Below are 56373 nucleotides of genomic sequence, written 5' to 3' on the forward strand. Positions count from 1 at the left end.
CCCCCACCCCCTCACGACTTCCCTTCACCCAGAGGAGAACCCATCACCATGGCAGGCTTCGACGTCAACGCGGCCCGCGCCCAGCGCCAGGAGGCCCTCGGCCGTACCTGGTCCTTCCAGCTGGACGAGGAGACGTACACCCTTCCCACCGAGCTCAGCCGGGCCGCGGCCAAGGGGCTGCGCAAGCTCGACGACAACGACGTGGACGGTCTGCTCCGGCTCCTCCTGGGCGACCAGCAGTTCACCCGCTTCGAGCAGCACGACATCACCATGCAGGACATCGCCGCGATCCTCGAGGCCTACGGCAAGGAGACGGGGCTCGGCCTGGGGGAAGGCTGAGCCTCGTCGAGTTCGTCGACGAACACGCCGAGGCCCTCGAAGCGGACCTGCTCCGCTACTACGGCAAGGACCTCCTGGACTGGCACCGGGGAGAACTCTCCTCCCGCCGGCTCCAGGTCCTGCTCAAGCACCTGCCGCGGGACAGCTCCGTCAACCGGGAGCTGTTCGGCGAGGCCGCCGACTGGTCGGTGACCGACCACCTGCTGGCGGCCACCGTGGACCATCTGGCGGCCGCCAACTGGATGTTCGCCTGCGTCAACGCGGCGGAGGACGGGGACGCCCCCGATGCTCCGGAGCCGGTGCCGCGGCCGGACGGCAAGCCGAACCCCGGCCCGGACGAGCAGCCGGATCCGGCGGACGGCCCCGGCGGACCGGGGGAACCCGGGCCGCCCGGGCCGCCCGGTCAGACCGGGGCCACCGCGCCGGGAAGCATCGGGCTCAGCCCGGAGCGGCTCGCCGGCTTCTTCGGCTGACCGGCGCCCCACGGCCGGTACGCCGCGCTCTACTCCGGGTGCTCCGGGGACGGTCCGCCCGCGCGGCGGCCGTCCCCGGCCGGCTCGGGACGACCTACGCCGCCCCGCGTCTCCAGCTCCTGCGCCAGGGCCCGCGCCTTCTGCGCGAGGCTCCGCCGCCCGTCGGCCTCCGCCCGCTCCGGCCCCTCCGGCGGGGAATCGGCGGACGGCGCCTGCGCGCGGGGCTGTACGGGAACCGCCCTCAGCGGCGGCACGATGGGCCGGCCCCGGCGGCGTACGACCTTCCGGCCGGCCGGGACCGCGCGCTTCTCCCGCACCTCCTGTGCGGAGGGCAGGGTGCCGGTCCCCGGCTGCTCGTGCGCGCGGGGTTCCTCGGCGACGGGTTCCTCGGCGGCGGCCTGCGCGTGGTCCGCGTCGGGCTGCCGGTCCCCGGACCGCCCGACGCCGGGCTGCCGGTCCCCGGGATCCTGACCGCCGGGATCCTGGTTGCCGGGCTGCCCGCCCACGGGCGGCCGCGCCCTGCGGATGCGTTCCTCGGCCTCGGTGACCAGCGCGGGCGGGTCGAGGAGGAGGGCGAAGGGCAGCCGGATCACCTCGGCCCCCTCGCCCCGGCGCCCGGCCTCGCCCGTACCAACACCCGGACCGGTACCCGCGTTCGCACCCCGCCGGGCGGTCGGGCCCCCGCGTCCCGCGTCTCCGCCGGCGGCGTAGGCATCGACGACGCGCTTCTCGTACTCGCGCCGGATGCGGGGCAGGTCCTCCGCCATCGCCTCGGCCCAGCCGGCCGTGAACGCGGCCGTCTCGCGACGGTCGAGCTCGGACCGGGGTATCACCACGAGGTCTTCCGGCGCGTGGCCCTCCGCGTGAACGAGTTCGGAGAGCCGGGCGAACAGATGGGGCAGGTCATGAGCCACTTCGAGCCAGTCGATGCCCTGCTCCCGCCCTCGACCGCTTGCGTCCCTATGCATCTGTAAGCAACTGCCTTCCCGCCCCCGGGGTCCCCCTATGCCCCCGCCCGCACCACTTCTGGAGGCCCGGGGAACCAGTCTTCAAGCGTACCGGGTGTCCAAAACGGTCACGATCAGATGCGAATCAGCCCTGGGCGGACAGGCGCGATCCGGCCTACGGCCTTACCAGCTCGACAAATGTCGAACGAATGTTCCAAACTCTTGTTCGTACACTCGTTCGAGAACCGTTTCATCTCGTGATGCCCCTGCCCTGACTCGCGGCGCCATCACACGCAAGGGCCAGCAACCGGAAGGCAGGCGTCCATGACCCAGCAGGCCGAGGGATCACGACCGCAGATCACGCTCCACGACCGCCTCTGCCAGCTCCTGGACGGCCCCGCCCCCTTCGACAAGAAGGCCCTGCTCGCCACGCTGCACGCCGAGATCACCCGCCGCGAGACGCGCGCGTACACGGCGGGCTGGAGCGACGCCCTGTCGGAGCTGCGCCGCGCCTAGCCCTCCGTGCGACAGGCCCCCGCCGATGTTCGACCGGCGGGGGCCTTCCGGTGCTCGGCCCCGACCGGCCGAAAGCAGAGGAAGACCCATGGCAGAACCCAGTTCCCCCCTCACGACCCCGACCAAGGACGAGGTCCCCGCGCTCCTCGCGGAGCTGAAGCGGTACGTGATGAGCGGGGCCCCCGCAAACCTCGTCGAGAAGAACCCCGGTGTGTCCAAACTCGTCACCGAGAACTTCTTGGCCACCAGCATCAAGGAGATCAAGGAGATCCACGGCGAGGTCGTGAACCCCCTCGCCGTCGAGCTGCTGCAGCAGGCCCGTCTGGACACCCTGGCCGCCGCGGTCAAGAAGGCCATCGAGGGAAACCCCCTGACCTGGGCGTACTTCGCCGCGGCTGCGGGCGGAATCCTCCTCACCATCGTCGCCGGCGGCATGCTGCTGCGCTTCGGTGCCTGGTTGACCAGCAAGCTCCCGGTCTTCCTCACCGGCGGCCCGCCCGGCCCCACCGCAGGGTTGACCTCCGCCGAGCTCGCGACGCTCCGCGGGGCGATCGCCCTGACGACCCCGGTCGTCAGGGAGTTCAACCGGGAGGCGCACAAGCTCCCCCGTTCCAGGGAGATGGTGGCCATGGGCAAGGCCCTGGACAAGCTCCGCCTCGCTCTGGGACGGCTGGACAACGCCGTGGTCGAAGCGGCCGCCTCTGCCATCAAGAGCCTCAAGACCGCCCTGCGGAACTTCGACTCCTCGAAGATCCCGAAGGATCACGCGGCGATGAGGAAGACCGCCGACGCCATCGACAAGCTCGTCCTGGCCATCGGCCGGGTGAACACCCAGACGGTGAAGGACGCCGCCGCGGCCATCCGGAACCTCAAGGGTGCGCTGAAGAACTTCTCGGCGACCGACATCCCCAAGTCGGGCCCGATGAACTCCACCGCCCGGGCCGCCAAGAACCTCAGCGGCGCCGTCCGGGCCCTGGCCCCCGAGCTGCGGGCCCTCGGCACGGCGGCCACCGCCGCGTCCGGCGCCATCGGCGGCTCCACCGGCGGCCGCTGACCCCCAGCCCCACCCGTACGAAGGAGGTGTAACCACCCATGAGTCTCGTCAGTTCCACGAAGAGCGCCGCTGATGCCCTGCGCAACCTCAAGACGCAGGCGTCCGGCGCAGCCGCCCCCGTCAAGCGCGTCGGTGACGCCGGAAACAAGGCGTCCGGGCAGCTCAAGACGCTCCGGACGTCCGCCCAGGGCTCCACCGGCCAGCTCAAGAACCTCAAGACCGCCGCCGACCAGGCCGAGCGCTCCCTGTCCAAGGCCGGCCAGACCGGCCAGCGCAGCGGGACGCAGCTCGGGAAGTTCAAGACCGGCGCCGACCGCGCCGCCTCGGGCCAGGACAAGCTCAACAAGTCCATGAAGGGCAACTTCCTCGCCCGTCTGCTCGATCTGTTCATGCCGCTCATCGAGAAGATCGTCGAGATGGCGATGCGCTCGAAGACCATGCAGACGGTCCTGCGCACGGCGTTCACCGCCATCCGCACCGTGATCTCCGCGGTGATGAAGGCCATCGGCCCGATCATCAAGAGCGCCGGCACCCTGATCAAATCGGTGTGGAACAGCGTCAAGAACGCCGTCATGCCGATCCTGAAGGCCATCGGCAGCGCCGTGAAGTCCGCCTTCAACGGCATCAAGACGGCGATCAGCACCGTGATGAGCGCGGTCCGCTCGGTCATCAGCAGCGTGTGGAACGGCATCAAGGCCGTCATCATGCCGGTGATCAACTGGATCAAGTCGGCCGTCCCGAACGCCTTCAACGCCGTCAAGGACCGGATGTCCAGCGCGTGGAACGGCCTCAAGGGCATCGCGTCCGGCGCCTTCGGCGCCATCGTCGGTGCGGTCAAGTCCCCGATCAACTCCGTCATCGGCCTGATCAACTCGATGATCGGCCGGATCAACCGGATCCGGGTCAGCGTCCCCGGCTGGGTCCCCTTCGTCGGCGGCAAGAGCTTCGGCGTCAGCCTGCCCACGATCCCGATGCTCGCCGCCGGCGGTGTCGTCATGCCGCGCAGCGGCGGTGTCCCGGCGATCATCGCCGAGGCCGGTGAGGCCGAAGCCGTCCTGCCGCTGTCCAAGCTCGACCGCCTGCTGGCCCGTACGGCCGCCCGCGCCCGGATGACGGCCACCGGCGCCGGCAACGGCTCCGCGCTCCACATCGAGAACTACTACGCCCACCAGTCGAGCGACCCGCAGCGCACCGCCGACGCGCTGATGTACCTGGCCAAGGCGCGCGGATGAGCGGGGCCGCCGCCCTGAACCCCCTCGGCGGCCTCACCAAGTCGCTCGGCGGCCTCGGCGGCCACGCGCGGCGCGCCGGGCAGACGGCGCGCCAGGTCACCTCCTCCCTCAAACAGGTCACCTCCGCCGCCCGCAAGGCCGCGACGGACACGGCCCGGCTCGGGCCGGCGGCCGACCAGGCGGCCAAGGTGCTGTCCGGGCTCAAGACCCAGGCGGGCACGGCGGCCCGGTCCGCGACCAACATCAGCCGGTCCGCCACCAGGGCGTCCACCGGCGTCAAGCGCACCGGAAGCGCGGCCTCCGGGCCCCGCTCCGCTCTGCTCAAGGTCGGCAAGGGCTCCGGCCCCGTCACTGCGCTGCTCGGCCGCCTGCTCGACCTGAGCGGGATCGTCGGCACGCTGATGAGCACCTTCGGCATCGCCATGACCGTCGGCTCCGTCGTCATGACCGCGGTCAACGTGGCCATGCGCGCCAACCCGATCGGCTTCCTCATCGGGATCCTGGTCCCGGTGGCGGCCTGGCTGATCGAGCTCGCGCTGAACTCCGAGACCGGACAGCGGATCACGGAGCAGCTCTTCACGTACGTGGGGAAGGTGTTCGAGGAGCAGCTGAAGTTCCTCCTCCCGGTGCTGAAGATCATCGGAGAGGTGGTCGCGACCTACTTCGCGGGGTACTTCGCGGTCGTCTCCGGCGTCCTCGGCCTGCTGCGCGGGGACGCGAGCGGCCTCTCCCGCGTCGGCAGCTCGGTCGGCTCGGCCACCCGCGCCCTGCGCTCCATCGCCTCCGGCGCCTTCAACGCGATCATGGCCCCGATCCGGCCCGTGATCACCTTCCTGACCAGCAGCCTCCCCAGCGCCTTCGGCCGCGTGAGCGGCTCGCTGTCGGGCTCGCTCGGCGGCATCGGCCGCATGGTGACCACCGGGCTCCAGGCCGTACTGGCCGCGGTCACGGGCCCCTTCAACGGCATGATCGCCTTCGCCAACTGGATCATCGACGGCCTGGAGGACCTCAGCTTCTCGATCCTCGGCAAGAAGTTCGGGGTCGATCTCGACAAGATCCCGATGCTCGCGGAGGGCGGGGTCGTCTGGCCGACGTCCATGGGCCGGCCCCCGCTCATCAACCCCGTGTCGGACCTCGACCACCGCCGTGTCCCTCCCGTCGACCCGCGCGCCCCGGGCCGGGCGCCGTACCGCGTCGAGGAGTTCCGGGAGGAGGCGGGCGCCGGCGCCCGGGCCGTCGCCGAGGACCTGCTGTTCCTCGCCGGCGCCCACGCGTGACCGGTACGGAGCCCGCCCCCGCGCACGCCCCGTAGGGAGTCCCCTCCCGCGCACGCCCCGTACGGAGCCTCCGCACGCCCCGTACGGAGCCTCCGCACGCCCCCGTACGGCCCCTCCGCCCCCACCCGAGATGAGGTGACGGCCCCTCATGGCCGAGACCACGCACCCGTACACCGCCGACCTCGCACCCGGCTCGCTCATCACCCAGGACGGGCAGATGCAGTGGGCCGGGATGCTTTTCGGCCCCGGCACCCCCTACACCATCGAGAAGTCGGGGCTCAGCGGCTGGGAGGACCTGCCCGAGTTCGACAGTTCCGACGCCGAACGCCCCACCGGCCACGGCTCCTGGCCCGGCGCCCGCTACACCAAGTCCCGCAAGGTCGGCGGCACCCTGTGGATGGTCCCTGAGCAGGGCGCCTCCCTGGCCACCGTCCGGGCCCTGCGCCAGGCGCTGACCCTCGGCGACCAGGAGCGCTGGCTCGCGGTCCGGCTGCACGGCGAGGTCCTGGCCGTACGCGCCCGCGTCGCCCAGCGGATCGTCCCGGCCGACCGGACGTACGCCACCCAGGGCGCGGCCAAGGCCTCCGTCCAGTGGCTGGCCACCGACCCGCGCCGGTACCTCGTCGACGAGCAGTCGGCGCTCGTGTTCGCACCGGAACCGGAGAGCGGCCTGACCTGGCCGCTGGTCTGGCCCCTGAAGTGGGGCACCGCCTCCAGGACGGGCGACGCCAGCGCCGACAACGACGGCTCCGCGCCCTCCCACCCGGTCATCACCTTCCGCGGCCCCTGCGGCACCCCCTCCGTCACGGAGCGGATCAGCCGCCGCCGGCTCCGGTACGCGATCGACCTGGCCGCCGGCGACGAGCTGGTCGTGGACACCGGCGCCGGCACGGTCACGCTCAACGGCAACGCCTCGCGGCGCCACACGGCCACCGCGGACAGCAGCCCGGAGGAGCTCTTCACCTTCGAACCGGGCCGCGCCGAGCTGTCCTTCCGCCCGGACACCGCCGCCCCCGGCGCCCTGATGTCCGTGCGCTGGCGCAGCGCGGAGTGGTAGCGGGAGCCCCCGGCCGCCCGGACCGCACCCCCTTCTCCCGCCTCCTCTTCCTCCTGAACGGAGTTCCCCATGCCGCTCATCACCAGCTGGCTCTCCCCGACCGGCCAGACCCGCGAGAACACCCGGGTCAGCCAGATCGGCGCCACCACCCCGATCAACCCGCAGCAGGCCCGTTCGGGGATCCTGCCGGGCTCGTACGGCGGCGAGCACCGGGCCGCCGGGTTCTGGACGGACGGCACGTCCGCGATGACCGTCAACGTCAGCAACGGCCGGGCCGTCATCCAGGGCCTGCACTCCCAGGGCTACTACCAGGTGACCCTCGACGGCGGCGTCGCACTCACCGTCGCCGACGGCGACGCCCAGTTCGCTCGCGTCGACCTGATCGTCCTGCGCGTCTACGACGCCTCGTACGACACCTCCGGCAAGTCCGAGGCCGCCGTCGAGATCATCCGCGGCACCCCCTCGGCCACCCCGGTCGCCCCGGCCGCCCCGGTCCTCTCCCTGCCCCTGTACGAGATCGCCGTCCCGGCCGGCGCCAGCGCGGGCAAGGGCGGCATCGTCTGGAACGGGGCCCTGAAGGACCTGCGCACCACGGTCGTGGCGATCGGCGGCATCGTGCCCGTCTACGGCGAGACCGGCTCCGGCGCCTACCCGGGCCAGTACCAGGACGGATACACCGCCCTGCAGCGCTGGGACGGCAGCGCCTGGGTCCCGTACCCGGCGGCGATCGGCGGCATCGCCCCCAGGGGCGTCCTGTCCACGGCGAGCTACGTCGGCCAGTTCCGCGACACCCCGCAGCGGGTGCTCCAGCGATGGAGCGGCAGTGCCTGGCTGCCGGCCGTCCCCCAGCCGAGCTTCGTACAGAGCTGGGACGCCGGCACCACCACCTCCCTCACGTACACCGCCGCCCTGGCGGGCACGAGCGTCACCGCGCTGAGCACCACCTTCAACGCATCGCCCTCGGGCCAGGTCGCGCTGACCTTCGGCGCCCGGACCACGAACGTCGGCAACAACAACGCCTACGGGTTCACCAGTGTGCGCGTGACCCAGGGCGCCACCGTCATCTGGGAACCGGACGACGAGCGCTCCGCCGTGCACCACGGCGACCGCGCCTCCTCGGTGTCGACCATGATCCGGCTCCCCTCCCTCACCCTCGACGCCCCGTACACGGTGACCGTGATGCACCGCACGAGCATGGCGGGCGTGACGACCTACTTCGACAGCATCTTCCTCCGCGTCGACCACCTCGCCTGATCCCAGCAAGCAGCGACCAGCAACCGAAGCACCGCTCCGAAGGAGAAGTCCGTGAACGTGCGATCCGCCTGGCTTCCGGTCACCGGCCAGACCCGCTCCGACACCCGCGTCACCGCGCTCGGCGCCCTCACCCCCACCTCCCCGGTCGCCAGCCGGTCCGGCATCCTGCCGGGATCGAGCGACGGCAAGACCCGGCTCTCCGGCTTCACCGTCGCCGGTACGACCGCCATGGGCGCGACCGTCTACCCGGGCCGCGGCATCATCCAGGGCACCGACAGCCAGGGCGCCTACCCCGTCGCCCTCACCCAGCCCGTGAACCTGACCTTCGTCGACGGCCACGCGCAGTACGGCCGGATCGACCTCGTCGTCGTACGCGTCCGGGACGACGAGTACGACGCCTCCGGCCTCACCGAGGCCGCCGTCGAGATCGTCCGCGGCGTACCGGCGGCCAGCCCGGCCGCCCCGGCGACCCCGCCGCTCTCCCTCCCCCTCTACACGGTCGCCGTTCCCGCCGGAACCAGCGCCGGCACCGGCGGCATCGCCTGGGCCACCGCCCTGGTGGGCCTGCGCACGGCCACCGTCGCCGTCGGCGGCATCCTCCCGGTCACCACCGACACCTCCCTCGGCTCCTACCCGGGCCAGTACCGCGACCTCGGAGGCGGCCTCCAGCGCTGGGACGGCACCGCCTGGCTGCCGTACCCGCCCCAGCCCGCCTGGCAGGACTGGACCCCGGTGTGGACCACCGCCACCGGCGCCGCGCCGCCCGCCTTCGGAGACGCCCAGGTCACCGGCCGGTGGATCCAGCAGGGCCCCACCGTCCACCTCAACTTCAGCATCGCCTTCGGCGCCGGGACCAACTTCGGCACCGCGGCCAACAGCGCCGACAACTGGCGCTTCACCCTGCCGGTGAAATCCGCCTCCCTGTCGCGCTGCATCGGCTTCGCCGAGCTGCAGTCCACCACCCGGGAGCGGGCCGTCGCCCGGATGCGGCTGACCTCCACCTCCTTCTTCGAGCTGGAGCTGTCCAGCGGCATGCCCAGCGGGGACCCCGTCCTCGTCTCCGGCATCGCCGATTCCGTCACCCCGTGGACCTGGGCCGCCGGGCACACCATCGCGGGCGCCGCCACCTACGAGGCCAAATGACCACCGACACCCCGTACCGCGCGATCTTCTGCGACGTACGGACCGACAGCACCATCGACATCCTCCCGCTGCGCGACGTCTCCATCGACGACTTCATCGGCAAGCCGGGCGCCCTCTCGGGCACCATCCCGGTCCCCGACTCCGCCCTCGCCGCCCGGGTCAGCCGCATCGAGGAGGGCCGTACGGCCGTCTACCTGGAGCGCGGCGGCGACCTGTGGTGGGGCGGGATCGTCTGGACGAGCACCCTGCAGAGCAGCGGGCGGGGCGTGATCAGCCTCAGCATCCAGGCGGCCACCTTCGACTCCTACGCGGGCCGCCGCCGCATCCGCCAGACCTTCGCCGCCGCCACCCCCACCGACCAGCTCGAACTGGCCCGGGAGCTGTGGCGCCGGATGCAATCCGGCGTGGGCGGCAACATCGGCGTCTCCTTCGGGACGGAAACCTCCGGCGTCCTGCGCACGGGGAGCTGGCGCGACGGGGACGAGACCCTGTACTCCGAGGCGCTCGAAGCCCTGGCCTCCTCGGAGAACGGGTTCGAGCAGCAGATCTCCGTCTTCCGCGACCCGGTCTCCGGAGCCCGCACCCGGCTGCTGCGCCTGGGCAGCCCGCGCATCCACACCGGCTCCACCGACCTGGTGCTGGACCGGCCCGGCGCGATCCTCTCGTACACCTTCCCGCGCGACGCGACCCGCGGCGGCACCACCGCCCGGGCCCGCGGGGCCTCGGCCAACAGCAACCAGACCGAGGAATCGCGGCCGGTGTACTCGGACGAGCTGGTCGCCGACGACCTGATCGCCGGCGGCTGGCCCCGCATCGACCTGTCCTCCGACCACAACACCGTCAGCGACAAGGCCGTCCTCACGGGGCTGGCGGCCGTCGAACTCGCCGGGGCCCGCGGGGCGGTCGTCATCCCGGAGATCACGGTCCGCCTCGGCAGCGAGATACCGCCGTCCCTGCTGGGGCGCAGCGTCCGCATCCGGATCACCGACGAATGGCATCCGCAGGGCCTGGACGCCCGCTTCCGCATCATCGGCGTCAAGGTCAGCCCGCCGGAGCGGGGCCGCCCGGACACCGCCGAGCTCTACCTGGAAGAGGCCTGATGCCGCAACTGCCCGAGGACATCATCGACCGACTGACCGCCATGGAACGCCGGATCCAGCAGCTGTCCACCGCCGTCAACACCCGCCCCGCGCTCGACACCGTCACCGGCGGCGCGCTGACGATCAAGGACGGCGGCTCGCTGTCCGTGGAGGAGCCCAACGGCACCCGGATCCTGGGCGTCGGCTTCTGGTCCGCCACCGAGTACGGCCTGGAGATCAAGCGGCAGAGCGGCAAGACCGCCCTGAGCATCCGCAACGCCGTCACCGGCACCTACGACCAGGCCGTCCGCGTGTTCGACGCGTACGGCCACGAGATCCTCTCGGACGACGTGGTCACCGGCGGCCTGGCCCGTCCCTGGCTCGCCATGCTGCCCCCGCAGGACCTCGCGACCGCCCGCTGGCCGCAGACCAACGCCACCGCCTGGACCACCGTCGCCCGCTCCTTCAACCCGCTGTGGCAGCCCCGCCTGCGGGTGTACTGCACCACCGCCGCGGCGGCGGGGGTCACCGGGCAGGTACGGATCCTCGTGGACGGCGCCCCGTGGGGCGACCCGGTCACCACCGGCACGGTCCTCGACCGCACCGCCGCCGTCACCGACGACTTCAACGCCCGCTTCGGCAGCCTGGTCAAGGTGGAGATCCAGGCGATGGTCACCAGCGGCACCGGGCTCGTCTACGCCCAGCCGCTCATGATGTACGGCACCCAGAGCTGAGGAGACCCTCCCCGTGAACATCGACCCGACCCAGCCCTGGGGCATCGCCCTCGACTACGCGGGCCGCGCCACCGTCACCGAGGCCGGCCACACCCTCCAGATCCGCGTCCACGACGCCGGCCTGGGCGACACCCTGGAACCGGACCCGGTCAGCGGCTACCCGGCGGTGTACGTCACCGCCCAGTTCACGGAGACGGGCGATTCCGGCGCCCAGCTCCGCGGCACCGGCCAGACCGTCCTGAACCCCCCGCCGGACGGCCCGGTCCTCCCGGACCCGTCGGCGATCCCCGCCGCGGTGGCGGCGGCCCTGACGGACTTCGCATCCCGCGTCACGGCCTACACGGCCCTGTGCACCGCCTGGCTCCCCCAGCCGACGCCGTAACCCCCTCGCCCTCGCCCGCCCCCGCCCCCGCCCCCGCCCCCGCCCCGACACCTCACCCACCCGATCCGCCCGCGCCCCGAGCCACCCCCGGCCCGGGGCTTTCGCATGTCCGAAGGAGCCCGACATGGCCGCCCCCCTCACCGCCGACACCCTCCTCGCGGCCCTCCGTGCCGAAGGGGTGAACGTCCTGGAGCACCCCGGCTGGCGCACGCACAACCGCAACCACAAGGGCGCCTGGGGCCCGGTCAACGGCATCGTGATCCACCACACCGTCAGCGCCGGCAGCGCCTCCAGCGTCGCCCTCTGCCGCGACGGCTACGCCGAACTCCCCGGCCCCCTCTGCCACGGGGTGATCGACAAGGACGGCGGCGTCCACCTGATCGGCCACGGCCGCACCAACCACGCGGGCCTCGGCGACGGCGCCGTCCTGGACGCCGTCGCCGCCGAGACCGCCCTCCCCGCCCCCCGCCGCAACGACACCGACGGCAACGCCCACTTCTACGGCTTCGAGTGCGTCAACCTCGGCGACGGTCGCGACCCGTGGCCCGCCGCCCAGCTCGATGCCATCGAGCGCGCCTCGACCGCCCTGTGCCGGGCCCACGGCTGGAGCGCCGAGTCGGTCATCGGCCACAAGGAGTGGACGAACACCAAGGTCGACCCGCGCGGGTTCACCATGCAGGACCTGCGCGCCCGCATCGCCGCCCGCCTCGCCGCCGCCCCGGGCGGCCAGGGCGGCCGCCCGACCCCGCCGGCCGGCGGCAACGGCGGCTACCAGCCCTTCCCCGGCTCCGCGTTCTTCACCGCCGCTCCCCGCTCCCCGATCGTCACCGCCATGGGGAAGCGCCTGGTCGCCGAGGGCTGCTCCGCGTACGCGCAGGGCCCGGGCCCCCAGTGGACGCAGGCCGACCGCCTCTCGTACGCCAAGTGGCAGCGCAAGCTCGGCTTCACCGGCGCCGACGCCGACGGATGGCCGGGCCGCACCTCCTGGAACGCCCTCAAGGTTCCGCACTCCGGCTGACGACCGGTCCCCCCACCCCCGCCCCACCGAAAGAAGGCACCACCCATGTCCGAAGCCGGCAAGCGCACCCTGCGCACCCTCGTCCAGACCGCCCTGGCGATAGCCGTCCTGCTGCCCGCCCTGGTGGACGCGTCCGGCGTCCCCGCCGCACTGCCCTGGGTGGCCGCCGCCCTCACCGCCGCCGGCGCGCTGACCCGGGTGATGGCGCTGCCCGGCGTCCAGGCCGTACTGCCCGGCTGGCTCCGTACCGAGTGGCCGTACGACGCCGACCGCACCCTGCTCGCCCTCATCGCGCGCGACGCGCGCGACACCGCCGGCGACACCGCCTCCGACGCCGACGCCGACGCCCGGACCCCGCACCCGGAGGACGAGCGCGCATGACGGAACCCCACATGCCGGACCCGCTCTCCGTAGCCGTCGAGCTGGAACGCCTGCGCGGCACCATGGAGGCCGGGTTCGCCCGGGTCGACGGATCGCTGGCCCTCCTGGTCCAGCGCAGCGACCAGACCGACCGCCAGCTCGCCGATCACGAATCCCGCCTGGACGCCCTGGAGCGGGCACGCTGGCCGCTCGCCAGCGTCACCGCCATGGCGGCGGTCTCGGCGATCGCCATGACCGCCTGGCAGATCACCGCCCGCTGACCGCTGACCGCTGACCGTTGACCGCGGGCGGCCCCCGGTGCCCGGTGTCCGGAATCCCCCGATTCCCCGGAGCGCCGGCGGGCCCCCGCGGTCGACCTAGACTGGCACCCGACCAGCAAGGGGAGCAGAACATTGGGGACCGTGGCCGTGGAGCCCACCGAGCACAGCAGTCCACCGCCCGGACCGGACCGGCCGGCTTCACGCCGCGCCACCCGGTTCTACGGCCCCCTCCTCGCCTTCCTCATCGCCTCGGGCGCCTTCTGCGCGTCCTGGGCGGCCCGGGGCACCTTCCCCTTCGGGAACACCGGCCGGGCCCTCAACGACCAGGCCAACCAGTACGTCCCCTTCCACCGCGCCCTGTGGGACCTGGTCCACGGCCAGGCCGCCGGCGACCTCCTCTTCACCTGGCGCGGCGGCTTCGGCCAGCAGTTCCTGTCCGACTACTACACCTACCTCGGCAACCCCTTCTCCTGGCTGGCCGTCCTGGTCCCCCGCGCCCACGTGGACCTCGCCGTCTTCCTGATCACCCCGCTCACGATGGGCACCGCCGCCGCCCTGATGGCCGTCTACCTGGGCAAGCTGCAACCCGGCCCCTGGTGGCAGCGGGGCGTCCTCGGAGCCGTCTACGGCCTGTGCGGCTGGGCGCTCAGCGACGCCTCGTACATCCCCATGTGGATGTGGGGCCTGGTCGCGCTCCCGCTCCTGGGCATCGCCGTCGAATGGTGCCTGGAGGAACGCCGCTGGCCGGGCGTGGCCCTCCTGGTCGCGCTCGCCTGGTTCGGGAACTTCTACACCGCGATGATGGCGACGATGGCCGCCTGCGTGCTGCTCGCCGTCCGCCTGATCGTCCTCGACCTGACCCGGGCCCAGCGCCTGCGCGCCGTATGGCGGGCCGGTACGGCCGCCGCGACGGGCATCCTGCTCACGCTCCCCCTCCTGCTGCCCTCGTTCCTCTCCAGCGGAGCCGCCCAGCCGACGAAGGCGGCCTCCTTCGATCCCGTACGGATCGAGGTCTTCCTGACCGGCATGCTCCCCGGCACCTACCTGTGGGGCGGCCGGCCGCGGCTGTACGTGGCCTCGCTCGGCCTGATCCTGGCGGGGGCCTTCCTCCTCAACACGGGCATCGCCCGCAGGACCCGCCTGGTGTGGGCGGCGGCGACCCTGCTCGTCGTCGTCTCCTTCCAGTTCCCGCCCACCCAGTTCGTGTGGCACGGGCTGGCGGTGCCGAACGGCAACCCCTACCGCGAGGCCTTCGTCTTCAGCGGCATGGTGGTGATCGTCGCCTGGCTCTCGCTGGCCAACCGGCCGCGCCCGCTGCACCTGGCGCTGAGCGCCGCCCTGCTGGTCACCGCCACCTTCGTGCTGCGTCACACCAACGACTTCGGCGGCGCCACCTGGCCGGCCGTCCTGGCCGGCGGCGCGGTATCGCTCCTGGCCCTGATCCTGCTGATGCAGGGCGACAAGCGCCGCTTCCTCATCCCCGTGGCCGCGGTCCTCATGGTCGGCGTCGTCTTCGCCGAATCCACCGCCGCCGCGGTCAACGCGGACGAGCGCCGCGGACGCGAACGCTGGGCGAAGCCGATCGCCACGTCCAGCCGGTCGATCACGAACCACTTCGACGCCGTCCGCTCGGTCGACGGCTGGCCCGCGTACCGGACCGACTCGGGAGCCCCGCAGACCTCGTACAACGACGCGCTCTCGCTCCGCGCCGAGGGCCCGCAGTACTACAGCAGCTACCTCCCCGAGCGCACGTACCAGGCCCTGGAACCCCTCGGCTACGGCTACAAGAACGACGGCCGCACCATCTTCGGCGCCAACAACCCGGTCCTGGACGCGATCTTCTCGATCGGCGCCCGCGCCGAACCGGGCCCCGAGAAGGACAGCTGGACGGCCCACACCTTCCCCGCCCCGCCCCTGGTCACCGTCCGCAGCGCCCCGTACACCTCCCCCAACCCTCCGGCGAGCGTCTACGCCCACCAGGAGCAGGTGCTCGGCTCCACCGTGTACGCGGTCCCGCCCGTCACCCGGGGCGGCACCGCCACGCGGCAGACCTACGCCGCCCGCTGCGAGCCCGGCTCCGAAGCCTTCTGGTACTCCCCCCAGCTCTACGGCACCCTCACCTCCGGCGGCGCCTCGCGGCCCCTGGAGGACCGGATGACCGGGGTCGTCGGCCTCGGCGAGGTCCCCGCGTCCGGCGCGGTCGACGTCACCGTGGACACCCGTACCCAGGGCGCCACCGCCGGCGAGCACCCCATCGGCTGCCTGGACCGGGCCGAGCTCGCCAAGGCCGTCGGCCGCCTCACCGTCACCGGGGCCACCCAGGTCAGCACCGGCGGCCACACCATCGAGGCCACCCTCCCGAAGGGATCCTCCGGCACCGCCGTCATCGCCATGACCGACGTCCCCGGCTGGCAGTGCTCGGCCCCGGTCAAGAGCTTCCACGGCCTGGTCTCCCTGGACATCCCCCCGGGCACGAACACCCTCTCCTGCACCTTCACCCCCAAGGGCCTCACCCCCGGCCTGGCCGCCGCCACCCTGGCCCTCCTGGCCCTCACCTCGGTCACCGTCACAGGCCTCCGCCGCCGACGACGGTCCTGACCCGCGGCCACGGCCCCGGGCCACGGGCCACGACACGAAGAAGCCCCCCGCCTCTCCTCTCGGAGCGGCGGGGGGCTTCTTCGTACTACCTAACGAGCTCAGCCGTTGTACGGGCCGTAGTCGTAGTCCTCCAGCGGGACAGCCTGGCCGGAGCCGGTGCCGAAGGGCGAGTAGTCGATGTCGTCGTAGCCGACGGCCGAGTACATCGCGGCCTTGGCTTCCTCGGTCGGCTCGACCCGGATGTTGCGGTAGCGGGCGAGGCCCGTACCGGCCGGGATGAGCTTACCGATGATGACGTTCTCCTTGAGGCCGATCAGGGAGTCGGACTTGGCGTTGATCGCCGCGTCCGTCAGAACCCTGGTCGTCTCCTGGAAGGACGCCGCCGACAGCCAGGACTCGGTCGCGAGCGAGGCCTTGGTGATACCCATCAGCTGCGGACGGCCGGAGGCGGGGTGACCGCCCTCGGTGACCACACGACGGTTCTCGGTCTCGAACTTCGACCGCTCGACCAGCTCGCCCGGCAGGAGCTCCGCGTCGCCGGACTCGATGATCGTCACGCGGCGCAGCATCTGCCGGATGATGATCTCGATGTGCTTGTCGTGGATCGACACGCCCTGCGAGTTGTAGACCTTCTGGACTTCGCCGACCAGGTGGACCTGGACCGCACGCTGGCCGAGGATGCGCAGCACGTCGTGCGGGTTGGTGGCACCCATGGTCAGCTTCTGGCCGACCTCGACGTGGTCGCCCTCGCCGACGATGACCTTGGCGCGCTTGGAGATCGGGAAGGCCGTCTCCTCGCTGCCGTCGTCGGGCGTGATGACGATCTTCTTCGTCTTCTCGGTCTCCTCGATCCGCACGCGGCCGGCGGCCTCGGAGATCGGGGCGACACCCTTCGGGGTACGGGCCTCGAAGAGCTCGACGACACGCGGCAGACCCTGCGTGATGTCGTCACCGGCCACACCACCGGTGTGGAAGGTACGCATCGTCAGCTGGGTACCGGGCTCACCGATGGACTGGGCGGCGATGATGCCGACCGCCTCACCGATGTCGACCAGCTTGCCGGTGGCGAGCGAGCGTCCGTAGCAGAAGGCACAGGTGCCGACCGCGGACTCACAGGTCAGGACCGAGCGGGTCTTGACCTCCTCGACGCCGTTGGCGACCAGGGCGTCGATGAGCACGTCACCGAGGTCGACGTTGGCCGGCGCGATGACCTTGCCGTCGATGACGACGTCCTCGGCCAGCATGCGGGCGTAGATCGAGGTCTCGACGTCGTCGGCCTTGCGCAGCGCGCCGTCCTCGCCGCGAACGGCGATCTTCAGCTTCAGGCCGCGCTCGGTGCCGCAGTCCTCCTCGCGGATGATGACGTCCTGCGAGACGTCCACCAGACGACGGGTGAGGTAACCCGAGTCGGCGGTACGCAGGGCGGTGTCCGCCAGACCCTTACGGGCACCGTGCGTGGAGATGAAGTACTCCAGAACGGTGAGGCCCTCACGGAAGGACGCCTTGATCGGACGCGGGATGGTCTCGTTCTTCGCGTTCGACACCAGACCACGCATACCGGCGATCTGTCGCATCTGCATCATGTTTCCTCGGGCACCCGAGTCAACCATCATGAAGATGGGGTTCGTCTTGGGGAAGTTCGCGTTCATCGCCTCGGCAACCTCATTGGTCGCCTTGGTCCAGATCGCGATGAGCTCCTGCGTGCGCTCGTCCTTGGTGATCAGACCGCGCTCGTACTGCTTCTGGACCTTCTCGTCCAGCTCCTCGTAGCCCTTGACGATGGCCTTCTTGGCCTCGGGCACGACGACGTCGGAGATGGCCACGGTGACGCCCGAACGGGTCGCCCAGTGGAAGCCGGCCGCCTTCAGGTTGTCGAGCGTCGCCGCCACGATCACCTTGGGGTAGCGCTCCGCCAGGTCGTTGACGATCTCGGAGAGCTGCTTCTTGCCCACCGAGTAGTCGACGAACGGGTAGTCCTCGGGCAGCAGCTCGTTGAAGAGCGCGCGGCCCAGGGTGGTGCGCAGACGGAAGCTGTCACCCGGCTGGAACTCCTGCTCGCCCTCTTCGGCGATCGGCGCGACCCAGCCGCGCGGCGGGATGGTGCCCACCGGGAAGCGGATGTCGACGGCCGACTGGAGAGCCAGCTCACCGTTGTCGAACGCCATGGTCGCCTCGGCGGTCGAGCCGAACGCACGGCCCTCGCCCTTGACGTCACGGAGCTCGCCGTCGGTGGTGAGGAAGAACAGACCCAGCACCATGTCCTGGGTCGGCATGGTGACGGGACGACCGTCTGCCGGCTTCAGGATGTTGTTCGAGGACAGCATCAGGATGCGGGCCTCGGCCTGCGCCTCTGCCGAAAGCGGCAGGTGCACGGCCATCTGGTCACCGTCGAAGTCCGCGTTGAACGCGGTGCAGACGAGCGGGTGGATCTGGATGGCCTTGCCTTCGACCAGCTGGGGCTCGAAGGCCTGGATGCCGAGGCGGTGCAGCGTGGGCGCACGGTTCAGCAGAACCGGGTGCTCGGCGATGACCTCTTCGAGCACGTCGTAGACGACCGTGCGGCCGCGCTCGACCATGCGCTTCGCCGACTTGATGTTCTGCGCGTGGTTCAGGTCGACCAGGCGCTTCATCACGAACGGCTTGAAGAGCTCCAGCGCCATGGCCTTCGGCAGACCGCACTGGTGCAGCTTCAGCTGGGGACCGACGACGATCACGGAACGCGCGGAGTAGTCCACGCGCTTGCCGAGGAGGTTCTGACGGAATCGACCCTGCTTGCCCTTGAGCATGTCGCTCAGGGACTTCAGCGGACGGTTACCGGGACCGGTCACCGGACGACCACGACGACCGTTGTCGAAGAGGGCGTCGACGGCCTCCTGGAGCATGCGCTTCTCGTTGTTCACGATGATCTCGGGGGCACCGAGGTCGAGAAGGCGCTTCAGGCGGTTGTTGCGGTTGATCACACGGCGGTACAGGTCGTTCAGGTCGGAGGTCGCGAAGCGGCCACCGTCCAGCTGCACCATCGGACGCAGGTCCGGCGGGATCACCGGCACGCAGTCCAGAACCATGCCCTTGGGCTTGTTGCTGGTCTGCAGGAACGCGGAGACGACCTTGAGGCGCTTGAGCGCACGGGTCTTCTTCTGGCCCTTGCCGGTACGGATGATCTCGCGGAGGCGCTCGGCCTCTTCGTCGAGGTCGAAGGACTCCAGACGCTTCTGGAGCGCCGCGGCGCCCATGCAGCCGTCGAAGTACGTACCGAAGCGGTCACGCAGCTCGCGGTAGAGCAGCTCGTCGCCCTCGAGGTCCTGGACCTTGAGGTTCTTGAAGCGGGCCCACACCTCGTCGAGGCGGTCGATCTCGCGCTGGGCGCGGTCACGGAGCTGCTTCATCTCGCGCTCGGCACCTTCGCGCACCTTGCGGCGTACGTCGGCCTTGGCGCCCTCGGCCTCAAGCTCGGCCAGGTCGCTCTCGAGCTTCTTGGCGCGGCCTTCGAGGTCCGAGTCGCGTCGGTTCTCGATCTGCTGGCGCTCGACGGAGACGTGCGCCTCCAGGGACGGGAGGTCGCGGGTGCGGCGCTCGTCGTCCACGAACGTGATCATGTACGCGGCGAAGTAGATGACCTTTTCGAGGTCCTTCGGCGCGAGGTCCAGCAGGTATCCGAGGCGCGACGGGACGCCCTTGAAGTACCAGATGTGGGTGACGGGAGCGGCAAGCTCGATGTGGCCCATCCGCTCGCGGCGCACCTTGGCGCGCGTGACTTCGACGCCACAACGCTCACAGATGATGCCCTTGAAGCGGACACGCTTGTACTTACCGCAGTAGCACTCCCAGTCCCGGGTCGGACCGAAGATCTTCTCGCAGAAGAGTCCGTCCTTCTCGGGCTTGAGGGTGCGGTAGTTGATGGTCTCCGGCTTCTTGACCTCGCCGTGGGACCAGGTTCGGATGTCGTCCGCGGTGGCAAGGCCGATCCGCAGCTCGTCGAAGAAGTTGACGTCGAGCACTGTGCGTCAATCCCTCTTTCGGGGTCGAGTCTCAATCATGGTCTGAACGGTCCCGGGGATGACGGGGGGCTCTTGAGCGAGCCCCCCGTCAGGCCCGTCAGACCTCTTCGACGCTGCTCGGCTCACGCCGGGACAGGTCGATACCGAGCTCCTCCGCCGCGCGGAAGACGTCCTCGTCGGTGTCGCGCATCTCGATGGACATGCCGTCCGAGGACAGCACCTCCACGTTGAGGCAGAGCGACTGCATTTCCTTGATGAGCACCTTGAAGGACTCGGGAATGCCCGGCTCGGGGATGTTCTCGCCCTTGACGATGGCCTCGTAGACCTTCACGCGGCCGGTCACGTCATCGGACTTGATGGTCAGGAGCTCCTGGAGGGCGTAAGCGGCGCCATAAGCCTCAAGCGCCCACACCTCCATCTCACCGAAGCGCTGGCCACCGAACTGCGCCTTACCACCCAGCGGCTGCTGCGTGATCATCGAGTACGGACCGGTCGACCGAGCGTGGAGCTTGTCGTCGACCAGGTGGTGGAGCTTCAGGATGTACATGTAGCCGATCGAGACCGGCTCCGGGAACGGCTCGCCGGAGCGGCCGTCGAACAGGTGCGCCTTGCCGGTCGGGAGGACCAGGCGGTCCCCGTCGCGGTTCGGGATGGTGTGCTCGAAGAGGCCGGAGATCTCGTCCTCGCGGGCACCGTCGAACACCGGGGTGGCGACGTTGGTACCGGGCTCGACACGGTCGGCGCCGATGGCCTTCAGTCGCTCGGCCCACTCCTCGCCGAGGCCGGAGACGTCCCAGCCGCGGCTGGCGAGCCAGCCGAGGTGGATCTCCAGGACCTGTCCCGGGTTCATTCGGGACGGGACACCCAGCGGGTTCAGGATGATGTCGACCGGCGTGCCGTCCTCAAGGAAGGGCATGTCCTCGATCGGAAGGATCTTGGAGATGACACCCTTGTTGCCGTGGCGGCCGGCGAGCTTGTCACCGTCGGTGATCTTGCGCTTCTGGGCGACGTAGACGCGGACCAGCTGGTTCACGCCCGGGGGAAGCTCGTCGCCCTCCTCGCGGTCGAAGACGCGGACACCGATGACCTTGCCGATCTCACCGTGAGGAACCTTGAGCGAGGTGTCACGCACCTCGCGGGCCTTCTCACCGAAGATCGCGCGGAGCAGGCGCTCTTCCGGGGTCAGCTCGGTCTCGCCCTTGGGCGTGACCTTGCCGACCAGGATGTCGCCGGCGACGACGTCCGCACCGATGCGGATGATGCCGCGCTCGTCGAGGTCCGCGAGGACCTCCTCGGAGACGTTCGGGATGTCCCGGGTGATCTCCTCGGGGCCCAGCTTGGTGTCACGGGCGTCGACCTCGTGCTCCTCGATGTGAATCGAGGAGAGGACGTCGTCCTGTACGAGGCGCTGCGACAGGATGATCGCGTCCTCGTAGTTGTGACCTTCCCAGGGCATGAACGCGACGAGCAGGTTCTTGCCGAGGGCCATTTCGCCCTCTTCGGTCGCAGGACCGTCGGCGAGGACCTGGGACTCGATGATCCGGTCACCCTCGTTGACGATGACCTTCTGGTTGACCGAGGTGCCCTGGTTCGAGCGGGAGAACTTGGCGACGCGGTACGTGGTGTACGTGCCGTCGTCGTTGGCGACGGTGATGTAGTCGGCCGAGACCTCCTGGACGACACCGTCCTTCTCCGCACGGATCGAGTCACCGGCGTCGACCGCACAGCGGTACTCCATGCCGGTGCCGACGAGCGGCGCTTCCGCCTTGATGAGCGGAACGGCCTGGCGCATCATGTTCGCGCCCATGAGGGCACGGTTGGCGTCGTCGTGCTCGAGGAAGGGGATCATCGCGGTGGCGACGGACACCATCTGGCGCGGGGAGACGTCCATGTAGTCGACGTCGTCGCCGGCGATGTAGTCGATCTCGCCGCCACGACGGCGAACCAGGACGCGGTTCTCCGTGAAGCGCATCTCGTCGGACAGGCCGGCGTTGGCCTGGGCGATGACAAAGCGGTCTTCCTCGTCGGCCGTCAGGTAGTCGACTTCGTCGGTGACGACGCCTTCGATGACCTTGCGGTACGGGGTCTCGACGAAACCGAACGCGTTGACGCGGCCGTAGGACGCGAGCGAGCCGATCAGACCGATGTTCGGGCCTTCAGGGGTCTCGATCGGGCACATGCGGCCGTAGTGCGACGGGTGAACGTCTCGGACCTCGAAGCCGGCCCGCTCACGGGACAGACCACCCGGGCCAAGCGCCGACAGACGGCGCTTGTGGGTGAGACCCGACAGCGGGTTGTTCTGGTCCATGAACTGCGACAGCTGGCTGGTGCCGAAGAACTCCTTGATGGAGGCGACGACCGGCCGGATGTTGATCAGGGTCTGCGGCGTGATCGCCTCGACGTCCTGGGTCGTCATCCGCTCGCGGACGACGCGCTCCATACGAGCCAGACCCGTACGGACCTGGTTCTGGATGAGCTCGCCGACGTTGCGCAGACGACGGTTGCCGAAGTGGTCGATGTCGTCGGTCTCGACGACGATCGAACGACCCGACTCACCGACGGTCTCGGTCTCACCGGCGTGCAGCTTGACCAGGTACTTGATGGTCGCGATGACGTCGTCGGTGGTGAGCACGCCGGCGTCCAGCGGCTCATCGGCGCCGAGCTTCTTGTTCACCTTGTAGCGGCCGACCTTCGCGAGGTCGTAGCGCTTCGGGTTGAAGTAGAGGTTCTCGAGCAGCGTCTGAGCAGCCTCGCGGGTCGGCGGTTCGCCGGGACGCAGCTTGCGGTAGATGTCGAGCAGCGCGTCGTCCTGGCCCTGGGTGTGGTCCTTCTCCAGGGTGGCGCGCATGGACTCGTACTCGCCGAACTCCTCGAGGATCTGCTCGGTGGTCCAGCCGAGAGCCTTCAGGAGGACGGTGACGGACTGCTTGCGCTTGCGGTCGATGCGAACACCGACCATGTCGCGCTTGTCGATCTCCATCTCGAGCCAGGCACCCCGGGAAGGGATGATCTTGGCGGCGAAGATGTCCTTGTCGGACGTCTTGTCGATGGAGGAGTCGAAGTAGACACCGGGGGAACGGACGAGCTGCGACACGACGACACGCTCGGTGCCGTTGATGACGAAGGTGCCCTTGTTGGTCATGAGCGGGAAATCGCCCATGAAGACCGTCTGAGACTTGATCTCTCCGGTCTCGTTGTTCGTGAACTCGGCAGTGACGAAAAGCGGCGCCGCGAACGTGAAGTCGCGGTCCTTGCACTCGTCGACCGAGTTCTTCGCCGGCTCGAAACGGTGGTCGCGGAACGTCAGCGACATCGACCCGGAGAAGTCCTCGATCGGCGAGATCTCCTCGAAGATCTCTTCCAGACCGGACTTGGTGGGAACGTCCTGTCCGCTCTCAAGCGCCGACTCGACGCGAGACTTCCAGGCGGCGTTGCCGAGCAGCCAGTCAAAGCTCTCGGTCTGCAGCGCCAGGAGGTTCGGAACCTCGAGGGGCTCCTTGATCTTTGCAAAGGAGATGCGCAGCGGGGCGGTGCTGGCACCGTTGTTCGTATTGGTCGAGGCGTTGCGCGAGGCGGCCAAGAGGGGGTCCTTCCGAGGGCTCGGACTCACTACGCGCGTACCGGTCCCAGCTGACACAGAAGACAAGCGCCCCCCATCTGGTCATAAGGACCAGCTCAGGGCCGTTCAATCAAGTGTGCTCATGCGTGGGCATGCCCCTGGCGACGGGCAGGGGGCAGCTAACAGGCAGCGCAAAGGGTCAGTGTAGCCACTAGGCTCACTGATGTCCAGACCAGGTTTCCGGAAACCGGCAACAGGCCTTCCCCATGTCGTTGAAACAACCTTGCGTCCCGCCCGGCTCGCATACAGAGCGCGTAGCAGTACTGCCCTCTTCGTAGTCGATCCATGCCCGATACGGACCCGATCCATGCCTCGGATCTCGGATCGGGCCTGCCGATCTCACGACGGATCTGAGAATTGCGCGCCGCGTCCCGTTCGTCAAGGCCCCCTGCTCCGAGCGGATCATCGAAGGACCCTGCCGCAGAGCAACGAAGATCACCCTACTCCCCAACGAGACCAGGGCAAGTCAGGCACTCCGGGTACGCCAAAGGGCGACCACCCTTACGGGTGGTCGCCCTTTGAAAGGGTCCCAGAAGGGCCCCAGAGGTGTTACTTGACGGTCACAGACGCGCCGGCAGCCTTGAGGGACTCGGCAGCCTTCTCAGCGGCCTCCTTGGCGACCTTCTCGAGGATCGGCTTCGGAGCGCCGTCGACGAGGTCCTTGGCCTCCTTGAGGCCCAGGGAGGTGAGCTCGCGCACGACCTTGATGACCTGGATCTTCTTGTCGCCAGCGCCCTCGAGGATGACGTCGAACTCGTCCTGCTCCTCAGCGGCCTCGGCGGCGACCGGGGCACCCGGACCGGCAACGGCGACGGCCGCGGCGGCGGTGACGTCGAACTTCTCCTCGAACGCCTTCACGAACTCGGAGAGCTCGATGAGGGTGAGCTCCTCGAACTGAGCGAGCAGGTCTTCCTGGCTGAGCTTCGCCATGATGGGCGATCCTTCCACTAAATCGGCAGGTGCCGGATGTATATAGAGGCGGGCGTAACGGCCCGCTTTGACCCACGCACTAGGCGGCGTGGATCAGTGCGCGAGCCGAATTACTCGGCACCGCCCTGCTCGGCGAGCTTGACGCGAAGCGCTTCCGCAGTGCGGACGAACTTCGACGGCAGCGCCTGGAAGAGCGAGGCAGCCTGAGACTGCTTGCCCTTGAACGCGCCGGCCAGCTTGCTGAGCAGAACCTCGCGGGACTCGAGGTCCGCAAGCTTCTTGATCTCATCGGCGGTGAGCGCCTTACCATCAAGGACACCCGCCTTGATGATGAGGTTCGGGTTTTCCTTGGCGAAGTCACGCAGGCTCTTCGCCGACTCCACCGGGTCACCGGTGATGAAGGCGACCGCGGTGGGACCAGCGAAGTGCTCGTCCAGCGCGGTGATCCCGGCCTGGTTGGCCGCAATCTTGGTCAGCGTGTTCTTCACCACGGCGTACTGGGCGTTCTCACCGAGAGAGCGACGCAGCGTCTTGAGCTGCGCGACGGTGAGACCCCGGTACTCGGTCAGCACGGCGGCGTTCGAGTCGCGGAACTGGTCCGTGAGCTCGGCTACCGCGGCAGCCTTGTTGGGCGTCGGCATAGTGCGTCGGCCTCCTTCCGGGTGATGAGGACCGCTCAGAAGGGGCATAAACACGAAACGCCCCGGCGCAGGCGCCAGGGCGTAGCTCAACCGGAACGGATTCCGGGAACTTTCCTTGAACACCTGCGCAGGACGTCCGCGGTTAGCGGATCCTTCGGCCACCGCACCCTTGCAGGCACGGCAACGACCAGCGGTCTTTGGCTTCTCCGGAAGAGTACGGGAACCACCCGATGAGGAGCAAATCCGCCCCTCGGGAGCCCTTCAGGGCCTCTTCCGGAGCCCCGCGGACCGAGGCCGTAGGGGCCCCTGTCCGGGGCTCAGTTCCCCATGACCTCGTCGAAGTCCACCGTGTCCGCCGCCGGCGGCTCAGCGACGGCAGGAGTCGTACCGAAGGCGGAGAAGGCCGCCTTCGTCTGGAGCGGGCCGTTCTCGGCCCCCGTCTCCGTGGACTCGTAGCGGACGGGGTACCCGTCCTTGCCGATCCACAGGTCGACGCGGAGCTCCTTGATCTCCTTGACCGCCTCGTGGAGGTACTGGCGGTTCTGCTCCGCCATGGCCTTCGTGGTCTCGTCGGCCTTCTGCAGCTCCGGGCCGGTGAGGATCGCCTTGTAGTGCGCGGCCTCGGTCCCGTCGACCTGCTCGGCGCCCACGTACTGGACGGTGTCCTGTCCGAGGAGCATCGCGAGGTACTCGGCCGGGTCCTCGCCCCGCCGCGCGACCGGCTTCCCGTCCGCGGCCAGGTTCATCTTCATCCAGGACTTGCCCTTCAGGGGCTTGTCCAGTTTGGTCCAGATGACGTCGCCGATCATGACCGAGCGCTTGTCGGCCCCGTCCTTCTTCAGCAGGATGTCGTGGCTGTACGGGTACCAGCCCTTGGTGCCGGACTGACCCGAGGTCTTCCCCGCCGGGTCGGTGGTCGTCAGCTCGACCTTGGCGGACTTGGCGGCGGCCGTCTTCAGGTAGGCCGCCTTCACCGCCTCCGCGGGCGTCGGGGGCTTGGCCGCCTCGGCCTTCGCCCCCGAGCCCCCGTCCTTGCCCGCGGCGGTCTTGTCCGTGCCGCATGCCGCGAGGCCGCTCACGAGCAGTGCGACGCCCGCCAGGGCGGCACCGGTCCGCATCCGGGCAGCCGTCTTCGTTCCGTGCTCAGCCATAAAGAGAAACCTTGTTCTTCGTCCGTCGTCCGTGCCGGCCCGGGGGCCGGTTTTCCGACCCTACGGGCCGGTCCGCGAATCGCTTCACGGATTTCCGGGCGGGAACGCGAGAACGGGCCCTTCGCTCCCCAGAGGGGGGCGAAGGGCCCGTTCGGGCAACTCAGCGGGCCGTCAGGCCCGGCTCAGTCAGACCGCGGCCGGGTCTTCCTCGACGAGGAGGTTCCGGGTGCGGTTCTGGTCCAGCAGGATGCCGGGGCCCATGGTGGTGCTGAGGGCGGCCTTCTTGATGTAGCGGCCCTTCGCGGCGGACGGCTTCAGACGAAGGATCTCGTCCAGGGCCGCGCCGTAGTTCTCGACCAGCTGCTCATCGGTGAAGGAGACCTTGCCGATGATGAAGTGCAGGTTCGAGTGCTTGTCGACGCGGAACTCGATCTTGCCACCCTTGATCTCGGTGACAGCCTTCGCGACGTCCATCGTGACGGTGCCGGTCTTCGGGTTCGGCATCAGGCCACGGGGACCGAGCACGCGGCCGAGGCGGCCGACCTTGCCCATGAGGTCCGGCGTGGCGACAACGGCGTCGAACTCGTTGAGGCGGTTGCCCTTGGAGATCTCGTTGATGAGCTCGTCGTCGCCGACAATGTCGGCGCCGGCGGCTTCCGCGGCCGCAGCACGGTCACCGGTCGCGAAGACCAGGACCCGGGCGGTCTTGCCGGTGCCGTGCGGGAGGTTCACGGTGCCACGGACCATCTGGTCGGCCTTGCGCGGGTCTACACCCAGGCGGAAGGCGACCTCGACGGTGCTGTCGAACTTGGTCGCGGAGGTCTCCTTGGCGACACGGACGGCCTCGAGCGGGGCGTACAGCTTGTCCCGGTCGACCTTGGCGTCCGCAGCGCGGAGAGTCTTGCTGCGCTTCACTTCTGCTCCTGTGTTGTGATCAGGCATGGAGTCGTGGTGCGGACCAGCGCTTGGCCCTACCACTGTGGTGCTGGGGGGTGGCTGAATCAGCCTTCGACCGTGATGCCCATCGAACGCGCGGTGCCGGCGATGATCTTCTCGGCCGCGTCGATGTCGTTGGCGTTCAGGTCAGGCATCTTGAGCGTGGCGATCTCGCGAACCTGGTCACGCGTAAGCTTCGCGACCTTCGTCTTGTGCGGCTCGCCAGAGCCCTTCTCCACACCGGCGCTCTTCAGGATGAGGCGCGCGGCCGGCGGCGTCTTGGTGATGAAGGTGAAGGAGCGGTCGTCGTAGACCGTGATCTCCACCGGCACGACCATGCCACGCTGCGACTCGGTCGCGGCGTTGTAGGCCTTGCAGAACTCCATGATGTTGACGCCGTGCTGACCGAGCGCGGGGCCGACCGGCGGAGCCGGGTTGGCCGCGCCGGCCTTGATCTGGAGCTTGATAAGCCCCGTGACCTTCTTCTTCTTGGGAGGCATTGCTCTCTCCGGGTCCTAGTGAGAGTTTTCGCCGCCAATCCGGTCATCCGGATGGAGGCATACCGCACCACGATAACGGGTATCGGTGCGAGGCTGAAAACCGAGCAGGTCAGACCGCCCGCAAGGGGGCAATCTGACCTGTCCGGAAGCGTGTGCCAGAAGGGCTGTGGATCAGTTCTTCTGGATCTGGTCGAAGCTGAGCTCGACCGGGGTCTCGCGGCCGAAGATCTCGACGAGACCCTTGACCTTCTTCGAGTCCGGGTTGATCTCGTTGATGGTCGCCTGCAGCGTCGCGAACGGGCCGTCGGTGACGGTGACCGAGTCGCCGACCTCGAAGTCCAGGACCTCGATGGCGCGCTTGACGGCGGGCGCCGGCAGACCGGCCTCTTCCGCTGCCAGCTTGGCGGCCTTCTCCTGCAGCTCCGGGGCGAGCATCTTGACGATCTCGTCCAGGGTCAGCGGGTACGGGTCGTAGGCGTTGCCCACGAAGCCGGTGACGCCGGGGGTGTTGCGGACGACGCCCCAGGACTCGTTCGTCAGATCCATGCGGACGAGAACGTAACCGGGCAGCTTGTTCTGCCGGACGTTCTTGCGCTCGCCGTTCTTGATCTGGACGATCTCTTCCTCGGGCACCTCGGCCTGGTAGATGAAGTCCTCGACGTTGAGCGAGACGGCGCGCTGCTCCAGGTTGGCCTTCACGCGCTTCTCGTAGCCGGCGTACGTGTGGATGACGTACCACTCGCCGGGCAGGAGGCGCAGTTCTTCGCGCAGGGCCTGGATGGGGTCGACGGGCTCGGCGGGCTCGGCGTCGGCGGCCTCTACGGCCTCCTCGTCGTCCTCGGCCTCGGCCTCGTCGTCCTCGTCGGAAGCCTCGTCGGAGACCTCTTCCTCGGTGTCCTCGTCGGACTCGTCCTCATCGGACTCGTCGTCGGCCTCTTCGGCCTCCGCGTCGTCCTCGGCCTCGGCGTCGACCTCTTCCTCGACGTGCAGCGCGGCCTCTTCGGCGGCGACACCCGCCTCGGCGTCGGCGAGCTCGGCCTCGTCGGGGTCCACAGCGTCTGCAGCCTCGACGATGTCGAGCTCGTCCTCGACGGACTCGACGGAGTCGGGGCTCACGTTCAGGTTCGGGTCAGACACGGTGGCTGCTTCTTCCTGGATACAAAAGGTGGTCGAACATGCGAAAACGGGCGGCACCCATCAAGGCGCCGCCCTCCGCGGGGATCAGCCGAAGACGAACTTGATGGCTTCCTGGAACCCATAGTCAATCACGGTCACCAGACCGATCATGATGACGACGAAGACAATCACCACAGTGGTGTACGTCGTCAGCTGGTTGCGAGTGGGCCAAACAACCTTGCGGAGTTCCGCGACGATCTGGCGGTAGAACAGCGCGAGACGACCCAGAGGGCCCTTCTTGCCGCGCTTGCCGCCCTTGCGGGCCTTCTTCTCGCGAGTGTCATCCTCGGCGTCAGGCATGTCGATGGAGCCCAGGGCGTCCGTCACGTCTCTCACCTGAATCCGGGTCGTGGCCGTAGCCGCGCCCGGTTGCGCCGCACGGCACTGCATCTAAGTACGTACCTGCGCACACACGTCCGAGAAGGAGTGTGGAGCAGGGCCGGAGGGACTCGAACCCCCAACCGCTGGTTTTGGAGACCAGTGCTCTACCAATTGAGCTACGACCCTTTGTGTGTCCCAACCTACCGCATCCAGACGAGTGCACGGTGTGCTCACGCTCTGCAGCGTTTGGCAGGGCCAACGACGGTTGAGTGTACGTGGTCCGGGCCCTGACGTCGAACAGCACCGGCCGGAGAGCTTCCGTCCGGTAACTGAAACGGAGTGCGGCGCTCGTTTCCCGTCTGGGACGATTGGCCGCATGACCTCTGAAACGCCTTCCGCCGAGCGCCGCGTATCCGCCCGTATCGGTGCCATCTCCGAATCCGCCACCCTCGCCGTCGACGCCAAGGCCAAGGCCCTCAAGGCCGCCGGGCGTCCGGTGATCGGTTTCGGAGCCGGTGAGCCCGACTTCCCCACCCCGGACTACATCGTCGACGCCGCGGTCGAGGCATGCCGCAACCCCAAGTACCACCGCTACACGCCGGCCGGCGGTCTGCCCGAGCTGAAGGCCGCCATCGCCGCGAAGACGCTGCGCGACTCCGGCTACGAGGTCGACGCGTCCCAGGTCCTGGTCACCAACGGCGGCAAGCAGGCGATCTACGAGGCGTTCGCAGCGATCCTGGACCCGGGTGACGAGGTCATCGTCCCGGCGCCGTACTGGACCACGTACCCGGAGTCGATCCGTCTCGCCGGCGGTGTCCCGGTCGAGGTCGTCGCCGACGAGACCACCGGTTACCGGGTTTCCGTCGAGCAGCTGGAGGCGGCCCGCACGGAGCGCACGAAGGTCGTCCTCTTCGTTTCCCCGTCGAACCCGACCGGCGCCGTCTACACCGAGGCCGACGCCGAGGCGATCGGCCGCTGGGCCGTCGAGAAGGGCCTGTGGGTCCTGACCGACGAGATCTACGAGCACTTGGTCTACGGCGACGCGAAGTTCGTCTCGCTCCCGGCGATCGTTCCCGAGCTGGCCGACAAGTGCATCATCGTCAACGGCGTCGCCAAGACGTACGCCATGACGGGCTGGCGCGTGGGCTGGGTCATCGGCCCGAAGGACGTGGTCAAGGCCGCGACCAACCTCCAGTCGCACGCCACCTCCAACGTCTCCAACGTGGCCCAGGTCGCGGCGCTGGCCGCCGTCTCCGGCAACCTGGACGCCGTCCACGAGATGCGCACCGCCTTCGACCGCCGCCGCCAGACGATGGTGCGGATGCTGAACGAGATCGACGGCGTCTTCTGCCCGACCCCCGAGGGTGCCTTCTACGTCTACCCGGCGGTCAAGGACGTCCTCGGCAAGGAGATCCGCGGCAAGCGCCCGCAGACCTCCGTCGAGCTCGCGGCCCTGATCCTGGACGAGGCCGAGGTCGCCGTCGTCCCGGGTGAGGCCTTCGGCACCCCCGGCTACCTCCGCCTCTCCTACGCCCTGGGCGACGAGGACCTGGTCGAGGGCGTCTCCCGCATCCAGAAGCTCCTGGCGGAGGCCAAGGCGTAGCCCGTCCCACAGCCAGTCCTGAGCGGCGGCTCCCCTACGGGGGAGCCGCCGCTCAGGCATATCCAGCCCCGACGGCGTTTGAGGAGCGGGGTCCGGGGCGGAGCCCCGGGGAACGGGCGAAGGGCGGGTAGGGGACGAGCCCCGCGCAGCGGCAGCCCGGCGCCCCGACCCCAGGATTTACGTTCGGGCAAGCCCCCGTTCAGGGAATCGGGCTGCAGGCCGGGGTGAAAGTGCGGCAGGATCAACAAATGGAGCACGTACGCGATCTCACGCTTCTGCCGAAAGCCCACCTCCACCTGCACTTCACCGGCTCGATGCGCCCGTCGACCCTGCTGGAGCTCGCCGACAAGTACGGCGTCCGCCTCCCGGACGCCCTCACCTCCGGTGAGCCACCGAAGCTGCGCGCCACGGACGAACGCGGCTGGTTCCGCTTCCAGCGGCTCTACGACGCCGCCCGCTCCTGCCTGCGCGAGCCCGACGACATCCGCCGCCTGGTCCGCGAGGCCGCGGAGGAGGACGTCCGCGACGGCAGCGGGTGGCTGGAGATCCAGGTGGATCCCACCTCCTACGCCCCCCTCCTCGGCGGGATGATCCCCGCCGTCGAGATCATCCTCGACGCCGTGGACGCCGCCTCCCGCGAGACCGGCCTCGGCATGCGGGTCGTCATCGCGGCCAACCGCATGAAGCACCCCCTGGACGCCCGCACCCTGGCCCGGCTCGCCGTCCGCTACGCCGACCGCGGCATCGTCGGTTTCGGCCTGTCCAACGACGAGCGCCGCGGCATGGCCCGCGACTTCGACCGGGCCTTCGCCATCGCCCGCGAGGGCGGCCTCCTCGCGGCCCCGCACGGCGGCGAGCTCACCGGCCCGTCCTCCGTCCGCGACTGCCTCGACGATCTGCACGCCGCCCGCATCGGGCACGGCGTACGGGCAGCCGAGGATCCCCGGCTGCTCAAACGGCTCGCCGACCGCCAGATCACCTGTGAGGTCTGCCCGGCGTCCAATGTCGCCCTCGGGGTGTACGAACGCCACGAGGACGTCCCGCTGCGCACCCTCTTCGAGGCCGGGGTCCCGATGGCCCTGGGTGCGGACGATCCGCTGCTCTTCGGGTCCCGGCTCGCAGCCCAGTACGAGATCGCCCGCCGGCACCACGCCTTCACGGATGCGGAGCTCGCCGAGCTGGCCCGCCAGTCGGTGCGCGGCAGCGCGGCGCCCTCGGACGTACAGGACAAGCTGCTGGCCGGGATCGACCACTGGATCGCCTCGTAGGGGGCGGCACGCCTCAGCGTGTGAGCCGCAGGTCGCCCTCGTGGCAGTCGGCGCGCACCCGGGCGCCGTCCGGGAAGCCGATCTCCAGGTGGGTGCGGCCCTGCGCGGGCAGGGCGAACTCGGCGACCGATTCCACGGTGTCGCCGAGGTGGCGCAGGAAGGGGTGGTCTCCGAGGTCCTCGCCGACCTCGATGCGGCCCCACTCCCCCATGTCGTAGGGCTCGTGCGGCGCCTCGGATTCCACGATCAGGCAGGCGTCGGACCCGGTGGTGATCCGGGTGGACTCCCCGTCGCTGTCGAGGAGCCAGACGTCGAGGGGAGCCTCGGAGCGTTCGCCGTCGCTGATGTGCCAGGACGCGACGACCCTTCTGATCGTGCGTCCCACCAGCCGGGTGGGGTCCGTACCGGCCCCGTGCAGGGGACAGAGCATGGGCGGGCCGGGACTCCTCAGATGCTGACGCCGACCGTCACCGGTTCGTTGACCAGGGTGACGCCGAAGGCCGCGTGGACGCCCGCGACCACCTCGCGGGCCAGGGCGAGGAGGTCTTCGGTGGTGGCCTCGCCCCGGTTGGTGAGGGCGAGGGTGTGCTTGGTGGAGATGCGGGCGGGGCCGTCGCCGTAGCCCTTGGTGAAGCCGGCCTTGTCGATCAGCCAGGCCGCGCTGGTCTTCGTACGGCCCTCGCCGGCCGGGTACGCGGGCGGGGCGGTTTCGGGGCCGAGCCGCTCCTGGGCGCGGGCGAGGAAGGCGGCGTACGCCGCGTCGCCGAGGATCGGGTTGTGGAAGAAGGAGCCGGCCGACCAGGTGTCGTGGTCGGCGGGGTCGAGGACCATGCCCTTGCCGGCGCGCAGCCGCAGGACGGTCTCCCGGGCCTGCGCCGCGGGCACCCGGTCGCCGGCCTCCACGCCGAGGGCGCGGGCCGTCTCGGGGTACTTGACCGGCGCGGACAGGCCGCCCGCGTCTTCCAGGGCGAAGCGCACGCGCAGGACGACGTAGCGGTCGGGCTGGTGCTTGAAGAGGCTGTCGCGGTACGAGAACGCGCAGTCGGCGGCCGACAGCGTGACCGTTTCCCCGCGCGTGCGGTCGTAGGCGACGACCTCGGTGATCGTGTCGCAGACCTCCTGGCCGTACGCCCCGACGTTCTGGATCGGGGTGGCGCCGGCCGAGCCGGGGATCCCGGCGAGGCATTCGATGCCCGCGAGCCCGGCGTCGACGACGCGGGCGACGGCCTCGCTCCAGTTCTCGCCGGCGGCGAGCTCCAGCCGGGTCCCGTCGAGCGCGAAGCCGGTGGTCGCGATCCGCAGGGCGGTGCCGTCGAAGCCCTGGTCGCCGATGACCAGGTTGCTGCCGCCGCCGATGATCAGGAGCGGGGTGCCGCTCTCGTCCGCGGCGCGCACGGTGGCGACGACCTCGGCGTCGGTGGTCGCGGTGACCAGCCGGGCGGCGGGGCCGCCGAGCCGGAAGGTGGTCAGCGGGGCGAGGGGGGCGTCGTGGAGTTCCTGCACGTGGACAAGAGTACGGTCCGCGTCCCCCGGAGCAGGCGGGGCCACGGACCGTACGCGTACCGCAGGGCCGTACGGGGCGTCAACGGCCCGCCTCAGCCGTGCCCCTCCTTCTTCCCTTCCTTCTCCTCTTCCTTCTTCTCTTCCTTCTCCCGCTCCGCCTCGGCGAGGCGGCGCTCCGCCTCGTCCCAGCGGATGGGGAGCTCGCTCGCCGGGACGGTCCAGAACACGAACCCGGCTTCCTTCGTGTAGGCGGCGGCCGCCCGGGAGCTGGAGCGGTGCGGTTCGCTGCCCGCGAAGCGGTAGAGCGCGTCCCGGTCCTCCCAGGCGGACAGGGTCAGGAAGGTGCGGCGCAGGACCCGGGCCCGCAGGGCGACCCCGTGGGCGCCGGGGGCCTTGCGCGTCTGGAGGACTATGCCGGGCGACTTGAGGAGGAACTTCAGCGCTCCGCCCAGGCTCACGGTCTCGAAACGGGAGGCCATGACGTAGACCTCGGCGCCGGGGGCGGGGCGGGTGGGCGTGGACCAGGGGATGTCGGGCATGACGGGCTTCCCTCACTCGTGTCGTGTCGCGCCGTGCCGTGCTCTTGCCTGTTGCTCTTGCCTGTTGCTCTTGTCTCTTACGGAGCTGCGTGCGGCTCGGCGGCTGCGGTTCCCCCGCCGGCCGCCGCGCAGGCACCGGCCGGCGAGCGGAACCCGCTCAGACGGCCACCTTCTCGGGGGCGAGTCCGTCGGCCGGGACCGTGGCCCGGCCATCCGCCGACGGGTCCTCCGATGCCCGCTCCGCCATCGGCAGGGACTCCGCTGCCCGGGCCTTCTCCGCGGCCCGGCCGGGGAGCAGCAGGGCCAGGACGGCCGCCAGGGCGACGGCCGCGCCGCCGATCCACAGGGCGGGGACGGTGCCGTCGGTGAAGGACTGCCCGGACTGGTAACCGCCCTGGGCGGAGAAGACGGAGGCGAGGACGGCGACGCCGAGGGCTCCGCCGACTTCGCGCAGGGCGCTGTTGGCTCCGGCGGCCTTGCCCTGGTCGGCGGGGGCGACGGTGGACATGAGGGCGTTGGAGGCGGGGGCGAAGAACAGGCCCATCCCGATGCCGCTGATGATCATCGCCGGGAGCTGGGCGGCGTAGGAGACTTCGGTGCCCAGGATCACGGCGAACCAGCCGAGGCCGACGGCCTGGAGCGCCAGTCCGGCGACCACGACGGGGCGGCTGCCGATCCGGTCGGAGAGGATCCCCGAGATCGGGGCGGCGATCATGGGCATGGCGGTCCAGGGGAGCATGCGCAGCCCGGCTTCGGTGGGCGAGTAGCCGAGGACGCCTTGCAGGAACTGGCTCAGCAGGAAGATCGAGCCGAACATTCCGACGAACATCAGCAGGCTCGCCATGTTGATGCCGAAGAAGCCGCGGTCGCGGAAGAGCCGCATGGGCAGCACCGGGTTGGCGTTGCGGAAGCCGTGGTGGATGAACCCGCCCACGAGTGCGGCCCCCACGAGCAGCGAGGTGAGCACGGGGACGCTGGTCCAGCCGTGCGCGTTGGCGTTGACCAGCCCGTAGACGATGCCGAAGAGCCCGCCGCTGATGAGGAGGGTGCCGGGGAGGTCGAGCTTCGCCTGCGGGGCGGTGGACTCGCCGAGCTTCATCCGGGAGAGCGGCATCAGGGCCAGCCCGATCGGGACGTTCAGCCAGAAGATCCACTGCCAGGAGATGTGCTCGGTGAGGCTGCCGCCGATGAGCGGCTCGCTCGCGACGGCGAGGCCGGTGAGGGCTCCGTAGATGCCGAGGGCCATTCCGCGCCGGGCGGCGGGGACGGCCACGGTCAGCAGCGTGAGCGAGAGGGGCATCATGATCGCCGCGCCGACTCCCTGAACGGCCCGGGCGGCGATGAGCTCGTTGATGCCGGGCGAGAGGGCCGCGGCGGCGGAGGCGACGGTGAACACGGCCGTGCCGGCGATGAAGAGCCGGCGGCGGCCGAACCGGTCACCGAGGGCCGCGCCGAACATGAGCAGGACGGCGAAGGTGAGCGTGTACGCGTTCACCGTCCACTCCAGGTCCTCCAGCTTCCCGCCGAGGTCCTCGCGGATGGACGGGAGCGCGGTGGTGACGACGAGGTTGTCGAGCGCGGCCATGAAGCTGGCGGCCCCGGTGATGACGAGGGCCCAGACCGCGGGCCCGCGAAGCTTGGTGTCCTGCACGTTTCCCCCAAAACTAGTTATTGATCACTAACTTCAACGGACAGACCCGAACCCGGCACCGGCCGACCCGCGGCAGCGCGACAGGACGCGGCCGGCGAACGAACGGCGGGGTGGAGAAACCGGACTGACTGGACTGGCCGGACTGGCTGGACTGGCTGGACTGGAGCGGAGGCGGGGCAGGAGAGGGGGCGCATTCGCACCCGCACCCACCCGTTCGCTACTGGGGCCGGACGCCCGGGTAGCAGCCGTCCCAGACCCGGTGCCCCGCAGGGAACCCCATGGCGGACAGGGTGTTGATCAGCATTCCGTACGCGAGGAAGGAGGTCGTCTCCTTCACGTCCGCCCCGAGCGGCACGTGCAGGGTGTCCCACAACTCCATCCAGGCGGCCCGCACCATCTCGCCGAACTCCGACTCCCCGGCCGCCTCGGCGGCGGCGACGGTCACGTACGTCTGGAGCTGCATCTGCAGCTTGTCGGGCTGCTCGGCGATCAGCTTCATGTACGCCACGCTCATCGCCTGGACCGCGTCCTCCCCCTGGAGACCCTTGGCGGCTTCCTCGAAGACGCGCCGGATGTCTTCCATGCAGCGGGCGGCGGCGGCCAGGAAGATGGCCTGCTTGTTGGGGAAGAGCCGGAAGAGGTAGGGCTGGGACACCCCGACCCGCTTGGCGATCGCCTCGGTGGAGGTCCCGTAGTACCCACCCCGCGCGAACTCGCCCATCGCCGCCAGGATGACGCTCTCGCGCCGCTCTTCCGCACTCATCCTTGCCATGCTTCAAAGTTAGTGCTCAATCACTAACTTGGCAAGACTCATCCCGAAACACCCACCAAAAAGGCCCTGACCTGCAAGTTTCCTCGCAAGCCAGGGCCTCTGCACATGGCCGGCAACACAAAACCAAAGAGGTCCTACTCGCCGGCGGAGTCGGGACTCCCTACGCGAGGGCAACCACCGCGCGCGACATCCCCAGCACCTTCTGCCCGGCGCTCGTGGCCGTCAGATCGACCCGCACCCGGTTGTCGTCGAGCTTCGCCGCGACCTTGGCCGTGACCTCGATCAGCGCGCCCTGCCCGTCGTTCGGGACGACGACCGGCTTCGTGAACCGCACCCCGTACTCGACGACCGCACCCGGGTCGCCGACCCAGTCGGTCACCACGCGGATCGCCTCGGCCATGGTGAACATGCCGTGGGCGATCACGTCGGGCAGTCCGACCTCGGTGGCGAACTTCTCGTTCCAGTGGATCGGGTTGAAGTCACCCGACGCACCCGCGTACCGCACCAGCGTCGCCCGCGTGACGGAGAAGGACGCCGCCGGCAGCTCGGTACCGACCTCGACCGCGTCGTACTGGATCTTGGCAGCCATCTCAGGCCTCCTCGGGGGCGGAACCGGCGACGGCGGGAGCGGCGGCGGGCTCGGGCGCCCGGGAGACGAGCTTCGTCCAGGCGGTCACCACGTGCTCGCCGGACTCGTCGTGGACCTCACCGCGGATGTCGATGACGTCGTTGCCCGCGAGCGACTTGATGGCCTCGATGGTCGAGGTCACCGTCAGCCGGTCCCCGGCCCGCACGGGACGGGTGTACGCGAACCTCTGGTCGCCGTGCACGACGCGGCTGTAGTCCAGCCCCAGCTGCGGGTCGTCGACGACCTGGCTGGCCGCCGCGAACGTGATGGCAAACACAAAGGTCGGCGGGGCGATCACGTCCTGGTGACCGAACGCCTTGGCTGCTTCGGGATCCGTGTACACCGGATTGGCGTCACCCACGGCGACCGCGAATTCGCGGATCTTCTCCCGGCCGACCTCGTACGGATCGGTGGGCGGGTAGCTCCGCCCCACGAAGGACTGGTCGAGCGCCATGACTCCCTACCTCCCTGTTGAAACGATCTCTCGAAACGACACAAGGCCGCCCCCCAATGAAGGGGACGACCTCATGACGGTAAGACTGTGCCTGTTGTACGAGACTTCGCCGGTTGTTAGCGGGTCTCGCGGTGCGCGGTGTGCGAGTTGCAACGCGGGCAGTGCTTCTTCATCTCAAGACGGTCCGGGTTGTTACGCCGGTTCTTCTTGGTGATGTAGTTCCGCTCCTTGCACTCCACGCAGGCCAGCGTGATCTTCGGGCGGACGTCGGTGGCAGCCACGTGAGTGCTCCTTGACGGACAATTGGACGGATGAACGCATAAAAGAGTAGCCGATCGGGAGACCGACCCCGCAATCGGCTACTGTGTGTAGCGGCGACCGGACTTGAACCGGTGACACAGCGATTATGAGCCGCTTGCTCTACCGACTGAGCTACGCCGCTTTGATGAGATCCGCTCCCCACCCGAGGGTGGGGAACCTCTCTCACCAGAGCCCCAATGCGGAATCGAACCGCAGACCTTCTCCTTACCATGGAGACGCTCTACCGACTGAGCTATTGGGGCGAGCGAGGAAGACATTACACGGTCGCCTGCCGATCGCCCAAATCCTTTGCGGGGACTGGCCTCGGAGCCCCACCGCCACTTTTCTTGATCCCCGAAAAACCCGCCCCGCTCCCCCTTCTGACCACCTTTCCCCCCGGAAAGTGTCAGGCATCACACCCACCCTCACCCTGAGCAACCCCTCCCCCGCTCCGGAACGACCCCACCCACGAACGTTCCCGCCCACCTCGGAGGCGGGAACACCCCGAAGGCCGGCGCCCCGACCGCACGCGGAGGCGGGCGGCCCGGTTCGGCTCGGTTCGACTCGGTTCGACTCGGCTCCGTCCGGTTCGGTCCGTTTCGGTCCAGGACCACCGCCGAACCAGCCACGAACCTGGTGCACCCAGCGGGGCGGGGCGGGGCCCGGTGCCGGTGCCGAGGGAGCAGCCAGGCGGGGCCTGTCCCGAAGCGGGGCCCCAGACCGGCCCGGAGCCGGGCAGGGCCTGTCCCCGGAACGGGGACCCGGACAGGCCCAGAGCCGAGTAAGGCCCATCCCGAAACGGAAACCCAGACGCGCCCGGAACCGGGCGGGTCCCGTCCCGGAACAGGGACCCAGACGGGCTCAGAGGCGGACGGGGCCGTCCGGGCCGGGCCCTGGGCAAACCCGGCGACGGGAACCCGGACGAGCCCCGGACGGGAGCCTGAGACGGGACTGGGAGGCCGGGCCCCGACCGGACCCGGCGACGGGAGCCCGGGCGGGCCGGAGGCGAGACGCGGGGACCGGACCCCAGCCCGGACCGCAGACGGGAACCGGAGACGGGACCAGGCCCTGGGCGAACGGCCTTCGGCTCCGGCCTCTGGGTCCGGCCTCCGGCTCCCGACCCGGCCCCGGCCTCCAGCTCCCGCCTCCGGCCCCGCCCAGGGCCCGGCCGGGCCCCCGTCTCTCCGGGTCCGGCCTCCTGCCCCGCGTCCGGGTCCAGCCCTCTGGCTCCCGGCTTCGGCCCGTCTCCGGTCCCGCCCGGAACCCGGCCTGGTTCCGGGTCCCGTCTGCGGTCCGGCCTGGGTCCGGTCTCCGCGTCTCGTCTCCGGCCCCCGTCTGGGGCCCGCCCGGGCTCCCATCTCGAGACCCGGAGGTGGACCGGAGGCCGGACCCGGAGCCGGGCCAGGGGCCAGACCCGAAGGCGGGACCAGGGGCCAGACCCGAAGGCGGGACCAGAGGCCAGACCCGGAGCCGGGCCAGGGGCCAGACCCGAAGGCGGGACCAGAGGCCAGACCCGGAGCCGGGCCAGGGGCCAGACCCGAAGGCGGGACCAGGGGCCAGACCCGGAGCCGGGCCAGGGGCCGAACCCGGAGCCGGGCCGGGGTCCGGGGGTGTGGTCGGGGCCGGGGTCCACCCAGACGCACCGGTACGACTATTGCCCTCTTCCGCGAAGCGGGGAGCCCTGGCCCCTAGGCTCTGAGCACGCTGCGTGATCTTGGGCCGCGGGCCGCGGCCACGGCCCCAGGAACCGCCCGAGCCACCGCAGGAGCGCGATGTCCGACAGCCCGCCGCAGCAGCCGTCCCACTCCCCGCGCAACCGCCCCGGCAGCGGCCAGGGGCAGGGCCAGGGACAGGGGCGCGGCCCCGAGGGCACTCCGGGGAGCCCGGGCGGCCCCGCCGCCCCCGAGTCCACCACCCTGCTCCTCGCCGGCGCCCGCCTCACCGACGGCCGCACCGTCGACGTCCGCCTCGGCGGCGGCCGGATCCAGGCCGTCGGTGAGGCCGGCAGCCTGCCCGCCACCGCGGGTGCCCGCGTCGACCTCACCGGCTACCTGCTGCTCCCCGCGCCCGCCGAGCCCCACTCCCACGGGGACACCGCCCTGACCGCGGACAGCGAAGGGCCCGTCTCCTACTCCCCCGACGAGGTGCAGCGCCGCGCCACCGAGGCGGCCCTGCTCCAGCTCGGGCACGGCGCCACCGCCGTCCGGTCCCACGTGCGCATCGGCGACGTACACGGTCTCGGTCCCCTGGAGGCCGTGCTCCAGGCCCGCCGCTCCCTGCGCGGGCTCACCGATCTCACGGCCGTCGCCGTTCCGCGCCTGCTGACCGGGGTGGCCGGGGCCGACGGGCTCGCCATGCTGCGGGACGCCGTGAAGATGGGCGCCTCCGTCATCGGCGGCTGCCCCGACCTCGACCCCGACCCCACCGGCTTCCTCGAAGCCGTACTGGAGCTCGCCTCCGAGCACGGCTGCCCCGTAGACCTGCACACCGACGGCGACGACCCGGCCCGCCTGTCCCGGCTCGCGGCCATGGCCGGGGGGCTCCGCCCGGGGGTCTCCATCGGGCCCTGCGGCGGCTTGTCCCGGCTCCCGCTGGACGTGGCCACCCGGGCCGCGGACCGGCTGGCGGCCGCCGGCGTACGGGTGACCTGCCTCCCCCAGGGCGACTGCGCGGCCCTGGAACGGCGCGGCCTGCGCACCGCCCCCGTACGGCTGCTGCGCGCCGCCGGGGTGCGCGTCGCGGCGGGCAGCGGGGCGCTGCGCGACGCGGGCAACCCGGTGGGGCGCGGGGACCCGCTCGAAGCCGCGTACCTCCTGGCCTCCCAGGGCGGGCTGCGCCCCACCGAGGCCTACCACTCGGTCGCCGGCGCCGCCCGCGAGGCGATGGGCCTGCCGGAGGTACGGGTCGAGGCCGGGTTCCCGGCGGAGCTGCTCGCCGTCCGCGGGGACCGGATCGCGAGCGTGCTGTCCCTCGCGTACAGCCGCATCGTGATCCACCGCGGTCGGGTGGTAGCCCGGACGAGTGCCGTACGGGAGTACTGCGACTCGGCCGTCGCGGTGGCCCTGGACCTGCCCCGGCAGGGCCGTATGGAGCCGGGCCCCTGAGCGTTCACCCCGAGTTCCCGGGCGCGCGCGCCCGGCTCGTCGTACCGTCGTGGCATGCGCATCGTCATCGCGGGTGGACACGGTCAGATCGCGCTGCGGCTGGAGCGCCTGCTCGCCGCGCGCGGGTACGAGGTCGCGGGCATCATCCGCGATCCGGCACAGGGCGACGACCTCAGGGAGGCGGGCGCCGAACCGGTGCTGTGCGACCTGGAATCGGCGTCGGTCGAGCACGTGGCGGGCATCCTGCAGGGTGCGGACGCCGCGGTGTTCGCGGCGGGCGCGGGTCCCGGCAGCGGGGCCGGGCGCAAGGACACGGTGGACCGGGGCGCGGCGGTGCTGTTCGCGGACGCCGCCGAACGGGCCCGGGTACGCCGCTTCCTGATGGTCTCCTCCATGGGCGCGGACACCCGCCGTGAGGGCGACGAGATCTTCGACGCCTACCTCCGCGCCAAGGGCGAGGCCGACGAGCACGTCCGCACCCGGCTGGGGCTGGAGTGGACGATCCTGCGCCCGGGCTCGCTGATCGACGACGCGGGGACGGGCCTGGTCCGTCTGGAGGCGCGGACGGGCCGCGGGCCGGTCACCCGCGACGACGTGGCGGCGGTCCTCGCCGAGCTGATCGATACGCCCGCGACCGCGGGCCTCACCCTGGAACTGATCGGGGGCGCGACCCCGGTCCCGGTCGCGGTCAAGGACGTGGCGGGCAACTAGCCCCGCCCCGGCCGTCCGGGTCCCCGGACGGCCGGCTCCGCCGGTCGTGAACGAGCGACCGGCGGAGCGTCCGTCAGAAGTCGGCCGTCAGGCGGTCGTCGGACCGGCCGACCGAATCCTGCTGGAACCGCCGCTCGTACGCGTCCCGGATCCGCTCGATGCGCGCACCGCGCTCGTCGGCCTCCTTCTCCGGGTACAGCAGCACCACCTCGTACGAGACCTCGCGGATGATCTTCCCGTCCCGCTGCCACTGGCCGCGGCCGTCGTGGAGGGTCAGCCCCTCGGGGAAGGCGGGGGTGATCTCCCGCTCGAGGAACCCCGTGAACTCCCGCTCCCCGACCGCCGGACGGCCGTCCGGCCGCTCGGTGCCGAAGTAGAGCCGGGTCTCCTGGTAGGGGTCACCCACGTCGCCGTTCAGCGCCGCTCCGACCAGAGCCGGGATCCCCGCTCCGAGCAGGGCGATGAGCACCCCGCCGCCGACCTTTCCGCGCGCGTCAGAAGTCCATTTCACGTCGGATGAACGACCGGATCCCTCCATCGGTACGCCCGATCCGCCCGATGGCCCACCCCCGCCCGCGCCCCTGCTCCACGACCCCTCACGCCGTCTCCAATCGGCGCCGCCACCACGGATCACCCGGCGGGGCGTACGGATCGGGGAGCGTCCGGGCGAGGAACCGCGCGTCGAGCGGAGCGAGCACGGCCCGCAGCTCCCGCACGGCGCGACGGGGCAGGGAGAGGCAGAAGACCTCCAGGGTCTCCCGGTGATCGCCGCCCCAGACGGGTTGGCAGCAGGGGTAGTCGTCGCCCCAGTCCGGGTAGAGGATCCACGACGGGCCCCGCCCGTACACCGTCGCGCGCCAGGCGGACAGTGCCCGGTAGGCGGCGCCCGGTTCGTACCGGTGGCGTTCGACGCGGGCGATCTCCACAAGAGTGCGGGAGGAGACGCCCGCAACGACGGCTCGGTCGTCCTCTCGGGACGTCCGGCGTGGCAGGTCCGACCGGACCTGCGAGGGCGCCTTACGCGCCATGGCCCTTTCGGCCGCTGATTCTGATCATGCGGACAGCATGCACCCCGGTCCGCTTCGCCGCCCAGTGGTTTTCCATGGGGCGTTCCGGTTCCGGATGTACGAGAAAACCCCCGCTCATCGCATCTCTGCAATGAGCGAGGGTTTCACTCGCGTGGCGGCGCCAGGGTTCGAACCTGGGTAGGCTGAGCCGGCAGATTTACAGTCTGCTCCCTTTGGCCACTCGGGCACACCGCCATGATCGCTGCCGTCTTTCCGCCTTGCGGCGGCGCTCCGTGGCAACGACGTAAACGATACCTGATGACCGGGGGTGCTTCGCCACCGGATTGATCAGCGCCGCACGTGGGCGCGGTGGCTAGGCTTTGCGGAGCGGTCCGGGGATGTCCGGCCGCGCCCTTCGGGGCCTTCACTACCGACTTCAAGGAGCCACAGCACATGGCCGACTCCAGTTTCGACATCGTCTCGAAGGTCGAGCGGCAGGAGGTCGACAACGCCCTCAACCAGTCCGCCAAGGAGCTCTCGCAGCGCTACGACTTCAAGGGCACGGGCGCCACGATCGCCTGGTCCGGCGAGAAGATCCTGATGGAGGCGAACTCCGAGGAGCGCGTCAAGGCCGTCCTGGACGTCTTCGAGACCAAGCTGGTCAAGCGCGGGATCTCCCTCAAGGCGCTCGACGCCGGTGAGCCGCAGCTGTCCGGCAAGGAGTACAAGATCTTCGCCACGATCGAAGAGGGCATCTCCCAGGAGAACGCCAAGAAGGTCGCGAAGATCATCCGCGATGAGGGCCCCAAGGGCGTCAAGGCCCAGGTCCAGGGTGAGGAGCTGCGCGTCAGCTCCAAGAGCCGCGACGACCTCCAGGAAGTCCAGGCCCTCCTCAAGGGCAAGGACCTGGACTTCGCGATCCAGTACGTGAACTACCGCTGATCACCGGCTTCGGCCTCGGTTCAGCCCGCACGCCGGCCCGGCGGCCCTTCGAGGACCGCCGGGCCGCGGTCGTTGCGGCGGGGCGGTGGGAGGGAAAGCACCGGCCGCGGGTGCGGTGTCGCGGGACCGGCGCTCGGTGGGTGTGTGCCGGGCGTGAGCGGCGTACGCGCCCGTGCCGCCCTCCGTGTGCACTTGGGCGGGCGGTAGTGCGCCCACCAGGGTGAGGGGTGTCCGTCACCGCCTCGACAGGGGGTTCCCGCATGCCTGGGGCCGGCACGTTTCGTGAAGACTTCGGGGCGTCCGTGGTGGTCGCCCTGGTCGCGCTACCGCTCTGCGTCGGAGTGGCCGTCGCCTCCGGGGTGCCGGCCGAACTCGGGATCCTCACCGGGGTGGTGGGCGGGCTGGTCACCGGCTGGTTCCGGGGCAGCTCGCTCCAGGTGAGCGGCCCGGCCGCCGGGCTCACCGTGCTCGTCTACGAGGCCGTGCGGACGTACGGGCTGCCCGCGCTCGGCGTACTCGTCCTGGCCGCCGGCCTGGTGCAGCTGGGCATGGGCGTGCTGCGGCTCGGGCGGTGGTTCCGGGCGATCTCCGTGGCCGTCGTGCACGGGATGCTGGCCGGCATCGGGCTCGTGCTGATCGCCGGTCAGCTGTACGCCCTGGCCGGTGCGCAGGCCCCGGCGCGCACCCTGGAGAAGCTGGCCGGGGCACTGGCGCTCGGCGGGCGCGCCGACTGGACCGCCGTGGCGCTCGGGGCCGGGACCGTCGCGGTCATGGTGGCCTGGCGGCGGCTGCCCGACCGGCTGCGGCTCGTACCGGGGGCGCTCGTCGGGGTCGCGGCCGCGACCACCGTGGCCGTGCTGCTGCGGCTGCCCGTGGAGCGGGTCCGGGTCACGGGCGTCCTGTCGGCCGTGACCCCGCCCGGCTGGGCCGACTTCGGGGTGCTCGCCTCCGTCGGGGCCGTCGGGACGGTGGTGGCGCTCGCTCTGATCGCCTCCGCCGAGACGCTGTTCAGTGCGGCGGCCGTGGACCGCATGCACGACGGGGACCGGACCGACTACGACCGCGAACTGGTCGCCCAGGGCGTCGGGAACACCCTCTGCGGACTGCTCGGAGCCCTGCCGATGACCGCCGTCATCGTCCGCAGCGCCGCCAACGTCGAGGCCGGCGCCCGCACTCGGGCCTCCCGGATCCTGCACGGCGGCTGGCTGCTGCTGTTCGCCGTGGCCGTTCCGGGGCTGCTGGAGTCCGTTCCGCTCGCCGCGCTGGCCGGGGTGCTGCTGCACGCCGGGTGGAAGCTGCTGCCGGTGCGGGCGGTGGCCGCCCTGTGGCGCTCGCACCGGGGCGAGGCGGTCGTCCTGGTGGCGACGGCCGCGGCGATCGTGGCGACGAACCTCTTCGAGGGCGTGCTCGCCGGGCTGGGGCTCGCCGTCGCCAAGGCGGCCTGGGAGACCTCCCACGTGCACATCGAGCCGGTCTGGGAGGGCGACGAACTGCGCGTGCGGATCCTGGGGAACGCCAGCTTCCTGCGGCTGCCCAAACTGCTCGACGAACTGGACGCGCTGCCCCGCGGCGGCGTGGTCCACCTCGACCTGAGCGGGCTGCGCCATCTCGACCACGCCTGCCTGACCGCGCTGGACGGCTGGGAGCGCAGCCGCACACGGATCCCCGGCCGGGAAGGCGTCATCTAGCCCGGATACCCTCCGCCCGTGACCGCCGTGAACTCTGTGCACATGAAGCGCACCCTGGGCGTCTTCGACGCCGTCGTCGTCGGGCTCGGCGCGATGATCGGCGCCGGGATCTTCGCCGCACTGGCCCCGGCGGCGCGCGCGGCCGGCGGGGCGCTCCTGGCGGCGCTCGCGCTCGCGGCCCTGGTGGCGTACTGCAACGCGCACTCCTCGGCGCGGCTGGCCGCCCGCTACCCCTCCTCTGGCGGCACCTACGTGTACGGGCGCGAACGGCTCGGGCCCTTCTGGGGTTTCCTGGCCGGCTGGGGCTTCGTCGTCGGCAAGACGGCCTCCTGCGCGGCGATGGCCCTCACGGTCGGGGCCTACGTCTGGCCCGGGCAGCAGCACGCCGTGGCCGTGGCGGCGGTGGTGGCACTGACCGCCGCGAGCTACGGGGGCGTGCAGAAGTCCGCCCGGATCGCCCGGGTGATCGTGGCGGTGGTCCTGGCCGTCCTGGCCGGGGTCGCGGTGGCGTGCCTGTCCTCCGGCGCGGCCGACGCCGGGCGTCTCGGCGGCCCGGACTGGGCCGCGGCCGGGCTGCTCCAGGGCGCCGGGCTGCTGTTCTTCGCCTTCGCGGGGTATGCCCGGATCACCACGCTGGGCGAGGAGGTGCGTGACCCGGAGCGCACGATCCCGCGGGCGGTGCCGCTCGCCCTGGGGATCGCCCTGCTCGTCTACGCCGCGGTCTCGGTGGCGGCGTTGTCGGTGCTCGGCGCCGATGGTCTGGGGCGGTCGGCGGCCCCGCTGGCCGACGCCGTGCGCGCGGCCGGGTGGCCCGGACTGACTCCCGTCGTCCGGGTGGGTGCGGCTCTGGCAGCGCTGGGCTCGCTGCTGGCGCTCGTACTCGGGGTGTCGCGGACCACCCTGGCGATGGCGCGGGACGGCCATCTGCCGCGCGCGCTGGCCGCCGTACATCCCCGGCATCAGGTGCCGCACCATGCCGAGCTGGCGGTGGGCGCGGTGGTGGCGGTGCTCGCGGCCACCACCGATCTGCGGGGAGCGATCGGCTTCTCCTCCTTCGGCGTGCTCGCCTATTACGCGATCGCGAACGCCTCCGCGTGGACTCTCGATTCAGGTGTCAAGGACCGGGCCGTGGCAGCGGTGGGGCTGTCCGGCTGCGTGGTGCTGGCCTGTGCGCTGCCCGTCGCGTCGACGGTGACGGGGGCCTCGGTTCTGGCGCTGGGCGCGCTGGCCTACGGTGTGCGCCGGCGGTTCACACCCGGGTTCTGAAGTCCGCCCAGGGGGTCAGTTCCAGGTCCCAGTCCTCCCCCGCGCCCGATTCCCCGCTGAACCAGGCGCTGCCGTCGAGCCAGCCGCGGAGCCAGTCGGCGAGGGTGGGTGATTCGAGGGACCAGACGAGGCCGGGCTCGCCCGAGTTCGGTTCGAACAGCAGGACTTGGGCGGTTTCCGAGCGGCAGTCCACGCAGGCGCGCAGGTCGCAGCCGAGGTCGGCTATGGACAGGACGCCCTCGGGCCGGCGCCAGGCCGACGCGCGCATCGCGGTGTATTCGGCGACGGCGCGCTCCAGGGGCAGCAGCCCGTGCTCGGGGCCGAAACCGCCGTCCGCCACGCGGGTGTGGAGGGCCGCGAGGAGCGGGGGCAGGGCGAAGCCGAGTACGGCCTCGGCCCGGTGCAGTTCCGCGGTGGGCAGGGGCGCCGGAAGGGGCGCGGTCGGGGTGCCGGTGGCCGCCCGCCGCCCCTGGTGGGGGCCGTGCGCGCGGCCTGCGACTTGCTTCAGCAACTGCTCGGTCTCATCCATGCACACAGAGTGACACCCCCCACTGACAATCGCCCTGACCTGCGATTTCAGCGATCGCATGAGGGAGGATCGGCCTCAGTCCGCCCGGTGCTCCGTGTTCCGCGCCGGGGCGTGGGAGTCGTAGCCGACGAAGAAGGTGGGCCGGCGCTGCACCGCCGTGTAGATGCGGCCGATGTACTCGCCGAGCAGGCCGACGCAGATCAGCTGCACGCCGCCGAGGAACAGCATCACGATGAACAGCGAGGTCCAGCCGGGGACGGTATGGCCCTTCAGGTAGATCGCCAGGGTGGCGCCCACCATCAGCAGGCAGCCGAAGAAGCTGGCCACGCCGAGCCAGGTCGCCAGCCGCAGCGGAGCGGCGGAGAAGTTGATGACGCTGTCGACGCCGAGGCGCAGCATCTTGCTCAGCGGGTACTTGGTCTCCCCCGCGACCCGCTCCTCGCGCTGGTAGGTGACCTGGCCGCTGGGGAAGCCGAGCCACGGCACGAGGAGGCGGTACACCTGGTGCTGGTCGGGCATGGCCTTGACCGCGTCGACCGCGGCGCGGCTCAGCAGCCGGAAGTCGCCCGCCTGCGCGGGCACCTGCTTGCCGACCAGGCGGCGCACCAGCCAGTAGTACGCGCCGGCCGTGTGCCGTTTGAACCCGGTGTCGGTGCTCCGGTCGGCCCGGACCCCGTAGACGATGTCGAGGCCGTCCGCGCGGGCCAGGTCGAGCATCTCGGGGATCTTCTCGGGCGGGTCCTGGAGGTCCGCGTCGATGCTGGCCACGTACGCGCCCGAGGCGCTGTGCAGGCCCGCGGTGAGGGCGGCCTGGTGGCCGGAGTTGCCGCGCAGCCGCACGATCCGCAGTTCGGGCCACTTGGCCTGGAACTCGGTGAGCAGTTCCGCGGTGCGGTCCTTGCTGCCGTCGTCGACGGCGACGACCTCGTAGCGGACGGCCATGGCGTCGAGTGCCGGGCGCAGCCTGCCGACCAGGGCCGGCAGCGCGTCCTCCTCGTTGTACATCGGCACGACCACCGAGAGGGTCATGAAGGGCTCAGCCGGCTCGGAGGGCTGAGCGGGCTCGGAGGGCTCGGGGAACTCGCAAGGCCCAGAAGGCTCAGAGGACTCAGGGGGCTCAGTCGACATCGGTTCTTCCCTGCCCGTCGTGCGTGCCGCTCGTCCGCGTCACTCTCCGCAACCCGGAACTTTAATACGAGTGGATGAACCGGCTCCGGGCCCGGCGCGGCTCAGCGCGAGGCGAACGGGGCGTCCGTGGGGACGATCTCACGGCCCAGCGGGAGCAGGGAGAGCGGGACCATCTTGAAGTTGGCGATGCCGAACGGGATGCCGATGATCGTGATGCACAGGGCGATGCCGGTGACGATGTGGCCGAGGGCCAGCCACCAGCCGGCGAGCACCAGCCACAGCACGTTCCCGATGCAGGACGCGGCGCCCGCGTCACGCCGCTCGACGGCCGTGTACCCGAAGGGCCACAGGGCGTACACGGCGATGCGGAACGAGGCTATGCCGAAGGGGATTCCGATGATGGTGATGCAGAGGATCACACCCGCCAGGCAGTAGCCCAGGAAGAGCCAGACTCCGCTGAGGACGAGCCAAATGAGGTTCAGGATGGTCTTCACTGGCTGCGTCCTGCCATCTGTTCGAGCCGGGCGATGCGCTCGGCCATCGGGGGGTGTGTGGAAAACATTTTGGACAATCCTTCGCCGGGACGGAAGGGATTGGCGATCATCATGTGGCTCGCCGTCTCGATCCTCGGCTCGGCCGGCAGCGGGAGCTGCTTGGTGCCGGCGTCCAGCTTGCGCAGGGCGCTGGCGAGGGCGAGCGGGTCCCCGGTGAGCTGGGCCCCGGAGGCGTCCGCCTCGTACTCGCGCGAGCGGCTGATGGCGAGCTGGATCACGGAGGCCGCGAGCGGGCCCAGGATCATGATCAGCAGCATGCCGAAGAGGCCCGGTCCCTCGTCGTCGTTGGAGCGGCCGATGGGGATCAGCCAGGCGAAGTTGACCAGGAACATGATCACGGAGGCCAGGGCGCCCGCGACGGACGAGATGAGGATGTCGCGGTTGTAGACGTGGCTGAGCTCGTGGCCGATGACCCCGCGCAGTTCGCGCTCGTCGAGTATGCGCAGGATGCCCTCGGTGCAGCAGACGGCGGCGTTGCGCGGGTTGCGGCCGGTGGCGAAGGCGTTGGGGGCTTCGGTCGGGGAGATGTAGAGCCGGGGCATCGGCTGGCGCGCGGACGTGGAGAGCTCGCGCACCATGCGGTAGAGCTCGGGCGCCTCGAACTCGCTGACGGGGCGGGCCCGCATCGCGCGCAGGGCCAGCTTGTCGCTGTTCCAGTAGGCGTACGCGTTGGTGCCGAGGGCCACGAGGACGGCGACGATCAGGCCGCCCCGGCCGAAGAAGCTTCCGATGAGGATGATGAGGGCCGACAGACCACCGAGGAGTACGGCGGTCTTCAGCCCGTTGTGCCGGCGGTGCACGGTGCGCCCTCCAAGTGGTGCGGCAGGGGGACCCGTCCAGGATCTGGGGATCGGAGGGCCTACGGTCCAGTGGACCCTCCCTTCCTGGTCAACGCGAGGTGAGGGCGGCAGGTTCCCCGGGCCCACCCGTCCCCGCCGCCCCGGCGGACCGGGGGACGGGGGTGCGGCGGGTGCGTCGCAGGCCGGCGGCGGGCGCACCGCGGGTTAGGCCGTACGGGTTACGGGCGCGCGGCTGCGGCGGCTCCGGACGGGCGCCGGGAGGGCTCCGACCGGGCTCCGACCGGGCTTCGACCAGCCTCCGGCAGCGGTTCTGCGGCGGCCCCTACAGCGGGAAGAGGCTGCCCGTCGCGAACCGCAGGATGAGCTGCGGAGCGCCCGAGAGGACCAGCGCGGTGGCGGCGGTGAGCACGATGGCCACCGTGACCGGCCAAGGGGTCCGGGTACGGGGCTGCGCGCCCTCCTGCGCGCCCTCCTGAGCCGCGTCCGCCTCGGGGGTGCGGAAGAGCAGGGCGGTCCAGCGCAGGTAGTAGTACAGGGCGACGACGACGTTGACGGCCATGACCACGGCGAGCCAGCCCAGGCCCGCGTCGACCGCCGAGCGGAAGACGGTGACCTTCGCGAAGAGCCCGATGATGCCGGGCGGCAGACCGGCCAGGCAGAGCAGGAAGAAGGCCATCGCGAGGGCGGCGAGCGGGTTCTCGGCGTACAGGCCCCGGTAGTCGGCGAGCCGGTGCAGCGGCTTCGTACGGGCCACCAGGGCGGCCACGGAGAAGGCGCCGAGGTTCACGGCGGCGTACATGAGGGCGTAGGCGACGGTGGAGCCGATCTGGTCGCGGCCGGCGTAGGCGGCAGCTGCGATCGGGACCAGGAGGTAGCCGGCCTGGCCGACCGAGGACCAGGCGAGGAGGCGTACGGCGCCGTTCGGGCGGTCGGCGGACTGGCGCAGGGCCGCCGCGTTGCCGAGGGTCATGGTGAGCGCGGCGAGGACCGCGAGGGCCGGGCCCCAGACGTCGGAGTACGCCGGGAAGGCGATCACCGTGACGAGGATCAGCCCGGTGAAGCCGACGGCCTTGCCGATGACCGACAGGTATCCGGCGACGGGCAGCGGGGCGCCGACGTAGGTGTCCGGGACCCAGAAGTGGAAGGGGACGGCGGCCGTCTTGAAGGCGAAGCCGACCAGGGTGAGCGCGACGCCGGCCATGGCGAGGGTGTCGAGCTGTCCGGGGACGTGTCCGAGCCGGTCGGCGACCTGGGTGAGGTGCAGGGAGCCGGTGGCGGCGTAGACGAAGCTGACGCCCATCAGGGAGACGGCGGTGGCGGTGACCGAGGACAGGAAGAACTTGAGGGCGGCCTCGGAGGAGAGCCGGTCGCCGCGGCGCATGCCGACGAGGGCGAAGGCGGGCAGCGAGGCGACTTCGAGGGCGACGATCAGGGTGGCGAGGTCGCGGGAGGCGGGCAGCAGGGCAGCGCCGGCGGCGGAGGAGAGCAGCAGGAACCAGTACTCGCCGGCCGGCATGCGCGCCTCGCGGACGGCGGTGACCGACAGCAGGGCGGTGACCAGGGCGCCGCCCAGGACGAGGAACTGGACGACGAGCGCGAAGTGGTCGGCCGCGTAGCTGCACGCGGCGGGGTCCGACGTGCCGGGTCCGGTGAGGCAGAAGGTGGTGCGGTCGCCGGCGCGCAGCGGCAGCAGGGTGGCGGTCGCGGCGGCCAGTCCGGCCACGGAGATCCACCCGAGCAGCGGCTTGCGGTGCTCCGGTACGAACAGGTCGAGGACCAGTACGAGGAGGCCGACGGCGGCGGTGATGACGACCGGCGCGATGGCGAGCCAGTCGACGGACTGGACCAGGCTGGGGGTGTCCGTGCCGGCGCCGGCCGCGACGGTGACGAGCGGCTGCACGAAGGGCTGGACGAGGGGCTGAAGGACCGTCATGAGTTCCCTCCCGCGAGGAGCTTCTGGACGGCCGGGTCGGTGAGGCCGAGGAGGACCGCGGGCCACAGGCCGGCGAGGAGGGTGAGGGCGACGAGCGGGCTCCAGGCGGCGTACTCGTAGCGCTGGATGTCCGCGAGGACCACCGGGGCGGCGGCGCTTTCGCGCGCGGCCTTCGGGTCGCCCATGCACACCCGTCGTACGACGATCAGAAGATAGGCGGCGGTGAGCAGGGTGCCGAACGCGCCGGCGGCCATGTACGTGAGGAACGCGGGCCGCGACAGGCCCTCGGCGGGGTTGAACGCGCCGAAGAGGGCCAGCATCTCGCCCCAGAAGCCGGCCAGGCCGGGGAGGCCGAGCGAGGCGATGGCGGCGAAGGCGAGGAGGGCTCCGAAGCGCGGGGCGCGGCCGTAGAGGGCCGCTCCGGTGGCTCCGGCGAGGGTGTCGAGATCGGCCGTGTTGTAACGGTCTTTGAGCGAACCGACAAGAAAGAAGAGAAGGCCGGTGATCAGACCGTGCGCGACGTTGGCGAACAGCGCGCCGTTCACGCCGGTGGGGGTCATGGACGCGATGCCGAGGAGGACGAAGCCCATGTGGCCGACGGAGGAGTACGCGATGAGGCGCTTGAGGTCGCCCTTGTTGCCCTTGCGGGCGAGGGCGAGGCAGGCCAGGGACCCGTAGACGATGCCGACGGCGGCGAAGGCGCCCAGGTACGGGGCGAAGGTGGCCATGCCGTCGGGGGTGGCGGGCAGCAGGATCCGGACGAACCCGTAGGTGCCCATCTTCAGCAGGACGCCCGCGAGGAGGACGGAACCGACGGTGGGCGCGGCCGTGTGGGCGTCCGGCAGCCAGCTGTGCAGCGGCCACATCGGGGTCTTCACGGCGAGCCCGATCCCGATGGCGAGAACGGCCAGGACCTGGGTGGTGTGGGACAGTTCGCGGCCGTTGTCGGAGGCGAGTGCCACCATGTCGAAGGTGCCGCTGTTCAGCCCGATCAGGAGCAGGCCGAGCAGCATGACCACGGAGCCGAGGAGGGTGTAGAGGATGAACTTCCAGGCGGCTGCCTGCCGCTGAGCACCGCCCCAGCGGGCGATGAGGAAGTACATCGGGATGAGGACCATCTCGAAGGCGAGGAAGAACAGCAGCAGGTCGAGGACGGCGAAGGTGGCGAGGGTGCCGGACTCCAGGACCAGGAGCAGGGCGACGAAGGCCTTCGCGGAGGGGCCCGCGGGGAGCTTGAAGTAGCTGTAGAGCGCGCAGAGGAAGAACAGCAGCGCGGTCATCAGGAGGAGGGGGAGCGAGATGCCGTCGATGCCGAGGTGGATCCGGACGTTCAGGGCCTGGATCCAGCTGATGTCCGTCGTCGCCTGGAAGCGGGACGGGGCGTCGTGGTCGAAGCCCACGGCGAGGACGATCGCCGCGGCGAGGATGGCACCGGTCACGGTCACGCCGTGGCGGAGCACGGCCTGTTCGGGGCTCTTGCCCTTCAGTCCGGGCGGGGCCGGCAGGAGGGCGGCGACGGCGCCGACGAGCGGGCCGGCCACGACGAACGCCAGAAGGAACTGCATCACGGACGGGCTGATATCAATCACGGCTGACTCACGGCTCACGATCCGGCGTTGACGTTGGCGAGGACGGCGGTGGCGATCGCCAGGACCACGGCGCCGGCGAGCAGGGCACTCAGGTAGCTCTGCACGTTGCCGGTCTGGGCGCGGCGGACGAGGCCGCCGAGCAGCCGGGGGCCGAGTCCCGCGCCACGGACGTACGAGTCCACGACCTCGCGGTCGAGGAAGCGCACGAGGGCTGCGGCGGCTCGGACGGGGCGGATGAACAGGCGGTCGTAGACGGCGTCGAGGTGGAAGCCGACGGCGGCGTGCCGGTGCAGCGGACCGAGCAGCGCGCGGCCGGGGTCGGCGGCGGGGGCCGTGGAGACGACCGGGTGGTCCTGGGTGACCTCGGCGACTTCGGGGCTCTCCGCGGCGGACTCGGCGGCGGCGACGGCCGCGGGCACTGCGGCGGTGGCCGGCACCGCGGCGGTGGGTACCTCGGCGGTGGCTCCGGCCGGGGCGGTCTGGGGCTGGGCCAGGAGCTGGGCCTGGGCGCGCTGCCACAGGGCGTAAGTGAGGACGGCGCCGACGGCGGCGGCGCCGGTGCCGAGGACCGAGGTCGTCAGCGACGGGGTGAGCTCACGGCCGTCGAAGAAGTCGGAGAGGGGCCCGGCCAGCAGGCCGAAGCCCACGGACGGGACGGCCAGCAGCCACAGCACGCCGGTCATGGCGACGGGCTCCTTGCCGTGGTCGGGGGCGGCTGCGCCCCGGCCGCGGAAGGCCATCAGCCACAGCCGGGTGGCGTAGGCGGCGGTGAGCAGGGCGGTCAGCACGCCGGCGACGAGGACCACCCAGCCGGCCGCGCTCGGGGCGAGCTCCGAGTGGCCGCCGGCGGTGTGCTCGGCGGCGACGAGGACGGCTTCCTTGGAGAAGAAGCCGGCGAAGGGCGGGAAGGCGGCGAGCGCGAGCAGCGCGATCGTCATCGTCCAGAAGGCGTCGGGGATGCGCTTGGCCAGGCCGTCCATGCGGGACATGGCGGAGAGGGAGTTCGTCCCCGCGGCGTGGATGATCACGCCGGCGCCGAGGAACAGCAGCGCCTTGAAGGCGCCGTGGGACAGGAGGTGGAAGACGGCGGCGGCGCGGTCGCCGACGGCCAGGGCTCCGGTCATGTAGCCGAGCTGGCCGATCGTGGAGTAGGCGAGCACCCGCTTGATGTCGTCCTGGGCCAGGGCGGCGAGGGCGGAGCCGACCATCGTGACGGCCGCCATGACGGCCAGGACCACCAGCGCGGCCCGGGAAGCCGCGAAGACGGGGAGGAGGCGGGCCACGAAGTAGACGCCGGCGGCGACCATCGTCGCCGCGTGGATCAGTGCGGAGACCGGGGTGGGGCCCGCCATGGCGTCCGGAAGCCAGGTGTGCAGCGGGAACTGCGCGGACTTGCCCGCGACTCCGGCCAGCAGCAGGAGCGCGATGAGCGTCGGGTGATCGAGCCCGCCCGCGGCGACGGTGCCCAGGATCTTGGTGATCCGGAAGGAGCCGGCGTCGGTGGCGAGGGCGAACAGGCCGATGAGGAAGGGGACGTCGCCCAGCTTGGTGACGAGGAAGGCCTTCAGGGAGGCGGAGCGGGCCGCCTCGGTCTCCCAGTAGTGGCCGACCAGGAAGTACGAGCAGATGCCCATGATCTCCCAGCCGACCAGCAGCACCATCAGGTCGCCGGAGTAGACGACGAGCAGCATGGCGGAGGTGAACAGTGAGACCAGAGCGGCGTAGGACGGGTAGCGCGGGTCCTCGCGCAGGTACGCCGTCGAGTAGATCTGCACGCAGGTGGCGACGAGGCCGACGAGGACGGCCACCATGACGGCGAACCCGTCGAGGTGGAGCGAGAGCTCGATGGGCACCGAGCCGGTCGGGGTCAGCTCGGTCGCCGTGTCGATCGCCTTGCCGCCGCCCTGGCGGAAGGCGACCAGGACCGCGAGGACGGCGGCGGCCAGCGTGGGCAGGACGGCGAGCGGCTTGACGAAGCCGGGGGCGGTGCGGCCGAGCAGCAGTCCCGCGAGCGCGCCCAGGAAGGGCAGGAGGGGGACCAGTACGGCGAGGGTCGGGGTGCTCACGCGGCGGCTCCGGTCGCAGGGTTCGCGCTGTCCGGGTGCACGCCGGCCGGGTTCGGGCCGTCCGTCTCGTGGCCCTCGGCGGTGTCGCGCAGTCGGTCGACGTCCGCGGTGCCCCGGTTGCGGTAGACCATCAGCACGATCGCGAGGCCGATGCCGATCTCGGCGGCGGCGATGGCGATGGTGAAGAGGGTGAGGGCCTGTCCGGCGTGCAGGCTGTCGCGCAGCCAGACGTCGAAGGCCACCAGGTTGAGGTTGACGGCGTTGAGCATCAGCTCGACGGACATCAGGACCAGGATGGCGTTGCGGCGGGCGAGCACTCCGTACAGGCCCGTGCAGAAGAGGAGCGCCGCCAGCACGGCGGGGTAGGCGAGGTGCATCAGCGCTGCCCCTTCTTGTCGGCGGCGGTCGCGGCGGGCGGCGCGGTGTCGGAGGGCGCACTGTCGGGGGTGTCCTTGCGGGACAGCACGATGGCGCCGATCAGGGCCGCGAGGAGGAGGACGGAGAGCGCCTCGAACGGCAGCACCCAGTGCCGGAAGAGGATCTCTCCGGAGACCTTGGTGGAGCCCTGGGCGGGGCCGTCGAGGTCGATCCAGGTGGTGCGGAAGGCGTCGACGACCACCCAGACGAGCGCGGCGGCCGCGACGAGGGCGACGCCGAGGGCGACCGGGCGGTTGCCCGAGTCGGCGTCCGGCGAGCGGCCGATGGGGGCCTTGGTGAGCATCAGCCCGAAGAGGAGGAGGACGACCACGGAACCGAGGTAGATCAGTACCTGGACCCAGGCGATGAACTCGGCGGTCAGCAGCAGGTACTCGACGGCGATCCCGCCGAGGGCGACGACCAGCCATAGGGCGGCGTGCACGAGCTGCTTGGTGGTGACCGTGATCGCGGCCGCGCCGAGGGTGGCGAGGCCGACGAGGACGAAGGCGATCTCGACGCCGGTCGGGGAGAGGAAGCCGTTGCCTTGGGCGGCTGCGGTGATCACGCGTCTCCTTCCGGGGCCGTGGCCGAGTCCGGGGCCGGGGTGTCGGGGTTCGCCTCGGCGGCTGCGGCGGCTGCGGCGGCTGCCGCGGCAGCGGTCTCCGCCTTCTCCACGGCCTTGCGGGCGGCCGCGATCTCCTTGGGCTCCTCGGCGGCCGGGTCCAGGGCGGGCGGGGCCGGGACGGTCCACATCCACTCGCGCAGCTTGTCGCGCTCGTGGGTCAGTTCGTGGATGTCGGTCTCCGCGTACTCGAACTCCGGCGACCAGAACAGCGCGTCGAAGGGGCACACCTCGATGCAGATGCCGCAGTACATGCAGAGGGAGAAGTCGATGGCGAAGCGGT

52 protein-coding genes, 4 tRNA genes and 1 pseudogene (1 of these 57 only partly in view) are annotated in these 56373 nt (G+C 70.8%); 23 read left to right on the forward strand and 34 right to left on the reverse strand.

Going from position 1 to position 56373, the window contains the following annotated elements; genetic code table 11:
- The first annotated feature begins 48 nt into the window (after positions 1 to 48).
- Together ACFWNV_RS19015 and ACFWNV_RS19020 are read left to right on the forward strand one after the other, a co-directional pair.
- A complete protein-coding gene (locus ACFWNV_RS19015) occupies positions 49 to 339 on the forward strand; it encodes a hypothetical protein (RefSeq protein ID WP_383948013.1) in 291 nt (96 codons plus the stop codon).
- Positions 340 to 527: 188 nt separating this feature from the next.
- Positions 528 to 812 (forward strand): hypothetical protein, encoded by a 285-nt coding sequence (locus ACFWNV_RS19020; RefSeq protein WP_383948016.1) that lies wholly within the window; start codon positions 528 to 530, stop codon positions 810 to 812.
- Positions 813 to 841: 29 nt separating this feature from the next.
- On the opposite strand, the gene ACFWNV_RS19025 is transcribed toward ACFWNV_RS19020, so the two are convergent.
- Positions 842 to 1780 (reverse strand): hypothetical protein, encoded by a 939-nt coding sequence (locus ACFWNV_RS19025; RefSeq protein ID WP_383948019.1) that lies wholly within the window; start codon positions 1778 to 1780, stop codon positions 842 to 844.
- Positions 1781 to 2083: 303 nt separating this feature from the next.
- Here ACFWNV_RS19025 and ACFWNV_RS19030 point away from each other — a divergent pair, with 303 nt between their 5' ends.
- The 14 genes and pseudogenes from ACFWNV_RS19030 to ACFWNV_RS19095 all read left to right on the forward strand — a co-directional run bounded on the left by ACFWNV_RS19030 (position 2084) and on the right by ACFWNV_RS19095 (position 15744).
- Positions 2084 to 2275, forward strand: a complete 192-nt coding sequence (locus ACFWNV_RS19030) for a hypothetical protein (RefSeq protein WP_383948022.1) — start codon at positions 2084 to 2086, stop codon at positions 2273 to 2275.
- A gap of 88 nt (positions 2276 to 2363) precedes the next feature.
- Positions 2364 to 3329, forward strand: a complete 966-nt coding sequence (locus tag ACFWNV_RS19035; protein ID WP_383948024.1) for a hypothetical protein — start codon at positions 2364 to 2366, stop codon at positions 3327 to 3329.
- A 38-nt stretch (positions 3330 to 3367) separates the two neighbouring features.
- A complete protein-coding gene (locus tag ACFWNV_RS19040) occupies positions 3368 to 4561 on the forward strand; it encodes a phage tail protein (protein ID WP_383948027.1) in 1194 nt (397 codons plus the stop codon).
- On the forward strand, positions 4558 to 5838 hold the full coding sequence (locus ACFWNV_RS19045) for a tape-measure protein (RefSeq protein ID WP_383948029.1): 1281 nt from the start codon (positions 4558 to 4560) through the stop codon (positions 5836 to 5838). Before ACFWNV_RS19040 ends, ACFWNV_RS19045 begins: the two co-directional genes overlap by 4 nt.
- A gap of 148 nt (positions 5839 to 5986) precedes the next feature.
- On the forward strand, positions 5987 to 6895 hold the full coding sequence (locus ACFWNV_RS19050) for a phage distal tail protein (RefSeq protein WP_383948032.1): 909 nt from the start codon (positions 5987 to 5989) through the stop codon (positions 6893 to 6895).
- Positions 6896 to 6964: 69 nt separating this feature from the next.
- Complete coding sequence (locus ACFWNV_RS19055) at positions 6965 to 8149, forward strand: hypothetical protein (RefSeq protein WP_383948034.1); 1185 nt, start codon at positions 6965 to 6967, stop codon at positions 8147 to 8149.
- 51 nt (positions 8150 to 8200) lie between these two features.
- Complete coding sequence (locus ACFWNV_RS19060; RefSeq protein ID WP_383948037.1) at positions 8201 to 9292, forward strand: hypothetical protein; 1092 nt, start codon at positions 8201 to 8203, stop codon at positions 9290 to 9292.
- Positions 9289 to 10392, forward strand: a complete 1104-nt coding sequence (locus tag ACFWNV_RS19065; RefSeq protein WP_383948040.1) for a hypothetical protein — start codon at positions 9289 to 9291, stop codon at positions 10390 to 10392. Before ACFWNV_RS19060 ends, ACFWNV_RS19065 begins: the two co-directional genes overlap by 4 nt.
- The gene (locus ACFWNV_RS19070) at positions 10392 to 11105 is read left to right on the forward strand and encodes a hypothetical protein (RefSeq protein ID WP_383948043.1); all 714 of its coding nucleotides are present in this window, start codon (positions 10392 to 10394) and stop codon (positions 11103 to 11105) included. The genes ACFWNV_RS19065 and ACFWNV_RS19070 overlap by 1 nt, the downstream gene beginning before the upstream one ends.
- Before the next feature lie 13 nt (positions 11106 to 11118).
- The gene (locus ACFWNV_RS19075; protein ID WP_383948045.1) at positions 11119 to 11487 is read left to right on the forward strand and encodes an ATP-binding protein; all 369 of its coding nucleotides are present in this window, start codon (positions 11119 to 11121) and stop codon (positions 11485 to 11487) included.
- A 124-nt stretch (positions 11488 to 11611) separates the two neighbouring features.
- Positions 11612 to 12505 (forward strand): peptidoglycan-binding protein, encoded by an 894-nt coding sequence (locus ACFWNV_RS19080; RefSeq protein WP_383948048.1) that lies wholly within the window; start codon positions 11612 to 11614, stop codon positions 12503 to 12505.
- Positions 12506 to 12550: 45 nt separating this feature from the next.
- Positions 12551 to 12763 (forward strand): annotated as a pseudogene (locus tag ACFWNV_RS19085) (hypothetical protein); the annotation flags it as partial.
- A gap of 119 nt (positions 12764 to 12882) precedes the next feature.
- The gene (locus ACFWNV_RS19090) at positions 12883 to 13146 is read left to right on the forward strand and encodes a hypothetical protein (protein ID WP_383948051.1); all 264 of its coding nucleotides are present in this window, start codon (positions 12883 to 12885) and stop codon (positions 13144 to 13146) included.
- Between the two features lie 141 nt (positions 13147 to 13287).
- Complete coding sequence (locus tag ACFWNV_RS19095; RefSeq protein WP_383948053.1) at positions 13288 to 15744, forward strand: YfhO family protein; 2457 nt, start codon at positions 13288 to 13290, stop codon at positions 15742 to 15744.
- 98 nt (positions 15745 to 15842) lie between these two features.
- On the opposite strand, the gene ACFWNV_RS19100 is transcribed toward ACFWNV_RS19095, so the two are convergent.
- From ACFWNV_RS19100 to ACFWNV_RS19145, 10 genes are all read right to left on the reverse strand, one after another.
- The gene (locus ACFWNV_RS19100) at positions 15843 to 19742 is read right to left on the reverse strand and encodes a DNA-directed RNA polymerase subunit beta' (RefSeq protein ID WP_383948056.1); all 3900 of its coding nucleotides are present in this window, start codon (positions 19740 to 19742) and stop codon (positions 15843 to 15845) included.
- Positions 19743 to 19839: 97 nt separating this feature from the next.
- Positions 19840 to 23322, reverse strand: coding sequence for a DNA-directed RNA polymerase subunit beta (gene rpoB / locus ACFWNV_RS19105; protein WP_383948059.1), 3483 nt, complete (start codon positions 23320 to 23322; stop codon positions 19840 to 19842).
- A 588-nt stretch (positions 23323 to 23910) separates the two neighbouring features.
- The gene (rplL, locus tag ACFWNV_RS19110) at positions 23911 to 24291 is read right to left on the reverse strand and encodes a 50S ribosomal protein L7/L12 (protein ID WP_383948062.1); all 381 of its coding nucleotides are present in this window, start codon (positions 24289 to 24291) and stop codon (positions 23911 to 23913) included.
- 110 nt (positions 24292 to 24401) lie between these two features.
- Positions 24402 to 24932, reverse strand: coding sequence for a 50S ribosomal protein L10 (gene rplJ, locus ACFWNV_RS19115; RefSeq protein ID WP_215023401.1), 531 nt, complete (start codon positions 24930 to 24932; stop codon positions 24402 to 24404).
- A 317-nt stretch (positions 24933 to 25249) separates the two neighbouring features.
- On the reverse strand, positions 25250 to 26083 hold the full coding sequence (locus ACFWNV_RS19120; protein ID WP_383948065.1) for a hypothetical protein: 834 nt from the start codon (positions 26081 to 26083) through the stop codon (positions 25250 to 25252).
- A 186-nt stretch (positions 26084 to 26269) separates the two neighbouring features.
- Positions 26270 to 26998, reverse strand: a complete 729-nt coding sequence (rplA, locus tag ACFWNV_RS19125) for a 50S ribosomal protein L1 (RefSeq protein WP_383948068.1) — start codon at positions 26996 to 26998, stop codon at positions 26270 to 26272.
- 86 nt (positions 26999 to 27084) lie between these two features.
- A complete protein-coding gene (gene rplK, locus ACFWNV_RS19130) occupies positions 27085 to 27519 on the reverse strand; it encodes a 50S ribosomal protein L11 (protein WP_266880601.1) in 435 nt (144 codons plus the stop codon).
- 171 nt (positions 27520 to 27690) lie between these two features.
- Entirely contained in the window at positions 27691 to 28656 is a 966-nt protein-coding gene (gene nusG, locus ACFWNV_RS19135; protein WP_383948071.1) for a transcription termination/antitermination protein NusG, read from the reverse strand.
- 84 nt (positions 28657 to 28740) lie between these two features.
- Positions 28741 to 29022 carry a preprotein translocase subunit SecE gene (gene secE / locus ACFWNV_RS19140; RefSeq protein ID WP_030298162.1) on the reverse strand — a complete coding sequence of 94 codons (282 nt, stop codon included), beginning with the start codon at positions 29020 to 29022 and terminating at the stop codon, positions 28741 to 28743.
- A 107-nt stretch (positions 29023 to 29129) separates the two neighbouring features.
- Positions 29130 to 29202 (reverse strand) — tRNA-Trp (locus tag ACFWNV_RS19145).
- Positions 29203 to 29392: 190 nt separating this feature from the next.
- Between ACFWNV_RS19145 and ACFWNV_RS19150 the strand changes: the two genes are divergently transcribed.
- Complete coding sequence (locus tag ACFWNV_RS19150) at positions 29393 to 30619, forward strand: pyridoxal phosphate-dependent aminotransferase (protein WP_266905489.1); 1227 nt, start codon at positions 29393 to 29395, stop codon at positions 30617 to 30619.
- A 248-nt stretch (positions 30620 to 30867) separates the two neighbouring features.
- Positions 30868 to 31887, forward strand: coding sequence for an adenosine deaminase (locus tag ACFWNV_RS19155; protein WP_383948076.1), 1020 nt, complete (start codon positions 30868 to 30870; stop codon positions 31885 to 31887).
- Between the two features lie 13 nt (positions 31888 to 31900).
- On the opposite strand, the gene ACFWNV_RS19160 is transcribed toward ACFWNV_RS19155, so the two are convergent.
- The 10 genes from ACFWNV_RS19160 to ACFWNV_RS19205 form a co-directional block, all read right to left on the reverse strand.
- Positions 31901 to 32317: a hypothetical protein gene (locus ACFWNV_RS19160; protein WP_383948079.1), complete on the reverse strand. Its 417-nt coding sequence runs from the start codon at positions 32315 to 32317 to the stop codon at positions 31901 to 31903.
- A gap of 17 nt (positions 32318 to 32334) precedes the next feature.
- Positions 32335 to 33390, reverse strand: coding sequence for a UDP-N-acetylmuramate dehydrogenase (locus ACFWNV_RS19165; protein ID WP_383948082.1), 1056 nt, complete (start codon positions 33388 to 33390; stop codon positions 32335 to 32337).
- A gap of 92 nt (positions 33391 to 33482) precedes the next feature.
- Positions 33483 to 33929, reverse strand: a complete 447-nt coding sequence (locus ACFWNV_RS19170) for a DUF3291 domain-containing protein (protein WP_383948085.1) — start codon at positions 33927 to 33929, stop codon at positions 33483 to 33485.
- 157 nt (positions 33930 to 34086) lie between these two features.
- On the reverse strand, positions 34087 to 35580 hold the full coding sequence (locus ACFWNV_RS19175) for a DHA2 family efflux MFS transporter permease subunit (RefSeq protein WP_383948088.1): 1494 nt from the start codon (positions 35578 to 35580) through the stop codon (positions 34087 to 34089).
- 217 nt (positions 35581 to 35797) lie between these two features.
- Positions 35798 to 36352 (reverse strand): TetR/AcrR family transcriptional regulator, encoded by a 555-nt coding sequence (locus ACFWNV_RS19180; RefSeq protein ID WP_383948091.1) that lies wholly within the window; start codon positions 36350 to 36352, stop codon positions 35798 to 35800.
- Positions 36353 to 36512: 160 nt separating this feature from the next.
- Positions 36513 to 36941: a MaoC family dehydratase gene (locus ACFWNV_RS19185; RefSeq protein ID WP_383948094.1), complete on the reverse strand. Its 429-nt coding sequence runs from the start codon at positions 36939 to 36941 to the stop codon at positions 36513 to 36515.
- A gap of 1 nt (position 36942) precedes the next feature.
- Positions 36943 to 37434 carry a MaoC family dehydratase N-terminal domain-containing protein gene (locus ACFWNV_RS19190; RefSeq protein ID WP_383948097.1) on the reverse strand — a complete coding sequence of 164 codons (492 nt, stop codon included), beginning with the start codon at positions 37432 to 37434 and terminating at the stop codon, positions 36943 to 36945.
- Between the two features lie 116 nt (positions 37435 to 37550).
- Positions 37551 to 37715: a 50S ribosomal protein L33 gene (gene rpmG, locus ACFWNV_RS19195; protein WP_003956487.1), complete on the reverse strand. Its 165-nt coding sequence runs from the start codon at positions 37713 to 37715 to the stop codon at positions 37551 to 37553.
- Positions 37716 to 37803: 88 nt separating this feature from the next.
- A tRNA-Met gene (locus ACFWNV_RS19200) sits at positions 37804 to 37876 on the reverse strand.
- A 48-nt stretch (positions 37877 to 37924) separates the two neighbouring features.
- Positions 37925 to 37997: transfer RNA gene (locus ACFWNV_RS19205), tRNA-Thr, on the reverse strand.
- A gap of 1509 nt (positions 37998 to 39506) precedes the next feature.
- Between ACFWNV_RS19205 and ACFWNV_RS19210 the strand changes: the two genes are divergently transcribed.
- Both ACFWNV_RS19210 and ACFWNV_RS19215 read left to right on the forward strand, forming a co-directional pair.
- A complete protein-coding gene (locus ACFWNV_RS19210) occupies positions 39507 to 40838 on the forward strand; it encodes an amidohydrolase family protein (protein WP_383948100.1) in 1332 nt (443 codons plus the stop codon).
- Between the two features lie 54 nt (positions 40839 to 40892).
- Positions 40893 to 41549: an SDR family oxidoreductase gene (locus ACFWNV_RS19215; RefSeq protein WP_383948103.1), complete on the forward strand. Its 657-nt coding sequence runs from the start codon at positions 40893 to 40895 to the stop codon at positions 41547 to 41549.
- Positions 41550 to 41622: 73 nt separating this feature from the next.
- On the opposite strand, the gene ACFWNV_RS19220 is transcribed toward ACFWNV_RS19215, so the two are convergent.
- The 3 genes from ACFWNV_RS19220 to ACFWNV_RS19230 form a co-directional block, all read right to left on the reverse strand.
- The gene (locus tag ACFWNV_RS19220) at positions 41623 to 42060 is read right to left on the reverse strand and encodes a DUF3574 domain-containing protein (protein WP_383948106.1); all 438 of its coding nucleotides are present in this window, start codon (positions 42058 to 42060) and stop codon (positions 41623 to 41625) included.
- Positions 42061 to 42145: 85 nt separating this feature from the next.
- The gene (locus ACFWNV_RS19225) at positions 42146 to 42475 is read right to left on the reverse strand and encodes a hypothetical protein (RefSeq protein ID WP_383948109.1); all 330 of its coding nucleotides are present in this window, start codon (positions 42473 to 42475) and stop codon (positions 42146 to 42148) included.
- A gap of 254 nt (positions 42476 to 42729) precedes the next feature.
- Positions 42730 to 42811 (reverse strand) — tRNA-Tyr (locus ACFWNV_RS19230).
- A 198-nt stretch (positions 42812 to 43009) separates the two neighbouring features.
- Between ACFWNV_RS19230 and ACFWNV_RS19235 the strand changes: the two genes are divergently transcribed.
- The 3 genes from ACFWNV_RS19235 (at position 43010) to ACFWNV_RS19245 (ending at position 46452) form a co-directional block, all read left to right on the forward strand.
- Positions 43010 to 43498, forward strand: coding sequence for a YajQ family cyclic di-GMP-binding protein (locus ACFWNV_RS19235; RefSeq protein ID WP_266905515.1), 489 nt, complete (start codon positions 43010 to 43012; stop codon positions 43496 to 43498).
- A 260-nt stretch (positions 43499 to 43758) separates the two neighbouring features.
- The gene (locus ACFWNV_RS19240; RefSeq protein WP_383948113.1) at positions 43759 to 45186 is read left to right on the forward strand and encodes a SulP family inorganic anion transporter; all 1428 of its coding nucleotides are present in this window, start codon (positions 43759 to 43761) and stop codon (positions 45184 to 45186) included.
- Between the two features lie 42 nt (positions 45187 to 45228).
- Positions 45229 to 46452, forward strand: coding sequence for an APC family permease (locus tag ACFWNV_RS19245; protein ID WP_383948141.1), 1224 nt, complete (start codon positions 45229 to 45231; stop codon positions 46450 to 46452).
- On the opposite strand, the gene ACFWNV_RS19250 is transcribed toward ACFWNV_RS19245, so the two are convergent.
- The 10 genes from ACFWNV_RS19250 to ACFWNV_RS19295 all read right to left on the reverse strand — a co-directional run.
- Complete coding sequence (locus ACFWNV_RS19250; RefSeq protein ID WP_383948116.1) at positions 46436 to 46981, reverse strand: SMI1/KNR4 family protein; 546 nt, start codon at positions 46979 to 46981, stop codon at positions 46436 to 46438. The genes ACFWNV_RS19245 and ACFWNV_RS19250 overlap by 17 nt on opposite strands.
- Positions 46982 to 47056: 75 nt before the next feature.
- Positions 47057 to 48010: a glycosyltransferase family 2 protein gene (locus ACFWNV_RS19255; protein ID WP_383948119.1), complete on the reverse strand. Its 954-nt coding sequence runs from the start codon at positions 48008 to 48010 to the stop codon at positions 47057 to 47059.
- Between the two features lie 200 nt (positions 48011 to 48210).
- Entirely contained in the window at positions 48211 to 48603 is a 393-nt protein-coding gene (locus ACFWNV_RS19260; RefSeq protein ID WP_383948122.1) for a YccF domain-containing protein, read from the reverse strand.
- Positions 48600 to 49463 (reverse strand): zinc metalloprotease HtpX, encoded by an 864-nt coding sequence (htpX, locus tag ACFWNV_RS19265; protein ID WP_383948125.1) that lies wholly within the window; start codon positions 49461 to 49463, stop codon positions 48600 to 48602. Before htpX ends, ACFWNV_RS19260 begins: the two co-directional genes overlap by 4 nt.
- Before the next feature lie 322 nt (positions 49464 to 49785).
- Complete coding sequence (locus tag ACFWNV_RS19270) at positions 49786 to 51396, reverse strand: NADH-quinone oxidoreductase subunit N (RefSeq protein WP_383948128.1); 1611 nt, start codon at positions 51394 to 51396, stop codon at positions 49786 to 49788.
- Positions 51393 to 52961, reverse strand: a complete 1569-nt coding sequence (locus ACFWNV_RS19275; RefSeq protein WP_383948144.1) for a NuoM family protein — start codon at positions 52959 to 52961, stop codon at positions 51393 to 51395. The genes ACFWNV_RS19270 and ACFWNV_RS19275 overlap by 4 nt, the downstream gene beginning before the upstream one ends.
- Before the next feature lie 38 nt (positions 52962 to 52999).
- Entirely contained in the window at positions 53000 to 55051 is a 2052-nt protein-coding gene (locus tag ACFWNV_RS19280) for an NADH-quinone oxidoreductase subunit L (RefSeq protein WP_383948131.1), read from the reverse strand.
- Complete coding sequence (nuoK, locus tag ACFWNV_RS19285; protein ID WP_383948133.1) at positions 55048 to 55428, reverse strand: NADH-quinone oxidoreductase subunit NuoK; 381 nt, start codon at positions 55426 to 55428, stop codon at positions 55048 to 55050. Before nuoK ends, ACFWNV_RS19280 begins: the two co-directional genes overlap by 4 nt.
- Positions 55428 to 56030 carry an NADH-quinone oxidoreductase subunit J gene (locus tag ACFWNV_RS19290; RefSeq protein ID WP_383948147.1) on the reverse strand — a complete coding sequence of 201 codons (603 nt, stop codon included), beginning with the start codon at positions 56028 to 56030 and terminating at the stop codon, positions 55428 to 55430. The genes nuoK and ACFWNV_RS19290 overlap by 1 nt, the downstream gene beginning before the upstream one ends.
- A protein-coding gene (locus tag ACFWNV_RS19295; protein ID WP_383948136.1) for a NuoI/complex I 23 kDa subunit family protein crosses the window boundary here: on the reverse strand, positions 56030 to 56373 show its 3' portion. It continues 271 nt past the right edge of the window; the window shows 344 of its 615 coding nt (coding positions 272-615); its start codon lies off the right edge, out of view — the gene reads right to left on this strand; it ends in the stop codon at positions 56030 to 56032. The genes ACFWNV_RS19290 and ACFWNV_RS19295 overlap by 1 nt, the downstream gene beginning before the upstream one ends.

The organism is Streptomyces sp. NPDC058401, from assembly GCF_042722885.1.
Taxonomy (GTDB): domain Bacteria; phylum Actinomycetota; class Actinomycetes; order Streptomycetales; family Streptomycetaceae; genus Streptomyces.

Bases quoted from the DNA above. Each gene is read 5' to 3' on its own strand.
- rplJ (WP_215023401.1), bottom strand. From the start codon at position 24,932: ATGCCGACGCCCAACAAGGCTGCCGCGGTAGCCGAGCTCACGGACCAG.
- ACFWNV_RS19245 (WP_383948141.1), top strand. From the start codon at position 45,229: ATGAAGCGCACCCTGGGCGTCTTCGACGCCGTCGTCGTCGGGCTCGGC.
- ACFWNV_RS19275 (WP_383948144.1), bottom strand. From the start codon at position 52,961: ATGCAGTTCCTTCTGGCGTTCGTCGTGGCCGGCCCGCTCGTCGGCGCC.
- ACFWNV_RS19050 (WP_383948032.1), top strand. From the start codon at position 5,987: ATGGCCGAGACCACGCACCCGTACACCGCCGACCTCGCACCCGGCTCG.
- ACFWNV_RS19065 (WP_383948040.1), top strand. From the start codon at position 9,289: ATGACCACCGACACCCCGTACCGCGCGATCTTCTGCGACGTACGGACC.
- rplL (WP_383948062.1), bottom strand. From the start codon at position 24,291: ATGGCGAAGCTCAGCCAGGAAGACCTGCTCGCTCAGTTCGAGGAGCTC.
- ACFWNV_RS19015 (WP_383948013.1), top strand. From the start codon at position 49: ATGGCAGGCTTCGACGTCAACGCGGCCCGCGCCCAGCGCCAGGAGGCC.
- ACFWNV_RS19030 (WP_383948022.1), top strand. From the start codon at position 2,084: ATGACCCAGCAGGCCGAGGGATCACGACCGCAGATCACGCTCCACGAC.
- ACFWNV_RS19150 (WP_266905489.1), top strand. From the start codon at position 29,393: ATGACCTCTGAAACGCCTTCCGCCGAGCGCCGCGTATCCGCCCGTATC.
- ACFWNV_RS19235 (WP_266905515.1), top strand. From the start codon at position 43,010: ATGGCCGACTCCAGTTTCGACATCGTCTCGAAGGTCGAGCGGCAGGAG.
- ACFWNV_RS19240 (WP_383948113.1), top strand. From the start codon at position 43,759: ATGCCTGGGGCCGGCACGTTTCGTGAAGACTTCGGGGCGTCCGTGGTG.
- ACFWNV_RS19155 (WP_383948076.1), top strand. From the start codon at position 30,868: ATGGAGCACGTACGCGATCTCACGCTTCTGCCGAAAGCCCACCTCCAC.
- ACFWNV_RS19035 (WP_383948024.1), top strand. From the start codon at position 2,364: ATGGCAGAACCCAGTTCCCCCCTCACGACCCCGACCAAGGACGAGGTC.
- ACFWNV_RS19090 (WP_383948051.1), top strand. From the start codon at position 12,883: ATGACGGAACCCCACATGCCGGACCCGCTCTCCGTAGCCGTCGAGCTG.
- ACFWNV_RS19045 (WP_383948029.1), top strand. From the start codon at position 4,558: ATGAGCGGGGCCGCCGCCCTGAACCCCCTCGGCGGCCTCACCAAGTCG.
- ACFWNV_RS19190 (WP_383948097.1), bottom strand. From the start codon at position 37,434: ATGGCGCTCGACCAGTCCTTCGTGGGGCGGAGCTACCCGCCCACCGAT.
- ACFWNV_RS19180 (WP_383948091.1), bottom strand. From the start codon at position 36,352: ATGGCAAGGATGAGTGCGGAAGAGCGGCGCGAGAGCGTCATCCTGGCG.
- ACFWNV_RS19160 (WP_383948079.1), bottom strand. From the start codon at position 32,317: ATGCTCTGTCCCCTGCACGGGGCCGGTACGGACCCCACCCGGCTGGTG.
- ACFWNV_RS19025 (WP_383948019.1), bottom strand. From the start codon at position 1,780: ATGCATAGGGACGCAAGCGGTCGAGGGCGGGAGCAGGGCATCGACTGG.
- ACFWNV_RS19255 (WP_383948119.1), bottom strand. From the start codon at position 48,010: ATGACCCTCTCGGTGGTCGTGCCGATGTACAACGAGGAGGACGCGCTG.
- ACFWNV_RS19210 (WP_383948100.1), top strand. From the start codon at position 39,507: ATGTCCGACAGCCCGCCGCAGCAGCCGTCCCACTCCCCGCGCAACCGC.
- ACFWNV_RS19215 (WP_383948103.1), top strand. From the start codon at position 40,893: ATGCGCATCGTCATCGCGGGTGGACACGGTCAGATCGCGCTGCGGCTG.
- nuoK (WP_383948133.1), bottom strand. From the start codon at position 55,428: ATGCACCTCGCCTACCCCGCCGTGCTGGCGGCGCTCCTCTTCTGCACG.
- ACFWNV_RS19070 (WP_383948043.1), top strand. From the start codon at position 10,392: ATGCCGCAACTGCCCGAGGACATCATCGACCGACTGACCGCCATGGAA.
- ACFWNV_RS19270 (WP_383948128.1), bottom strand. From the start codon at position 51,396: ATGACGGTCCTTCAGCCCCTCGTCCAGCCCTTCGTGCAGCCGCTCGTC.
- ACFWNV_RS19080 (WP_383948048.1), top strand. From the start codon at position 11,612: ATGGCCGCCCCCCTCACCGCCGACACCCTCCTCGCGGCCCTCCGTGCC.
- ACFWNV_RS19055 (WP_383948034.1), top strand. From the start codon at position 6,965: ATGCCGCTCATCACCAGCTGGCTCTCCCCGACCGGCCAGACCCGCGAG.
- ACFWNV_RS19185 (WP_383948094.1), bottom strand. From the start codon at position 36,941: ATGGCTGCCAAGATCCAGTACGACGCGGTCGAGGTCGGTACCGAGCTG.
- ACFWNV_RS19170 (WP_383948085.1), bottom strand. From the start codon at position 33,929: ATGCCCGACATCCCCTGGTCCACGCCCACCCGCCCCGCCCCCGGCGCC.
- ACFWNV_RS19120 (WP_383948065.1), bottom strand. From the start codon at position 26,083: ATGGCTGAGCACGGAACGAAGACGGCTGCCCGGATGCGGACCGGTGCC.
- rplK (WP_266880601.1), bottom strand. From the start codon at position 27,519: ATGCCTCCCAAGAAGAAGAAGGTCACGGGGCTTATCAAGCTCCAGATC.
- ACFWNV_RS19250 (WP_383948116.1), bottom strand. From the start codon at position 46,981: ATGGATGAGACCGAGCAGTTGCTGAAGCAAGTCGCAGGCCGCGCGCAC.
- ACFWNV_RS19040 (WP_383948027.1), top strand. From the start codon at position 3,368: ATGAGTCTCGTCAGTTCCACGAAGAGCGCCGCTGATGCCCTGCGCAAC.